This is a genomic window from Streptomyces sp. NPDC005070, from assembly GCF_053600395.1.
The window spans coordinates 1-51,899 of record NZ_JBSFZS010000059.1 but is presented as its reverse complement, the minus strand read 5'-3'; the positions used below and the strand labels follow the sequence as shown (position 1 = coordinate 51,899).

General features: G+C 71.5%; 46 protein-coding genes, 1 tRNA gene and 2 pseudogenes. 27 read left to right on the top strand and 22 right to left on the bottom strand.

Features of this window, described 5'->3' with window-relative positions; all coding sequences use genetic code 11:
• Nucleotides 1-83: 83 nt before the first annotated feature.
• Both ACWEBX_RS21165 and ACWEBX_RS21160 read right to left on the bottom strand, forming a co-directional pair.
• Nucleotides 84-284 (bottom strand): helix-turn-helix transcriptional regulator, encoded by a 201-nt coding sequence (locus ACWEBX_RS21165; protein ID WP_451886372.1) that lies wholly within the window; start codon nucleotides 282-284, stop codon nucleotides 84-86.
• Between the two features lie 384 nt (nucleotides 285-668).
• On the bottom strand, nucleotides 669-1,655 hold the full coding sequence (locus ACWEBX_RS21160) for a sugar phosphate isomerase/epimerase family protein (RefSeq protein WP_451886371.1): 987 nt from the start codon (nucleotides 1,653-1,655) through the stop codon (nucleotides 669-671).
• Nucleotides 1,656-1,785: 130 nt separating this feature from the next.
• Here ACWEBX_RS21160 and iolC point away from each other — a divergent pair, with 130 nt between their 5' ends.
• From iolC to mmsA, 5 genes are read left to right on the top strand one after another with little or no spacing between them, the layout of a single operon-like run.
• Nucleotides 1,786-2,736 (top strand): 5-dehydro-2-deoxygluconokinase, encoded by a 951-nt coding sequence (iolC, locus tag ACWEBX_RS21155; protein WP_451886370.1) that lies wholly within the window; start codon nucleotides 1,786-1,788, stop codon nucleotides 2,734-2,736.
• On the top strand, nucleotides 2,733-3,674 hold the full coding sequence (locus ACWEBX_RS21150) for a Cgl0159 family (beta/alpha)8-fold protein (RefSeq protein ID WP_451886369.1): 942 nt from the start codon (nucleotides 2,733-2,735) through the stop codon (nucleotides 3,672-3,674). Before iolC ends, ACWEBX_RS21150 begins: the two co-directional genes overlap by 4 nt.
• A 7-nt stretch (nucleotides 3,675-3,681) precedes the next feature.
• Nucleotides 3,682-4,524, top strand: coding sequence for a 5-deoxy-glucuronate isomerase (iolB, locus tag ACWEBX_RS21145; protein ID WP_451886368.1), 843 nt, complete (start codon nucleotides 3,682-3,684; stop codon nucleotides 4,522-4,524).
• Nucleotides 4,521-6,437: a 3D-(3,5/4)-trihydroxycyclohexane-1,2-dione acylhydrolase (decyclizing) gene (iolD, locus tag ACWEBX_RS21140; protein ID WP_451886367.1), complete on the top strand. Its 1,917-nt coding sequence runs from the start codon at nucleotides 4,521-4,523 to the stop codon at nucleotides 6,435-6,437. The genes iolB and iolD overlap by 4 nt, the downstream gene beginning before the upstream one ends.
• A gap of 14 nt (nucleotides 6,438-6,451) precedes the next feature.
• A complete protein-coding gene (gene mmsA, locus ACWEBX_RS21135; protein WP_451886366.1) occupies nucleotides 6,452-7,954 on the top strand; it encodes a CoA-acylating methylmalonate-semialdehyde dehydrogenase in 1,503 nt (500 codons plus the stop codon).
• Nucleotides 7,955-8,014: 60 nt separating this feature from the next.
• On the opposite strand, the gene ACWEBX_RS21130 is transcribed toward mmsA, so the two are convergent.
• Nucleotides 8,015-8,860, bottom strand: coding sequence for a hypothetical protein (locus tag ACWEBX_RS21130; protein WP_451886365.1), 846 nt, complete (start codon nucleotides 8,858-8,860; stop codon nucleotides 8,015-8,017).
• A gap of 427 nt (nucleotides 8,861-9,287) precedes the next feature.
• Here ACWEBX_RS21130 and ACWEBX_RS21125 point away from each other — a divergent pair, with 427 nt between their 5' ends.
• Nucleotides 9,288-10,697, top strand: a complete 1,410-nt coding sequence (locus ACWEBX_RS21125) for an APC family permease (RefSeq protein WP_451886364.1) — start codon at nucleotides 9,288-9,290, stop codon at nucleotides 10,695-10,697.
• A 57-nt stretch (nucleotides 10,698-10,754) separates the two neighbouring features.
• On the opposite strand, the gene ACWEBX_RS21120 is transcribed toward ACWEBX_RS21125, so the two are convergent.
• Nucleotides 10,755-11,165: a GNAT family N-acetyltransferase gene (locus ACWEBX_RS21120; RefSeq protein ID WP_451886363.1), complete on the bottom strand. Its 411-nt coding sequence runs from the start codon at nucleotides 11,163-11,165 to the stop codon at nucleotides 10,755-10,757.
• 116 nt (nucleotides 11,166-11,281) lie between these two features.
• Between ACWEBX_RS21120 and ACWEBX_RS21115 the strand changes: the two genes are divergently transcribed.
• The 3 genes from ACWEBX_RS21115 to ACWEBX_RS21105 all read left to right on the top strand — a co-directional run bounded on the left by ACWEBX_RS21115 (nucleotide 11,282) and on the right by ACWEBX_RS21105 (nucleotide 16,608).
• Nucleotides 11,282-13,966: an alpha/beta fold hydrolase gene (locus ACWEBX_RS21115; protein ID WP_451886362.1), complete on the top strand. Its 2,685-nt coding sequence runs from the start codon at nucleotides 11,282-11,284 to the stop codon at nucleotides 13,964-13,966.
• Nucleotides 13,963-14,826, top strand: a complete 864-nt coding sequence (locus tag ACWEBX_RS21110) for an ABC transporter permease (protein WP_451886361.1) — start codon at nucleotides 13,963-13,965, stop codon at nucleotides 14,824-14,826. Before ACWEBX_RS21115 ends, ACWEBX_RS21110 begins: the two co-directional genes overlap by 4 nt.
• Nucleotides 14,827-14,979: 153 nt before the next feature.
• On the top strand, nucleotides 14,980-16,608 hold the full coding sequence (locus tag ACWEBX_RS21105; RefSeq protein ID WP_451886360.1) for a YfbK domain-containing protein: 1,629 nt from the start codon (nucleotides 14,980-14,982) through the stop codon (nucleotides 16,606-16,608).
• Nucleotides 16,609-16,739: 131 nt separating this feature from the next.
• On the opposite strand, the pseudogene ACWEBX_RS21100 reads toward ACWEBX_RS21105, so the two are convergent.
• Nucleotides 16,740-17,007, bottom strand: a pseudogene (locus ACWEBX_RS21100) (rodlin).
• A gap of 266 nt (nucleotides 17,008-17,273) precedes the next feature.
• On the opposite strand from ACWEBX_RS21100, the gene ACWEBX_RS21095 reads away from it, so the two are divergent.
• The 4 genes and pseudogenes from ACWEBX_RS21095 to ACWEBX_RS21080 form a co-directional block, all read left to right on the top strand.
• A complete protein-coding gene (locus ACWEBX_RS21095) occupies nucleotides 17,274-17,684 on the top strand; it encodes a rodlin (RefSeq protein ID WP_451886359.1) in 411 nt (136 codons plus the stop codon).
• A gap of 315 nt (nucleotides 17,685-17,999) precedes the next feature.
• A complete protein-coding gene (locus ACWEBX_RS21090) occupies nucleotides 18,000-18,257 on the top strand; it encodes a chaplin (protein ID WP_451886358.1) in 258 nt (85 codons plus the stop codon).
• Nucleotides 18,258-18,363: 106 nt separating this feature from the next.
• Complete coding sequence (locus ACWEBX_RS21085; protein ID WP_451886357.1) at nucleotides 18,364-19,425, top strand: chaplin; 1,062 nt, start codon at nucleotides 18,364-18,366, stop codon at nucleotides 19,423-19,425.
• Nucleotides 19,426-20,132: 707 nt separating this feature from the next.
• Nucleotides 20,133-21,434 (top strand): annotated as a pseudogene (locus tag ACWEBX_RS21080) (glycosyl hydrolase); the annotation flags it as partial.
• A 512-nt stretch (nucleotides 21,435-21,946) separates the two neighbouring features.
• Here ACWEBX_RS21080 and ACWEBX_RS21075 read toward each other — a convergent pair.
• The 9 genes from ACWEBX_RS21075 to ACWEBX_RS21035 form a co-directional block, all read right to left on the bottom strand.
• Nucleotides 21,947-22,996 carry a GNAT family N-acetyltransferase gene (locus tag ACWEBX_RS21075; protein WP_451886377.1) on the bottom strand — a complete coding sequence of 350 codons (1,050 nt, stop codon included), beginning with the start codon at nucleotides 22,994-22,996 and terminating at the stop codon, nucleotides 21,947-21,949.
• A gap of 77 nt (nucleotides 22,997-23,073) precedes the next feature.
• Complete coding sequence (locus ACWEBX_RS21070; protein ID WP_451886356.1) at nucleotides 23,074-23,730, bottom strand: lipopolysaccharide biosynthesis protein; 657 nt, start codon at nucleotides 23,728-23,730, stop codon at nucleotides 23,074-23,076.
• A gap of 16 nt (nucleotides 23,731-23,746) precedes the next feature.
• The gene (locus ACWEBX_RS21065) at nucleotides 23,747-24,859 is read right to left on the bottom strand and encodes a glycosyltransferase (RefSeq protein WP_451886355.1); all 1,113 of its coding nucleotides are present in this window, start codon (nucleotides 24,857-24,859) and stop codon (nucleotides 23,747-23,749) included.
• Nucleotides 24,856-25,551 carry a polysaccharide deacetylase family protein gene (locus ACWEBX_RS21060; protein ID WP_451886376.1) on the bottom strand — a complete coding sequence of 232 codons (696 nt, stop codon included), beginning with the start codon at nucleotides 25,549-25,551 and terminating at the stop codon, nucleotides 24,856-24,858. Before ACWEBX_RS21060 ends, ACWEBX_RS21065 begins: the two co-directional genes overlap by 4 nt.
• 55 nt (nucleotides 25,552-25,606) lie before the next feature.
• Complete coding sequence (murJ, locus tag ACWEBX_RS21055) at nucleotides 25,607-27,388, bottom strand: murein biosynthesis integral membrane protein MurJ (protein ID WP_451886354.1); 1,782 nt, start codon at nucleotides 27,386-27,388, stop codon at nucleotides 25,607-25,609.
• Nucleotides 27,385-28,797 carry an O-antigen ligase family protein gene (locus tag ACWEBX_RS21050; RefSeq protein ID WP_451886353.1) on the bottom strand — a complete coding sequence of 471 codons (1,413 nt, stop codon included), beginning with the start codon at nucleotides 28,795-28,797 and terminating at the stop codon, nucleotides 27,385-27,387. Before ACWEBX_RS21050 ends, murJ begins: the two co-directional genes overlap by 4 nt.
• 4 nt (nucleotides 28,798-28,801) lie before the next feature.
• Nucleotides 28,802-30,238, bottom strand: coding sequence for an exopolysaccharide biosynthesis polyprenyl glycosylphosphotransferase (locus ACWEBX_RS21045; protein ID WP_451886352.1), 1,437 nt, complete (start codon nucleotides 30,236-30,238; stop codon nucleotides 28,802-28,804).
• Nucleotides 30,235-31,431 (bottom strand): glycosyltransferase family 4 protein, encoded by a 1,197-nt coding sequence (locus tag ACWEBX_RS21040; protein ID WP_451886351.1) that lies wholly within the window; start codon nucleotides 31,429-31,431, stop codon nucleotides 30,235-30,237. Before ACWEBX_RS21040 ends, ACWEBX_RS21045 begins: the two co-directional genes overlap by 4 nt.
• A 40-nt stretch (nucleotides 31,432-31,471) precedes the next feature.
• Nucleotides 31,472-31,816 (bottom strand): hypothetical protein, encoded by a 345-nt coding sequence (locus tag ACWEBX_RS21035; RefSeq protein ID WP_451886350.1) that lies wholly within the window; start codon nucleotides 31,814-31,816, stop codon nucleotides 31,472-31,474.
• A 316-nt stretch (nucleotides 31,817-32,132) separates the two neighbouring features.
• On the opposite strand from ACWEBX_RS21035, the gene chpG reads away from it, so the two are divergent.
• From chpG to ACWEBX_RS20995, 8 genes are all read left to right on the top strand, one after another.
• Nucleotides 32,133-32,372: a chaplin ChpG gene (chpG, locus tag ACWEBX_RS21030; protein WP_451886349.1), complete on the top strand. Its 240-nt coding sequence runs from the start codon at nucleotides 32,133-32,135 to the stop codon at nucleotides 32,370-32,372.
• A 183-nt stretch (nucleotides 32,373-32,555) separates the two neighbouring features.
• Complete coding sequence (locus tag ACWEBX_RS21025) at nucleotides 32,556-32,858, top strand: hypothetical protein (RefSeq protein WP_451886348.1); 303 nt, start codon at nucleotides 32,556-32,558, stop codon at nucleotides 32,856-32,858.
• Nucleotides 32,859-32,957: 99 nt separating this feature from the next.
• Nucleotides 32,958-33,197, top strand: a complete 240-nt coding sequence (locus tag ACWEBX_RS21020) for a chaplin (protein ID WP_451886375.1) — start codon at nucleotides 32,958-32,960, stop codon at nucleotides 33,195-33,197.
• Nucleotides 33,198-33,359: 162 nt separating this feature from the next.
• Nucleotides 33,360-33,857: a DUF5949 family protein gene (locus ACWEBX_RS21015; protein WP_451886347.1), complete on the top strand. Its 498-nt coding sequence runs from the start codon at nucleotides 33,360-33,362 to the stop codon at nucleotides 33,855-33,857.
• Nucleotides 33,857-34,489, top strand: a complete 633-nt coding sequence (locus tag ACWEBX_RS21010; RefSeq protein ID WP_451886346.1) for a vitamin K epoxide reductase family protein — start codon at nucleotides 33,857-33,859, stop codon at nucleotides 34,487-34,489. Before ACWEBX_RS21015 ends, ACWEBX_RS21010 begins: the two co-directional genes overlap by 1 nt.
• 117 nt (nucleotides 34,490-34,606) lie before the next feature.
• Complete coding sequence (locus tag ACWEBX_RS21005; protein ID WP_451886345.1) at nucleotides 34,607-35,125, top strand: hypothetical protein; 519 nt, start codon at nucleotides 34,607-34,609, stop codon at nucleotides 35,123-35,125.
• Between the two features lie 155 nt (nucleotides 35,126-35,280).
• On the top strand, nucleotides 35,281-35,820 hold the full coding sequence (locus ACWEBX_RS21000; protein WP_451886374.1) for a tyrosinase family oxidase copper chaperone: 540 nt from the start codon (nucleotides 35,281-35,283) through the stop codon (nucleotides 35,818-35,820).
• Entirely contained in the window at nucleotides 35,804-36,670 is an 867-nt protein-coding gene (locus ACWEBX_RS20995) for a tyrosinase family protein (RefSeq protein ID WP_451886344.1), read from the top strand. The genes ACWEBX_RS21000 and ACWEBX_RS20995 overlap by 17 nt, the downstream gene beginning before the upstream one ends.
• Before the next feature lie 142 nt (nucleotides 36,671-36,812).
• Here the strand turns inward: ACWEBX_RS20995 and ACWEBX_RS20990 are convergent, their stop codons facing one another.
• A complete protein-coding gene (locus ACWEBX_RS20990; RefSeq protein WP_451886343.1) occupies nucleotides 36,813-37,133 on the bottom strand; it encodes a chaplin in 321 nt (106 codons plus the stop codon).
• Between the two features lie 222 nt (nucleotides 37,134-37,355).
• Nucleotides 37,356-38,315, bottom strand: coding sequence for a D-2-hydroxyacid dehydrogenase family protein (locus ACWEBX_RS20985; protein WP_451886342.1), 960 nt, complete (start codon nucleotides 38,313-38,315; stop codon nucleotides 37,356-37,358).
• A gap of 129 nt (nucleotides 38,316-38,444) precedes the next feature.
• Here ACWEBX_RS20985 and ACWEBX_RS20980 point away from each other — a divergent pair, with 129 nt between their 5' ends.
• Together ACWEBX_RS20980 and ACWEBX_RS20975 are read left to right on the top strand one after the other, a co-directional pair.
• Nucleotides 38,445-39,032 (top strand): hypothetical protein, encoded by a 588-nt coding sequence (locus tag ACWEBX_RS20980; protein ID WP_451886341.1) that lies wholly within the window; start codon nucleotides 38,445-38,447, stop codon nucleotides 39,030-39,032.
• A gap of 32 nt (nucleotides 39,033-39,064) precedes the next feature.
• Nucleotides 39,065-39,838 carry a YcnI family copper-binding membrane protein gene (locus ACWEBX_RS20975; protein ID WP_451886340.1) on the top strand — a complete coding sequence of 258 codons (774 nt, stop codon included), beginning with the start codon at nucleotides 39,065-39,067 and terminating at the stop codon, nucleotides 39,836-39,838.
• Nucleotides 39,839-40,079: 241 nt separating this feature from the next.
• Here the strand turns inward: ACWEBX_RS20975 and ACWEBX_RS20970 are convergent, their stop codons facing one another.
• The 4 genes from ACWEBX_RS20970 to ACWEBX_RS20955 form a co-directional block, all read right to left on the bottom strand.
• Entirely contained in the window at nucleotides 40,080-41,570 is a 1,491-nt protein-coding gene (locus ACWEBX_RS20970) for a Cys-Gln thioester bond-forming surface protein (protein WP_451886339.1), read from the bottom strand.
• Between the two features lie 174 nt (nucleotides 41,571-41,744).
• Nucleotides 41,745-42,212: a single-stranded DNA-binding protein gene (locus ACWEBX_RS20965; RefSeq protein ID WP_451886338.1), complete on the bottom strand. Its 468-nt coding sequence runs from the start codon at nucleotides 42,210-42,212 to the stop codon at nucleotides 41,745-41,747.
• A 210-nt stretch (nucleotides 42,213-42,422) separates the two neighbouring features.
• Nucleotides 42,423-44,696 (bottom strand): GTPase, encoded by a 2,274-nt coding sequence (locus ACWEBX_RS20960; protein ID WP_451886337.1) that lies wholly within the window; start codon nucleotides 44,694-44,696, stop codon nucleotides 42,423-42,425.
• Nucleotides 44,693-46,300, bottom strand: coding sequence for a dynamin family protein (locus ACWEBX_RS20955; protein ID WP_451886336.1), 1,608 nt, complete (start codon nucleotides 46,298-46,300; stop codon nucleotides 44,693-44,695). Before ACWEBX_RS20955 ends, ACWEBX_RS20960 begins: the two co-directional genes overlap by 4 nt.
• Nucleotides 46,301-46,610: 310 nt before the next feature.
• Between ACWEBX_RS20955 and ACWEBX_RS20950 the strand changes: the two genes are divergently transcribed.
• A tRNA-Arg gene (locus ACWEBX_RS20950) sits at nucleotides 46,611-46,686 on the top strand.
• A 1,545-nt stretch (nucleotides 46,687-48,231) separates the two neighbouring features.
• Here ACWEBX_RS20950 and ACWEBX_RS20945 read toward each other — a convergent pair.
• Both ACWEBX_RS20945 and ACWEBX_RS20940 read right to left on the bottom strand, forming a co-directional pair.
• Nucleotides 48,232-48,780: a GNAT family N-acetyltransferase gene (locus ACWEBX_RS20945; protein WP_451886373.1), complete on the bottom strand. Its 549-nt coding sequence runs from the start codon at nucleotides 48,778-48,780 to the stop codon at nucleotides 48,232-48,234.
• 48 nt (nucleotides 48,781-48,828) lie between these two features.
• Entirely contained in the window at nucleotides 48,829-49,173 is a 345-nt protein-coding gene (locus ACWEBX_RS20940) for a DUF2750 domain-containing protein (protein ID WP_451886335.1), read from the bottom strand.
• A gap of 67 nt (nucleotides 49,174-49,240) precedes the next feature.
• On the opposite strand from ACWEBX_RS20940, the gene ACWEBX_RS20935 reads away from it, so the two are divergent.
• The 3 genes from ACWEBX_RS20935 to ACWEBX_RS20925 all read left to right on the top strand — a co-directional run bounded on the left by ACWEBX_RS20935 (nucleotide 49,241) and on the right by ACWEBX_RS20925 (nucleotide 50,941).
• Nucleotides 49,241-49,621 (top strand): NUDIX domain-containing protein, encoded by a 381-nt coding sequence (locus tag ACWEBX_RS20935; RefSeq protein ID WP_451886334.1) that lies wholly within the window; start codon nucleotides 49,241-49,243, stop codon nucleotides 49,619-49,621.
• Nucleotides 49,622-49,753: 132 nt separating this feature from the next.
• On the top strand, nucleotides 49,754-50,164 hold the full coding sequence (locus tag ACWEBX_RS20930) for an NUDIX hydrolase (RefSeq protein WP_451886333.1): 411 nt from the start codon (nucleotides 49,754-49,756) through the stop codon (nucleotides 50,162-50,164).
• A 357-nt stretch (nucleotides 50,165-50,521) separates the two neighbouring features.
• Complete coding sequence (locus tag ACWEBX_RS20925; RefSeq protein WP_451886332.1) at nucleotides 50,522-50,941, top strand: hypothetical protein; 420 nt, start codon at nucleotides 50,522-50,524, stop codon at nucleotides 50,939-50,941.
• The last annotated feature ends 958 nt before the right edge of the window (nucleotides 50,942-51,899 follow it).

Sequence of the window (51,899 nt, the reverse complement as noted above, 5' to 3'; positions counted from 1 at the left end):
GAAGGTGACTGTCATACGGCTGACCTCGGCAGTGCTCGGCACGGAAGACGGACCCGGGGTGACGCACCGCCCGGCCGGACGCGTCAAGTGTCCTTGCGGCCCCGGTTTCCCGGGCGGGAGGCGACCCAGGCGCGGACGGTGTCGGCGTACCAGTAGGGCTTACCGGCGTCGACGTGGTCGGGTTCCGGCAGCAGCCCGTGTTTGCGATAGGACCGGACGGTGTCCGGCTGCACCTTGATGTGTGCGGCGATCTCCTTGTACGACCAGAGCCGGCGGTCGGTCATGAGTGGCACCTCCCCGCGCGCGCCGCGGCGGCGGCCTGGGACGGCCGTCGGGGGAGCCGGGCGCTGCGCTGGTGATCACAAAGCGTGTGCCCGGTGAACGACGCGGCGTGAGGGCCGGGCCGTGGCTGTCGCCCGGGTGTGACGCAAGACCCGCGTATACGCGACATGTGTGACACGGAGGAGTTTTTTGTGACACGAGTGACGCATGGGCGGTAGCAGTACGGAGTCGCCGCCCGGTCGCGCAGACGGGCCTGCTGGACCCCGAGCGCCTGCCGCGCCCCAAGCACCGGGAGCCCGAGCACCGGGCGGGCCCCGAGCGCCTGCCGGGCCCCGAGCACCCGGCGGGCCGGGAGTCCGGGGGCCGGGTGCCCCGGGAGGCGGGCGTCACGCCCCGCAGGACCTCAGGAACTCCCGGGTGCGCCGGGCGATCGGCAGTGGCTTGTCCGGCGGGCACGGGTACATGTCCTGCTCGACGATCGCGAACAGCTCGACGCCGAGATCCTGCGCGGCGGCGAGGACGGGTTCCAGCGCCGGCACGCCGGAGGGCGGTTCGCACATCACGCCGCGCGCCACGGCGGGCCCGAACGGGAGCTCCTCGGCCCGCACCCCGGCCAGCACCCGCGGGTCCACCTGCTTGAGGTGGAGGTAGCCGATGCGTTCGCCGTACGTCTCGATGAGCTTGACGCTGTCGCCCCCGCAGTAGGCGTAGTGGCCCGTGTCCAGGCACAGCGACACCAGCGAGGAGTCGGTCGCGTCGAGGAAACGGGTGACGTTCTCCTCGCTGTCGATGTGCGTGTCCGCGTGCGGATGGACGACCACGCTCAGCCCGTAGCGCTCGCGCACCTCATGGGCGAGCCGCTCGGTCTGGGTGGCCAGATCCCGCCACTGGGCCGGCGTCAGCTCGCTGTCCTCCAGCACCGCGCCGGTCTTGTCGTCCCGCCAGAAGGCCGGGATGACCACGAGATGCCCGGCGCCCATCGCCTGGGCGAGCGCCGCGATGTCCGAGACGTGCGCCCAGGTGGACTCCCACACGTCGGGACCCCGGTGCAGTCCGGTGAAGACCGTGCCCGCCGACACGCTGAGCCCGCGCCGGGCGGTCTCCTCGCGCAGGACGTCCGGATCGGTGGGCAGATAGCCGTACGGGCCGAGCTCGATCCACTCGTAGCCCGATCCGGAGACCTCGTCGAGGAAGCGCTGCCAGGGGACCTGCAGGGGGTCGTCGGGGAACCAGACGCCCCAGGAGTCGGGAGCCGAACCGATCCGGATGCGCGAGAGTGAGGACGGAGGTGACGACCGCGGTGACGACTTCGGTGAGGGACCGGGGGATGACTGCGGCGATGACTGCGGCGATGACTGCGGCGACGACGTCATGGGCGCCAGCTTCCGGCGGCTCCCGAGAGGTGTCAAGCCAAGGTCCGAATGTCTGGACAAAACGTTGACAGGGTCCCCTTGCGGGGCTAGACCTGGGGACAGCCACAGGGACCGCCGAGAAGGGAACTCGATGGCGTACGAGCTGATCACCATGGGGCGGATCGGCGTGGACCTCTACCCGTTGCAGACGGGGGTCCCGCTGTCCCGGGTGACCTCCTTCGGCAAGTTCCTCGGCGGCTCGGCGACCAACGTCGCGGTGGCGGCCGCGCGGCTCGGACGGCGTACCGCCGTCGTCACCCGAACGGGTGCGGATCCCTTCGGAACCTATCTGCGCGAGGCGCTGCGCGACTTCGGTGTCGACGACCGCTGGGTCACCGCGGCCCCGGGACTGCCGACGCCGGTCACCTTCTGCGAGATCTTCCCGCCGGACGACTTCCCCCTGTACTTCTACCGGCAGCCCAAGGCCCCCGACCTGGAGATCGGCGCGCACGAACTCGACCTCGACGCCGTGCGCGAGGCAGGGGTCTTCTGGATGACGGGCACGGGACTGAGCGCCGAGCCCAGCCGCACGGCCACCCTCACCGCCCTGGCCCACCGGGCCCGCTCCGGTACGACGGTCTTCGATCTCGACTGGCGCCCGATGTTCTGGCACGATCCCGCGTCCGCGCGCCCCTTCTATAAGGAGGCCCTGCGCCACGCCACCGTCGCCGTCGGCAACGTCGACGAGGTCGAGGTCGCCACCGGAGAACGCGAGCCGCACGCGGCGGCCGCCGCGCTCCTGGCGGCCGGCGTCGAACTCGCCGTGGTGAAACAGGGACCCAAGGGCGTCCTCGCCGTCCATCGCGACGGCACCACGGCCGAGGTCCCGCCCCTCCCGGTCGAGGTCCTCAACGGCCTCGGCGCGGGCGACGCGTTCGGCGGCTCCCTCTGTCACGGACTGCTCGCCGGCTGGGACCTGGAGAAGACCGTGCGCCACGCGAACGCGGCGGGCGCCATCGTCGCCTCCCGGCTGGAGTGCTCCTCCGCGATGCCCACCGCGCACGAGATCGAACAGGCCCTCGCCGCGGGAGCGGTGCGGTGAGGGCGGGCCACGTCGGGGGAGCCCGCCCCGAACAGGGAGGCGACGGGCCCGCGCCCGTACGTGTCGACGTCTCCGCGCTCGTCCGGACCCGGGCCCGCCGGCCCGAGGCGGTCGCGGAGGCCGCCGCCCGGCGCGTGCGACGGCCGCTCGTCGAGGGTTCCGGCCGGCTGATGATCATCGCCGCGGACCATCCGGCCCGAGGCGTGCTGGCCGTGGGCGAGCGGAGACTGGCCATGGCGGGGCGGGCCGATCTGCTGGAGCGCCTGTGCGTCGCGCTCGCCCGTCCCGGGGTCGACGGGGTGCTCGCCACCGCCGACATACTGGACGACCTGCTGCTCCTCGGTGTGCTCGACGGCAAGGTGGCCATCGGCTCGATGAACCGGGGTGGACTGGCGGGTTCCGCCTTCGAGCTGGACGACCGGTTCACCGGCCACCGCCCGAGGGACATCGAGCGGTTCGGCCTCGACGCCGGCAAACTGCTGCTGCGCATCGACTACGACGACCCCGGCTCACTGCGCACGCTGGAGTCCGCCGCCCGCGTGATCGACGACATGGCCGAACGGCAACTTCCCGTCTTCGTCGAACCGTTCCTCTGCCGTCGCCGGGACGACGGCACCCTGCGCAATGATCTGAGCGCCGAGGCCGTCACCAAGTCCCTCGCCATCGCGGGCGGCCTGGGCGGCAGTTCGGCCTACACCTGGCTGAAGGTCCCCGTCACCGAGAACCCCGACGACATGGCCCGTGTCATGGAGACCTCCACGCTGCCCGCCGTCCTGCTCGGCGGCGATGTCGGCGAGGATCAGGAGGGTGCGTACGAGAAATGGCGCGGGGCGCTCCAACTCCCCACCGTGCAGGGCCTGGTGGTGGGCCGCTCGCTGCTGTATCCCGCGGACGGCGATGTCGCCGCGGCCGTGGACACCGCCGTAGGACTTCTGTGAGGGCCGCATGAGTCGTCCGAGCAACGAGCTGTACGTGCCCGCGGGCACCACCGCCGACGCCTACTACGCCCTCGACATCGCCCCCGAACGGGCCGGCTGGACCCACAGCAGTCTGCGGATCGTGGAGCTGGCCCCCGGCGGCACCCACACCTTCACCACCGGGGACAGTGAGTGGATCGTGCTCCCGCTCGGCGGCGGCTGCACGGTGCGCACCAAGGACGGCATGGACGAGGAGGAGTTCCAACTCCTGGGCAGGCGGAGCGTGTTCGACGGGGTCTCCGACTTCGCGTACGTTCCCCGTGAGGCCCGGGCCCAGATCGCCTCCGGCGCGGGAGGCCGCTTCGCCCTGGCAGGAGCGAAGTGCGAGCGCCGACTCCCCGCCCGCTACGGCCCCGCGCCGGAGGTTCCCGTCGAAGACCGCGGCAGCGGCGACTGCGCGCGCCAGGTGCGCAATTTCGCCGCCGCGGACGTCTTCGACTGCGACCGGCTCATCGCCGTCGAGGTGATCACCCCCGGCGGCAACTGGTCCTCGTATCCACCGCACAAGCACGACGAACACCTGCCCGGCGTCGAGTCCCGGCTGGAGGAGATCTACTACTTCGAGATCGACGGACCGAACGGTTTCGGCTATCAGCGCGTATTCCCCTCCCGTGAGGGCGGTTCGGACGTCCTCGCCGAGGTCCGCACCGGCGATGCCGTCCTCGTCCCCGACGGATGGCACGGCCCGTCCATCGCCCAGCCCGGTCACACCATGTACTACCTGAACGTCATGGCGGGGCCGGGCGGGGACAGGGAGTGGCGGATCCGCTTCCACCCGGGACACGCGGAGAGCACAGGGGGATACCGATGACCTCGACGACGAGGCTGACGGTCGCGCAGGCGCTGGTGCGGTTCCTGGCCGCCCAGCACACCGAACGGGACGGCGAGCGCCGTCGGCTGATCGGCGCCGTCTGGGGCATCTTCGGCCACGGGAACGTCGCCGGGATCGGCCAGGCGCTCGTCGAGTACGCGACAGCGCCCGGCGGGGGGACACCCTCCGCACCCCCCGTGATGCCGTTCCACCAGGGGCGCAACGAACAGGCCATGGTGCACGCGGCCGTCGGCTACGCCCGCCAGTGCGGCCGGCTGTCCACGCACGCCGTGACCACCTCCATCGGGCCCGGCGCCACCAACCTCGTCACCGGCGCCGCGCTCGCCACCGTCAACCATCTGCCGGTGCTGCTCCTGCCCGGCGACGTCTTCGCGGCCCGCCCCGCCGACCCGGTGCTCCAGCAACTGGAGGTCCCCTTCGCCGGGGACGTGTCGGTCAACGACTGTCTGCGCCCGGTGTCGAAGTACTTCGACCGGATCACCCGCCCCGAGGCCCTGATACCGGCGGCGCTCCAGGCGATGCGCGTGCTCACCGACCCCGTCGACACCGGCGCCGTCACGCTCGCGCTGCCCCAGGACGTGCAGGCGGAGGCGTACGACTGGCCCGAGGAGTTCTTCGCCGAGCGGACCTGGGCCGTACGGCGCCAGGCGCCCGACGCCGGCGAGCTGGTCCGCGCCGTCGAGGCGGTCCGCGGGGCCCGGCGTCCGCTGATCGTCGCGGGCGGCGGCGTCCACCACAGCCGTGCCGAGGAGGCGCTCGCCGAGCTCGCCTCGGCCACCCGTATCCCCGTCGCCTCCACCCAGGCGGGCAAGGGCTCGCTGCGCTGGGACCACCCGCAGGACGTCGGCGGCATCGGCCACACCGGCACGGCGACCGCCGACGAGCTGGCCCGCACCGCCGACCTGGTGATCGGGGTCGGCACCCGCTACACCGACTTCACCACCGCCTCGGGCACGCTGTTCGCGGCCTCGGGCGTCCGCTTCCTCAACCTCAACATCGCCGCCTACGACGGGCACAAGCTCGCCGGCTCTCCGCTGATCGCCGACGCCCGCGCCGGTCTCGAAGCGCTCACCGAGGCGCTGCTGCCGCACCGCCACCGCGCGGAGCCCGCGTACGTCACCGAGTACACGGACGACAAGGAGCGCTGGGAATACCGCGTCGACGCGGCCTACGAGGCGGAGGACATCGACATCCGGCCCACCCAGCCGCAGGTCCTCGGCGTCCTCGACGAACTGGTCACCGACGAGGACATCCTGATCAACGCGGCCGGCTCGCTCCCCGGCGACCTGCACAAACTGTGGCGGGCGCGGTCGCGGGACCAGTACCACGTCGAGTACGGCTATTCGTGCATGGGCTACGAGATCCCGGCCGCGATCGGTGTGCGGATGGCGGTCCCGGACCGGCCCGTGTGGGCGCTGGTGGGCGACGGCACGTATCTGATGATGCCCACCGAGATCGTCACCGCCGTCCAGGAGGGCGTCGCGATCAAGGTGGTCATCCTGCAGAACCACGGGTACGCGTCGATCGGGGGGCTCTCGGAGTCCGTGGGCGGAGAGCGCCTGGGCACGGCGTACCGCCGTCTGGCCGCCGACCGTACGTACACAGGAGTGCCGCTGCCGGTCGATCTCGCGGCCAACGCGGCCAGTCTGGGTATGCGGGTCCTGCGCGCGAGAACCGTGCGTGACCTGCGGGCGGCCCTGGCCGAGGCGCGTGAGGCGGACACTCCCACTTGTGTCTACGTGGAGACCGAAACGGCAGACACAGTGTCGGGCGCGCCCCCGGCCCAGGCCTGGTGGGATGTACCTGTGGCCGAGACCGCGACCCGAGCGTCGGCGGTCAAGGCACGTGAGGAGTACGACCGGCACGTCGCCGCCCGACGCCGCCATCTGTGAAGGAGTAATTGGCCATGACGAAGACCGTCGACCACTGGATCGGTGGCAAGACCGTCGAGGGTGCGTCGGGTACGTACGGGCCGGTCACCGACCCGGCGACCGGCGCCGTGACCACGAAGGTCGCGTTCGCGAGCGTCGAGGAGGTCGACGCCGCCGTCGCCGCCGCGAAGGACGCGTACGCGACCTGGGGTCTGTCCTCGCTGGCCAAGAGGACCACGATCCTGTTCAAGTTCCGTGCGCTGCTCGACGCCAACCGCGACGCCATCGCCGAACTGATCACCGCCGAGCACGGCAAGGTGCACTCGGACGCGCTCGGCGAGGTCGCCCGCGGTCTGGAGATCGTCGAGCTGGCCTGCGGGATCACGACGCAGCTCAAGGGCGAGCTGTCGACCGAGGTGGCCTCCCGGGTCGACGTGTCCTCGATCCGCCAGCCGCTGGGTGTCGTCGCCGGTATCACGCCGTTCAACTTCCCGGCCATGGTCCCGATGTGGATGTTCCCCATCGCCATCGCCTGCGGCAACACCTTCGTTCTCAAGCCCTCGGAGAAGGACCCCTCGGCGGCCATGAAGCTCGCCGAGCTGCTGGCCGAGGCGGGTCTGCCCGACGGTGTCTTCAACGTCGTGCACGGTGACAAGGTGGCCGTCGACCGGCTCCTGGAGCACCCGGACGTCGCCGCGGTGTCCTTCGTGGGCTCGACGCCGATCGCCCGCTACATCCACACCACCGCCGCCGCGAACCACAAGCGGGTCCAGGCCCTGGGTGGCGCCAAGAACCACATGCTGGTCCTGCCGGACGCCGACCTGGACGCCGCGGCCGACGCCGCCGTCTCGGCCGCGTACGGCTCCGCCGGCGAGCGCTGCATGGCGATCTCCGCCGTCGTGGCGGTCGGCTCCGTCGGCGACGAACTCGTGGCCAAGATCCGCGAGCGCGCCGAGAAGATCAAGATCGGTCCCGGCAGCGACCCGGCGTCGGAGATGGGCCCGCTCATCACGGCCGTCCACCGCGACAAGGTGGCTTCCTACGTGAAGGGCGCCGCCGACCAGGGCTGCGAGGTCGTCCTCGACGGTACGGGCTACACGGTCGAGGGCCACGAGGACGGCCACTGGATCGGTCTCTCGCTCCTGGACCGCGTGCCGGTGACGGCGGACGCGTACAAGGACGAGATCTTCGGCCCGGTGCTGTGCGTGCTGCGCGTGGAGACGTACGAGGAGGGCGTGGCGCTGATCAACGGCTCCCCCTTCGGCAACGGCACCGCGATCTTCACCCGGGACGGCGGCGCCGCCCGCCGCTTCCAGCTCGAGATCGAGGCCGGCATGGTCGGCGTGAACGTGCCGATCCCGGTGCCGGTGGGCTACCACTCCTTCGGCGGCTGGAAGGACTCCCTGTTCGGGGACCACCACATCTACGGCAACGACGGCACGCACTTCTACACCCGCGGCAAGGTCGTCACCACCCGCTGGCCGGACCCGTCGGAGGCCCCGGCAGGCGTCGACCTGGGCTTCCCGCGCAACCACTGAGGCACTGGCCGCCGGTGCCCCGCTCCTCGCACGAGGGGCGGGGCACCGGCGCGTCGGCGTCTACTGCTGTTGCGCGGCGGCCTTCTTCATGAGCTCGGTGACATCACCGGTCTGTGCGGCGGGCGGGGCCTTCACATCGGCGGTGGCGCCGAACTTCTCGAAGTCCATGGTCACCGTCATGGTGCCGATCACCTCCTTGAAGCGGACCGGCAGGTCCTTGGAGCCGACCCAGATGTCCATGGTGACCGCGTCGACGGTGCCGGTCGCCGAGCCGAAGAGCGTGTCGTCCCCGGCCGTGAGGGCGTCCTTGTACTTGCCCATGTGGCTCTTGTCGATCACGGCCCGGTAGTGGGTCGCGCTTTTCCCTCCGACGGTCTCTTTGCCGAGGTCCTCGACGTCGCTCGCGTACTTCAGGTACCTCATGCTGGCCGCCGGGCTGCCGGCGCCCGAGTTTCCGCGCATCGCCGCGGCGCCCGCCGTGCCGAAGACGGCCGACCCGTCGACCTTCATCCACTCCTTGCCCTTGAGCGGGCCGGAGGGCTGCGGGTCGACGTCGTAGTAGTAGGCGCCGTCCACGAAGAGCGTGCGGATCGAGGGGTCGTGCGTCAGTGTCTCCATCTTCGCGGCCTTGGTGTCCATGTGGACGTCGTACGCGTAGCCGTGGCCCCAGGAGTAGGTGCCCTCCATGGCGATGGGAGCGGCGCCGTTCGCCTCGGTGGTCATCTTGACCTCGGCGGAGCCCAGAGCCTCCGTCCGGTCCGTGGCCCGCCCCAGTGCCGCCATGATCGTGTCGGCGTGGCCGACCACCTCGGCGGCCTTCTTCGTCGTCTCCGCACCGCATCCGGTCGTCCCGGCCAGCGCCGCGACGGCCACTCCCGCCCAGACCACACCCCGCGTGTACCGCACGTTCCCCACCCCTGTCCGTATGTTCTCTGCGCGCAGGACTCTAGCCGCAGGGACTGACATGACCATCACAGATTTGCGTCCGGAATGCCGACCAATTCCAGCGAGTTTCGGGAGTCCGGCTGCGGTTCTCGTCATGCGGTGACGAAACGGGTAGTGCAGGTGAAGCACCGGCATGTCCTTAGAAAGCAAGGCCGCCGTGCGCTGAGTATTGATGATTGCCGTACGAGAGTGTTACGGCCTGGGAAAGTTATGTGACGTGCGTCGCTCTGCTACTGCGGATTCCGTAGGTAAACGGCCATTGACGCAACGGTTTCCGTCAAGGTTCCATCAACGCGGGAGCGGACGAGAACGAAGAACGACGCGAGCCGCCGGAGGCGATATCGCTCCCGCCCGAACATCTGATGCACGAGTCGATCGGAACCGCTTCATGACCGACACGCTCCGCCCCGTCGAGACCGCCGTCCCGGACGCCGCCCCGACGGCGACCGGGAACCCCAAGACGCTCAAGCGTTCCATCGGCGTCGTCGGCGGAACCCTGCTGACGCTGTCCTGCGTGACCCCGGCTTCGACGCTGTTCGTGGTCATCCCCGACCTCTTCGGCTCTCTCGGCACCGCGACCGCCCTCACGATCGCGATCGGCTCGCTGCTCTGTATCGCCGTGGCGTTCTGCTACTCGGAGCTGGGCACCCTCATCCCCAGCGCGGGCGGCGAGTACGCCATGGTCTCCACGATGGCCGGACGGCTCGCGGGCTGGCTGGTCTTCGTGATGTCCCTGCTGGTGGTGATGATCGTCCCGCCGGTGATCGCCATAGGCACCGCCGACTACCTCGCCCCCCTGGTGCACCTCGACCCGGCGATGACCGGCGCAGGCGTGATGCTGCTGGCCACCCTCGCCGGTCTGCTCGACCTGCGCGCCAACGCGTGGATCACCGGCATCTTCCTCGTCCTCGAAGTCGTCGCCGCCGGCGTGGTGGCCCTCCTCGGCTTCACGCACAGCCAGCGCGGCCTCGGCAGCCTGACCTCCATGCAGGTCGCCGGAACCGGCGGACACACCGACGCCGTGACGGGCATGCTCGTCATCTCCGGGCTCGCCATCGCCCTCTTCGCCACCCAGGGCTTTTCGACCGCCGTCTACCTCTCCGAGGAGCTGGAGAACCCGCGGCGCAACGTCGCCCGCACGGTGCTGGCCACCCTCGCCATCTCCACGGTCGTCATCCTGGTCCCCGTCGTCGCCATCACCATGGGCGCCTCCGACATCGGGCAGCTCACCGGCGGCGACATCAGCAGCATGGTCACGGCCTGGTCCAACTCGGCCGTCGGCACGTTCGTCAGCCTCTGCGTCGCCCTCGCGATCATCAACGCGGGCATCGTCATGGTCATCCAGAACTCGCGCGTCCTGTTCGCCTCGGCCCGTGACAAGGCCTGGCCCGAGCCGGTCAGCAACGGCCTGTCCAGGCTCGGCCGGTTCGGCTCCCCCTGGGTCGCCACCCTCCTGGTGGGCGTCCCCGGCGCCGCCCTCTGCTTCGTCAACCTCGACACCCTGTACGGCGTCACGGGCGTGTCGGTGACGGCCATGTACCTGCTCGTCGCGGTCGCCGCCCTGCTCGCCCGGCGCGGCCACCACCGCCACACCCCCGCCTGGCGGATGCCGCTGTGGCCCGCGATACCCGTCCTGCTGATCGTCGTGCTCGCCTACGTCCTCACCCAGCAGGAGACGCGGTACCTGCTCTGGACCGGCGGCATCACCGCCGTCGCCACCCTGTACTGGGCCTTCTACCTGCGACCGCGCCGCGACACCCGCTGGCTGGTGTCGATCCCGGAGGACGCGCAGGCGTAGCCGGAGCGGCACACCGCCCGGCACCCTTCCGCCGGGCCCCGCCCCCCGACGAGGGCCTCAGCCGAAGTCCCACGTCATCACCGTGCACGACCCGTCGTCCTTGCCACCCGCACTGCGGTACGTGGCGAGGGCGACGTCGTTTCCGCTGTCCACGCCCACCCACATGCCGTAACAGCCGCGTTCCCGGGCCAGGCCTGCGAGTTCACGGACCAGCGCCCGGCCGGTGCCCCGCCGCCGGAACGGCTCCGCCACGGCCAGTTCGTACAGGAACATCTCGGTGCCCTTGTCCGGGTGGACCGTCTCGACACCGCTGACGAAGCCGACCGGCACCTCGCCCTCGTAGGCCAGGAACAGATGATGTCCCTGCGCCTCCAGGAACCGCCGGGCCCACTCGGGACGCACGGGAGCGTCGAAGAGGTACTCGGCGGCGGTCAGTTCCCCGACAGTGGCGGCGCGGCGCAGCTCCATGGCCCGTTCGTACCACGGACGCGGTACACGCGGCCCCGTCCGTACCTCCCCGGGAGGGGTGCCGGTTCAACCCGGCGGCTGTCCCCGTTGTCGGCGGGCGCCCGTACCGTTGAGGCATGGATCTTCGACTGCCCCGGCCGCGCGGGCCGCGCCGGGGGCACCTCGCCGCTCGCACGACGGCGCGAGCCCGCGGGAGCTGGGCGGCCGCCGCTGCCCTCGTGCTGCTCGCCGGCGCGGGCACCTGGACGGCCGTCGCCTCCGACGGGCCGGCCGCCGTCCACCGCTCCGACCGCGTCATGACCATGGACGGCGGAGTGCGGCTCGACACCTCGTACTTCACCGCGGGACCGTCCTCGAACCGCCGCCCCGCCGTCCTCCTCGCGCACGGCTTCGGCGGCAGCAAGGCGGACGTCCGCGACCAGGCCGAGAAACTCGCCCGCGACGGATACGCCGTCCTGACCTGGTCGGCCCGCGGCTTCGGCAGGTCCACCGGCCGCATCGGACTGAACGACCCCAAGGCCGAGGTCGCCGACGTCTCCCGGCTCGTCGACTGGCTCGCCCGGCGCCCCGAGGTCCGGCTCGACGGCAGCGGCGACCCGCGCGTGGGTGTGGCGGGCGCCTCGTACGGCGGGGCGATCTCCCTGCTGGCCGCCGCCGACGACCGGCGCGTCGACGCCATCGCCCCGTCGATCACGTACTGGAACCTCGCCGACGCCCTGTTCCCGAACGGCGTGTTCAAGAAGCTCTGGGCGGGCATCTTCATCAATTCCGGGGGCGGCTGCGTCCGCTTCCAGCCCGAGCTGTGCGCGATGTACAACCGGGTCGCGGAGTCCGGGAAGCCGGACGCGGCGGCGGTGAAGCTGCTGGAGGAGCGCAGCCCCTCCGCCGTCGGCGACCGCATCAAGGTCCCCACCCTCATCACCCAGGGCCAGTCCGACTCCCTCTTCCCGCTCGGCCAGGCCGACGCGACGGCCGAGGCGATCAAGGCCAACGGCGCTCCCGTCGACGTCGACTGGATCGCGGGCGGACACGACGGCGGCGACATGGAGACGGACCGCGTCACCTCCCGCGTCGTCTCCTGGTTCGACCGGTACCTCAAGGACGACAAGAACGCCGCCACCGGCCCCGCCTTCCGCGTCACCCGCACCGGGGGCGTGGACTCCACCGACGGCGCCGCCCTGCTGCGCGGCGCGAGTTCGGACACCTACCCCGGACTCGACAGCGGCCCGCACACCGTCGCCCTGACCGGCCGCGAGCAGCGCTTCCAGAACCCGGCGGGTGCCACTCCGCCCGCCATCTCGGCCCTGCCGGGCCTCGGCGGCTCCGGCGGCCTCTCCCAGCTCTCCAGTCTCGGCGTCGGCGTCTCCCTGGACTTCCCCGGCCAGTACGCCCGCTTCGAGTCCGCGCCGCTCCGCGAGGACCTGCTGATCACCGGCTCGCCCACCGCCACCGTGCACGTCGAGTCGACCGGCGACGACGCGGTCCTCTTCGCGAAGGTGTACGACGTCGGCCCCGACGGCACCCGACAGGTGCTGCCCTCCCAGCTCGTCACCCCGGTCCGCGTCGAGGGCGCGAAGGACGGCAAGGACGTGGCCCTGACCCTGCCCGCCGTCGACCACGCGGTCCAGAAGGGCCACCGGCTGCGCCTGGTCCTCGCCTCGACCGACCTCGGCTACGCCTCCCCGGCCGCCCCGGCCACGTACACCGTGTCGCTCCGGAGCGGCGGCCTCCAGGTGCCGACGGCCCCCGGAGTGAAGACCGCCGCCGCGCCGCTGCCCTCCTGGGTGTGGTGGCTGCCGCTCGCCGGCGCGCTCGCCGCCCTGGCGCTGCTGGTGACCGGCCGCCGCCGTACGAGCGCCCCCGCGCCCGACCCCGAACTCGCCGAAGTCCCGCTCCAGATCACCGGTCTGAGCAAGCGCTACGCCAAGTCCGCCGACCGGTACGCGGTACGCGACCTGTCGTTCCGCGTGGAGAAGGGCCAGGTCCTCGGCCTGCTCGGGCCCAACGGCGCTGGCAAGACCACCACCCTGCGCATGCTCATGGGCCTCATCAAGCCCGACGACGGCGAGATCCACGTCTTCGGGCACGCGATCCGCCCCGGCGCGCCGGTCCTCTCCCGCGTCGGAGCGTTCGTCGAGGGCGCGGGCTTCCTCCCGCACCTGACCGGCCGCGAGAACCTGGAGCTGTACTGGCGGGCCACCGGCCGTCCCCCCGAGGACGCCCACATGGAGGAGGCCCTGGAGATCGCCGGACTCGGCGACGCCCTCGCCCGCGCGGTGCGCACCTACTCCCAGGGCATGCGCCAGCGCCTCGCCATCGCCCAGGCCATGCTCGGGCTCCCGGACCTGCTGATCCTCGACGAACCCACCAACGGCCTCGACCCGCCGCAGATCCGCGAGATGCGCCAAGTGATGATCCGCTACGCCGCCGCGGGCCGCACGGTCATCGTCTCCAGCCATCTCCTCGCCGAGGTCGAGCAGTCCTGCACCCACCTCGTGGTCATGGACCGCGGCCGGCTCGTCCAGGCGGGACCGGTGTCCGAGATCATCGGCTCCGGCGACACCCTCCTCGTCGGCACCGGCGCGCCCCTCGACGCGCCCGTCGTGGAGAAGGTGGGCGCACTGCCGGGCGTGCTCTCGGCCGCCGCGACCGAGGACGGACTGCTGGTCCGCCTCGACGCCGGCGGCAGCGCGCAGCGCCTGGTCGTGGAACTCGTACGCCTCGAAGTACCGGTGGCGTCGGTGGGACCCCACCGCCGTCTGGAAGACGCGTTCCTCACCCTGATCGGAGGCTCCGCATGAGCACGCTCGTCGAGCGGACCGAGACGGCGGACGGGTACCGGGCGCGCCGCACCCTGCCGCTGCGCGTCGAGCTCGTCCGCCAGCTCAAGCGCCGCCGCACCCTGGTCATGGGCATCGTCCTCGCGGCCCTGCCCTTCGTCCTGCTCGTCGCGTTCGCGATCGGCGGGGACCCCGGCGGCCGCAACAACCAGGTCACCCTGATGGACACGGCCACCGCGTCCGGCGCCAACTTCGCCGCGGTGAACCTGTTCGTGTCGGCGGGCTTCCTCCTGGTGATCCCGGTCGCGCTGTTCTGCGGTGACACCGTCGCCTCCGAGGCGAGCTGGTCCTCCCTGCGCTATCTGCTCGCGGCGCCCGTGCCCAGAGCCCGGCTGCTGTGGTCCAAGCTCACCGTCGCGCTCGGTCTCAGCCTGGCCGCGATGGTCCTGCTGCCGGTCGTCGCGCTGGCCGTGGGAACCACGGCGTACGGCTGGGGTCCGCTGGAGATCCCCACCGGCGGCGTGCTCCCCGCGGGCACCGCCGCCCAGCGGCTCCTCGCGGTGATCGCGTACATCTTCGTGTCCCAACTGGTCACCGCGGGGCTCGCGTTCTGGCTGTCGACGAAGACGGACGCCCCGCTCGGCGCGGTCGGCGGCGCGGTCGGTCTGACCATCGTGGGCAACGTCCTGGACGCGGTCACCGCACTCGGCCACTGGCGCGACTTCCTGCCCGCCCACTGGCAGTTCGCGTGGGCGGACGCCATCCAGCCGACGCCGGAATGGGGAGGCATGATCCAGGGGACGGCGATCTCCGTGACATACGCGTTCGTCCTGTTCGCCCTGGCCTTCCGCGGCTTCCGGCAGAAGGACATCGTGTCGTAGGCCTCCGGAAGATCACCTACCGGTCTCGGCGACCCCTTGCCGTGGCCGCTTCGCAACCCTTCCGCAACCCGTCCGAGCGCACGTCACGGCCCCCTCGGCCGTCACAGTCACACAGGTCGGCCCACCCAGGGGCCGTACGCCGAGGGGGCACAGATGGCGATGAAGGACACACGGACGGCGGCCGGCACCGGCCGCCCACGCGGCGGTGCGCGGCGGGGGAACCGCCGAAGGGCGGTCGGCGCGCTGCTCGCCCTGCCGATCGCGGGCGCGCTGCTGCTCACCGGATGCGGCGCGGGCGACGGCAGCAACTCGACGGACGGCCCGGACAAGTCCGGCGGCCGCAACAACCTCCCGCTGCCGGCCCCCGCGCAGCCGACCGGCGGCGCGGCCGGACGCGACGCCGAGGGCGAGCAGTCGGACGCGCCGGACGTCCAGCCGTCGCCCGACTACCTCTCCACCTTCGCCCTCGACGTCGACACCGCGTCGTACGGCTACGCCCGCCGCAGCCTCGCGGACGGCCGTGCCCCCGACCCCTCGACCATCCGCCCCGAGGAGTTCGTCAACAGCTTCCGCCAGGACTACGAACGCCCCGACGGCAACGGCTTCTCGTTGTCCGTCGACGGCGCCCGGACGAACGACGGACGCTGGTCCCTCGTCCGGGTCGGGCTCGCCACCCGGCCCGCCGAGAGCGAGCGCGAACGCCCGCCCGCCGCCCTCACCTTCGTCATCGACATCTCGGGTTCCATGGCGGAGCCGGGCCGGCTCGACCTGGCCAGGGAATCCCTCGACGTGATGACGGACCGGCTGCGCGACGACGACTCGGTCGCCCTGGTCACCTTCAGCGACGAGGCCGAGACCGTGCTGCCGATGACCCGGCTCGGCGCCCACCGGGCCCGTGTCCACCGGGCGATCGACAGCCTGGAGCCGACCGACTCGACCAACCTCGGCGCGGGGGTGCGGACCGGGTACGCGACCGCCGTCGACGGGCTGCGCGAGGGTGCCACCAACCGGGTCGTCCTGATCTCCGACGCCCTCGCCAACACCGGCGACACGGACGCGGACGACATCCTCGAACGGATCTCCTCGGCCCGCCGCGAACACGGCATCACCCTCTTCGGCGTGGGTGTCGGCAGCGACTACGGCGACGCCCTCATGGAACGCCTCGCCGACAAGGGCGACGGCCACACGACGTACGTCTCCGACCGCGACGACGCCCTCACCGTGTTCTGCGACCAGCTTCCGCAGAACATCGACCTCACGGCACGCGACGCCAAGGCGCAGGTCTCCTTCGACCCCGAGACGGTCGAACGGTTCCGGCTGATCGGCTACGACGACAGGAAGGTCGCCGACGAGGACTTCCGCGACGACCGGGTGGACGGCGGCGAGGTGGGCCCCGGCCACACGGTCACCGCCCTCTACGCCGTCCGCACCCGCCCCGGCGCCTCCGGACATCTGGCCACCGCGACCGTCCGCTGGCTCGACCCCGCATCCCGCGCCCCGCACGAGGAGTCCGGCAGCCTGGAGACCGGCGACCTGCGCGACGGCGTCTGGACCTCGCCGTACTCCTTCCAGGTCACCGCCGTGGCCGCCTACTTCGCCGACGACCTGCGCGCGGGCGATGCCCGCTGGAGCTCCCTGCCCGGTGTCCCCTCCCTCAAGGAACTCGCCTCGCGGGCCCGCACCCTGGCCGACGTGACCGAGGACAAGGACGTCGCGGCGCTCGCCACCGCGATCGGCCGGGCCGACGAGCTGGACATCTGCTCCGACGGCTGCGCCCGGTAGAGCGCCCCGACGAATCGTGAGGACAACGGGCTCCTCACCCCGAACACAGGCCGGACCCTGGAACAGCGGGCCGGACAGGGGAACAGCGGGCCGCTCCGAGGAGCGGCCCGCTGTCCGTGGTGCGGAGTCGGTCAGCTTCCGACCGCGCCGTTGCCCGACAGGACCGGGATGTTGTCCAGGATGTGCGAGAGCGGCTCGTCGCCCTTGGCCTGGGTGGAGTTCTCGGTGCACTGCTGGTTCTGAGGGGCCGACAGGATCGGGACGTCCTGGGCGCCGATCTGCGCCAGGCCGGCGAGGTTCTGGACGTTGAGCTTGGCCGGCAGGCCGACGCAGGGCTTGTTAGGGCGCGGCGGCGGCACTGGCTCCGACGACGGAAGCGGCGAGTGCCGCGGCAGCCATAACCTTCTTGATCGCGTGCTGATCCCTTCTGGATGGACCCCGTCCACCGGAGCGACCTGGACAACTGACCCCGGTCGGCATGGTTGCTCCGATTCACCCCAATGGATCAGGTGAACGGCGTGGCGAGTAAACCCTCAGGCCATGGGTCGGGTGAATTTTGGAGGGTTCCGCGAACCGTTCGGGTGGCGACGTGCAACCCATCCCGCCGGGTTCGGTTGAGGTGGCGGCAGGAATACGCTTCAGCAGCAGAAAAGGAACCCGGAGAAATGTTCAGGAAGGCAATGGCCGTGGCAGCGGTCGCGGCTTCCGTCGTCGGTGTCTCGGCGGCGTCCGCCCCGCAGGCGCCGGCCATCGGCAACGACGGCGGCGTCACCACGGTGAACGGGAACGGTGCCGAGCAGACGTACGGTAACGCCCTGACCAAGGGCGACCAGAGCCCCCAGCTCTCGCTCGTCCAGGGGTCCCTGAACAAGCCCTGTGTCGGCCTGCCGGCCAAGCTCAACGCCCAGAACGTGCTCGGCGCCGCGCACGTCGGTCTCCAGGACGTCCCGGTCCTGTCGGCCCCGCAGAACCAGCAGTGCACCGAGAACTCCACCCAGGCCAAGGGCGACGAGCCGCTCTCGCACATCCTGGACAACATCCCGGTCCTGTCGGGCAACGGCGCGCTCGGGAGCTGACACCCGTCCGGGGCCCGGGCCGCGCGCCGTGTCCGGGCGAGCGGTTCCGGGCCCCGACGCAGGGCCGCGTCGTATATATGAATTCCATTTCTGGCGTGTTGACATTCCCGCTCCGGGTGAAACGCTTCTTCTTCGGAAGGAGCGTTTCTCCTGTTGTGAAGCTTCCGTGCCCCATTCCGGGTGGGGCGATTCGAGTGAATTCCCCCTGGGCGTACGTTTCGCAGTTTCTTCGGCGGCCCGTCCCTCGTTCACAGCCTGCAGGTCATGATGCGAGCCGCCCAAGTGCGCTCGCTCGGTTTCGGCCGACAAAGGGGCATGACCGCAGAGAAGGGAAGCCACGTGAAGGTCAGGAAGAGCACTTCCGTCGTCGTCGGCGCGATCATGGCCCTGGGCATGGCTGCCCCGGCCTTCGCGGACTCGGGCGCCGAGGGCGTCGCCGCCCATTCTCCCGGTGTCCTCTCGGGCAACGTGATCCAGGTCCCGATCCACATCCCCGTCAACGTGTGCGGCAACTCGGTCAACCTGATCGCGCTGCTGAACCCGGCGATCGACAACGTCTGCGCCAACCACTGACGTTTCGGCACTTCAGCCGCCTCCGGCTGTGCCACGGCCGGCCTTGGACCGCCTCGCGGACCCAGGGCCGGCTTCCTCACTTCTCCCAGCAGGAAGACAAACAAGAGTGCGACAGAACCTGAGTAGGGGAGTGGTCCTGGCCGCGGCTGCGACAGGCATCATGTCCCTGTACGCCAGTCCGGCCTTCGCGGACTCCAGCACGACCGCGACCGCTTCGGACTCACCCGGCGTGGTGTCGGGAAACAACGTCCAGGTTCCGGTGAACGTGCCGCTGAACATCTGCGGCAACACGGTCGACGTCGTCGCCGCCCTCAACCCGGCGTTCGGCAACTCCTGTGCCAATGGCCCGGTTGCGCAGGGCCGGCACGCGGCGCCGCACCACCCCGCCCAGCACGACGCCGGCTCCGCGCACGGCACGGGACGCGGTGCCGTTCACGGTGGCACCGACCACGCGCGCGGCCACGGTGGCCACCCCGCCGGTCGCGGTGCCGAGCACATCGGCAACGGCGGTCACGCCGGTCAGCCGGCCGGCGGGTTCGGCGGTGAGCGCGGTGGACAGAGCGGCCTTGGCGGTGAGCTCGGTCAGCTCGGTGATCTGGGCGGCTTCGGCGGTGTGCTCGGTGGCTCCGGCGATTCGGGGCACGGCGACTTCCGGCAGGGGCACTCCGGCTTCGGCGATTCGGGGTACGGAGACGTCCGGCAGGGGCACTTCGGTCACATGAGCCCCGGCCACCGTGACTCGGGCGCCCACCACGGCGGTTGGAGCGGTGCCTCGTCGTACGGCGAGACGCACGGCTCGCCCGGTGTCCTGTCGGGCGACCAGGCCGCGGTTCCGTTGGATGTCCCGATCGAGTTCTGCGGCAACACCCTGGACGTGATCGGCCTGCTGAACCCCGTGTTCGGCAACACGTGCGCCTACGAGCACGCGCCGCACAGCCACCCGACGACGCCCCCGCGGACGGTTCCGCAGCCGCCGAAGCACCACACCCCGCCCGTGAAGGTCCACGAGCAGCCCCCCGTCCCGCCCACGGTGCACCGTCAGTACACCCCGCCCGCGCTGGCGGAGACCGGCAGTGAGGGAATGCTCGCCAACGGCGCGATCAGCGCCGCGCTGCTGGTCGGCGGCGCCCTGCTGTACCGGCGCAGCCGGGCGATGTCCCGCCCGTGACGCCCCGCTCCGGGTGCCGTACGCGCTCCGGCGCCCGGCACCCGGAGCCGCACCCGGAGCCGATCCGCGCTCCAGCGTGCCCGCCGTGAACCCGGCTCCGTGCACGAAGCGCGTGGCCGGGCCGAAGACGGTGGCCGTGGCGGTGATGAGGCCCGCCACGAAGTGACCCGGCACGAAGAGCCCCGGCACGGACGGATCGACGTCCCGGCCGGCCACGGGGGAACCGTCCCGGCAGGGCCGCCGGACCCGCGCGCAGCTCGTCGTCCAGGAGACCGAGCAGCCCGCGCCGGGCCCTGAATCCCGTGGCGTGATGACCGGGATCAGCCAGGGCCGGCTCCCCTTGGCCACCAGTGGTGGCCCCCGTTGCCGCGCGGCCCGCTCGCCGCGAGGGCGCGCACGTCATCCGACGGGACCAGTCCGGCGGGCCGGAAACCCGGGCGGCCACTTGGCGCAACACCGCGGCTGAGTCCGCGAGGGACCAGCCGGGCGGATACGGCGGATGCGTCCTGCTGAGAAAGCGGTGCCCGCCGACGGGACTTCCCTCGGGACCGACCGGAATCAAGGGGCGCGGTGACCGGGCCGGTCACCCCTGAGAGTGATCGTCAGAACGCGAGACCGGAACACCGGTTGGCTGAATGAACATGCGTATGACTGAGTGTCAGTCATCGGAAAGGAAAATCCGAGGAACAAGAGGGAGAGGAGCAGGCATGGCCCCAGAGCAGCGGCCCCGGAGCGGAAAGCTGGCGTTCATCGCGGCCGGCATCGTCACGTCGGTCGCCCTCGCGTCCGGTCCGGTGTACGCCGTGGGTGCCGGGGCGGTGCGGGTGGGCGACCCGCCGGCTCCGACACCCACGACGGCGAATCCGCCGGTGAACTCCTCGGCCGGCGGCGTCGTTCCGGCCGCCGGCGCGAACCCGGCCGTGAGGCCCGCGTCGACGCCCACCGGGCCGCCGGCCTCGACCCCCGCCGTACCCGAGAAGCCCCGCGCGGACGGGGCGAACCCGGCCCGGCCGGGCGTCGCCGGGCTGCCGGCGTTCGGCGCCTACCTCGACTACGGGCCCGAAGGCGTCGCCCGTATCGCGCAGCTCAGCCGGTGGCTGGGCGGTACCGAACTGCGGGTCGGACACACGTATCTGCCCGGCGACCGCTGGAGCAACATCGAGGGCGCGCCCGGATTCCTGGACGCCTGGGCGGACTGGCGGCGCCGCCAGGACGACCGGATGCTCGTCCTGAACGTCCCGATGATGGAGCACAACGAGGAGGGCCTTTCCGACGACCAGGTCCGCCTGCTGCTGGGCGAGGCCACGACGGGGGCCTTCGACCACCATTTCCGCGCGCTTGCCGAGCGGCTCGTCGAGCTGAAGGTGCCCGACACCGTCATCGTGCTCGGCTGGGAGATGAACGGCATCACGTACACCCATCGCTGCGGGCCCGACCCGGAGGCATGGAAGACGTACTGGAACAGGATCGTCACCGCCATGCGGTCGGTGCCGGGGCAGAGATTCCGGTTCGATTTCGCGCCGAACCGCGGGCGGGACGCCGTTCCCTGGACCGAGTGCTATCCCGGTGACGACACGGTCGACATCCTCGGCATGGACGCCTACGACCAGCCGTCGGGACTTTCGTTCGAGGAACAGGTGAAGGAGCCGTACGGGCTTCAGGAGCAGGTGGATTTCGCCAAGGCGCACGGCAAGTCCATTTCGTATCCGGAGTGGGGCCTTTACCGGAACGGCGACAACGCGACGTACATGAACGACATGCTCGCCTGGATCGACGAGCACAAGCCGGTGTACAACACGCTCACCGACTACTGCCCGCACGGCGTGTGGCAGTGCCAGGACAACCCGCAGGCGGCCCAGGCCTACCGGGCCGCGCTGTCCCACGTCACCGACTCGCCGCCGACCGCTCCGGCACCGACGCCGACCTCCCAACCGGCGTCGACGCCGACACCCGCGGCCTCCGAACCGACTCAGCCCCCGGCGCCGACGTCCGAACCGGTTTCGACCCCGACGCCCGAGGCCACCTCCCGGCCCGAGCCGGCCTCGACACCGACGCCCGAGCCGGCCCCGGCGTCGGAACCGGTCGCGACCCCGGAGCCGGCCTCGACACCCGAGCCGGTCTCCAGTCCGACTCCGACTCCGACCCCGACTCCGACGTCCAAGCCGAAGCCGAAGCCGACCCCGGTCAAGACGCCGAAGCCGGTCCCGACTCCGGTCGAGACGTCGAAGCCGAAGCCGACCCCGGTCGAGACGCCGACGCCCGAGCCGGTCCCGACCCCCGCCAAGACCCCGGTGTCCGAGCCGGTGTCCACCCCGACCCCGACGCCCACGCCGCCCCCGGCACGCGAGCCCGTCCCGGACGTGACACCGGACCGGACCACCTGCGCGTCGCTGGATCTCGGTGACTGGGTGGAGTACTGGATCGGCGGCAAGCCGTGCGTGCACCTCGACTTGCCGTCGGACGAGTGGTGGTCGGGCGACTGGTGGTCGAGCGGCTGGTGACCCCGGTGGCGGCGGGCCGGTCAGGACCCGCCGCCACCGCGTTCCCGCCAGCTCCGCAGCAACTCCTTGCCCCGCCGGCGCGCGGCGACGTCACCGACGACCGCCGAGATCAGCGGCGCCGTACGTCGGCGGGCCAGGAGCAGTCGCTGGTTGAGGACCGGGTCCGGGCGCCAGTGGTGCTTGTACGGTTCGTCGCCGCGCAGCAGGCTCAGCGTCCCGCGGTCACCGCCCTCGGTGTGCCGGGAGCAGGCGTCGAGCAGTATCACCGCCACGTCCGCCTTGCGTTCGCGCAACCCCGGATGGGCGCCGTACAGATAGCCGCCCGCGAGGCGCCGGGACAGCAGGGTGAGGTCCACGGCCATCACGGCGCCGTCGAGCCGGAACTCGGTGACCACCGCGTCCCCGGACCGCACCATCGGGCCCACCGAGCGGACCAGATGCTCGGAGAACCGTTCCTGGAGGTGCTCGGACGTCACCTTCCGGTCCGCCCACTGCAGCCGGTGCAGTTCGAGCAGCCGGCCGAGGGCCGCGGCCACCTCGTCGTGGCCCACCACCCGCCGTTCGACCCCGAGCGCGGTGAGTTTGCGCAGCTTGGCCCGGACGCGCTGGGCCTTGGAGGAGGGGAGACGGCCGATCAGCTCGTCCATCGAGACGGCCGGAAGCTCCAGACACAGGGAGTCCCCGACCTGGCGGCGCGGCCCGCTCCAGTGCTCGTAGACCCGCTCCACGGCGCCGCCGGGGCGGACCTCGCGGAAGTCGATCAGCGCGGTGCGGGCCGCGGCCGACAGTCCCTCGGCGAGCAGGGCCGCCGCACGGTCGGCGTGTTCGTCGTCGAGGAGGACGTCCGCGTAGTCGGAGATCGGGCCGCCGAGCGGCACGAGCGCCGGCAGCCGGCGGCGGGCCCGCATCAGTGGCGCGACCGCGAGCAGTTCACCGCCCTCGCGCACGACCACCAGCCGCAGTCGCCCCGGTGTCCCGTAGGACAGCCACCAGGAGTGCAGCCAGGCGTGGCTCTGGAAGGCGGTGGCGGCGCCGCACCGGTGGTACAGGCGTCCCCAGGCCGCCGCCATGTCGGCGAACTCCCGGTCTTCGGTGATGAGTTCGGCCCGCGCGGTGTCGAGGACACCGGCCTGGAACGTCGTCGCGCTCACCGCTGGCCGTGCACATCGGCGGCGGTGGCAGGGCTCGGTACCGAGGCCGGGCGGGCCGGGTCGGCGGACCGCCGGGGCCGGACCAGCAGCAGGAGACCGCCGAGCAGTCCGCCCGCGCTCGCACCGACCAGGCCCGTCACCGTCGGGGACGGCGACGACGCCGAGGCCGGCTTCACCGCGCGGGAGAACGACAGAAGCTGGACGTGGGTGCTCTTCTGGCTCGCGTTGGCGTGCCGGGTCAGCGAGCGGGTGACCGCGTTGGCCATGTCGGCGGCCTGGTCGGCGTGTGTGGAGGTGGCGGAGACGGCGATCATCGGGGCGTCCGGTGAGGTCGCCGTCCGCACACTCGCCTCCAGCGTCCGCACCGGCACACCGGCCCACACCTGCGCGTCCCCGAGCACCGCGAGCTGCGTGGCGACACGGCCGTAGGCCTGGGCGAAGCCGAGCGCGGCCGAGGGATCGCCCTTGTCCGTCGGGACGGCGATGACATAGCTCGTGGCCGTGTAGGACGGGGGCTTAACCACGCCGTACGCGCCGCCGAGCGCGCCGCCGAGCACGGCCGTGGCCGCGAGCAGCGACCACGCCGGAATGGTCCTCGCCCTGGAAGGGGCCGAACCCCAGGGGCTATGGCCCCTGGTGAGGTTTTCGGACATGTGGAACTCACTCCAGTCAGGTGCGCGCGACAGCGGCCGCGTACACGTCCATGAGCTGTGCGGCGCTGCGGGTGATGCAGTAGTGGTGGGCCGCCTCCGGGGCCGAGCGGGGGGCGGGGCCCCGGGCCCGGACGCCGGTCAGCGCCCGGGCGAAGGACTCCGCGCCGCCGCCGACCCGGGTGGCGCCGCGGGCCGTTCCGGGTGGCAGGTCCTCGACGGCCGGGCAGGAGACGTACAGCACCGGAAGTCCGGCCGCCAGCGCCTCCACGACGGCCAGCCCGAACGCCTCCTCGGGGCAGGGCGAGGCGAGGACGTCCATGGCCGCTATCAGGGACGGCAGATCGGCGCCGGGAGAACCGCCGGCGGGGCGCTCCCCGGCGAGCAGGACCCGGTCCGCGACCCCGGCGTCGTGCGCCGCGCGTCGCAGCGCGACCTCCTCCGTGCCGCCGCCGACCAGCAGCAGCCGGCAGTCGCCGGGCAGTTCGGCCAGCGCGCGGATCAGGACGTCGAACCGTTTGCCGGGCGCGAGCCGGCCGACCCCGCCGACGACGAACGCGTCCTCCGGGAGCCCGAGCCGGCGGCGGGTGCGTTCGCGCAGGTCCGGGTCGAAGCGGAAGCGGGCGATGTCGACGCCGTTCGGCACGATCTCGATGCGCGGTGCGGGCACACCCCAGCGGCGCAGGCGTTCGGCGACCGTGGGCGAGACGGCGACGGTCGACCGGCCGAGCCGCTCGCCGGCCAGATACAGGGCGCGTACGCCGGGTCCGAGCGGGCGGCCCTCCATCTGCGAGTCGCCGAGCGAGTGCTCGGTGGCCACCACCGCTCGCACCCCGGCCAGCCGGGCGGCGAGCCTGCCGTACACGCAGGCCCGGTAGAGGTGGGTGTGGACGAGGTCGTAGCGGCCCGCGCGGATCACCTTGACCAGGCGGGGGAGGGCGGCGAGGTCGCGATTGCCGGACATGCCGAGATGGATCACGCGCACACCGTCGGCGGCGAGCCCGGCGGCGACGGGGCCCGGGTTGGTGAGCGTCACGACGTCGCAGGCGACGGGCAGGTGCCGCAGCAGCAGTCGCAGTTGCTGCTCGGCGCCACCGATCCCGAGACCGGTGATGATGTGCAGCGCCCTCACCGGCCCGCCTCCACCGGGCGGCGGCGCAGCCGGTGCAGCCGGTGCTTGAGGAACAGGCGTACGGAGGTGTCGTTCTCGCCGATGTGCACACGCGGGAGGGCGTACGGGCCGGTCAGCGGGCCGGGGTCGATCGCGCAGCCGTAGCCGTAGCCGGCGTCGCGGACGGCGTCGACGACCCGGCGGTCGACGGTCCCGTACGGATAGCAGAAGCCGTCGACGTGAGCACCGATCAACTCCGAGAGCACCGCTCTGCTCTCGGCGACCTCGGCGCGCAGCACGGCGTCGTCCGCCTTCGTCAGGTCGACATGGGTGAGTCCGTGCGAGCCGACCTCCATGCCCTCGGAGGCGGCGGCGAGCCGGATGCCCTGCTTGCCCAGCAGCGGCTTGCGGGGGCCCAGCGGATCCCAGGCGTTGTCGCCGTCGAGCCGGCCGGGCAGCACGAAGAGGGTGGCGCCGAATCCGTGGCGCCGCAGGAGGGGCAGAGCGGTCCCGACGAAGTCGGCGTACCCGTCGTCGAAGGTCAGGGCCACCAGATCCCGGCCCTGGCCGCGGGCACGGGCCGCGAGCAGGTCCGCGACGCACACCCCGCGCAGCCCGTGCCGGCTCAGCCAGCGGAACTGCTGGTCGAGGCGGCCGGGGGAGACCGTGACGTGGTACGGGTCGTCGGAGCAGTCCCCGACGGAGTGGTACATCGCCACCCAGGGCGGCGCGTCGAGGGCGTTCTTCGTACCGGTACGTCTGCTGCTGTCAGCGGAAACGGGCACAGGAAACCCTTCGTGTGACGGAACGGAGTGCGGAGGCGAACCCCTCGACCCGGAAGGCCCAGGCCAGCAGGGCGAAGACGACGGTCACGACCGTGCCGCCGACGACGAGTCCGAGCAGCGGGGAATCCACGCCGCTCGCGCACAGACCACCGGTCACCGCAGCGGTCAGGGCGGCCCGCAACGGTTTGCCGATCTCGGACAACACCGCCCGGGTACGGATCGGCACACTGCGCGGACCCATGCCGTACAGCAGGAGCCCGGCGGTGAGGGTGATGCCGGCCGCGTTGGCCGCGGCGATTCCGCAGACCCCCCAGGGGCCGACGGCCAGGACCCCGGTCCAGCAGGTCGCGACGATCCCCGCGGTCATCGCGAACAGCGGGTACCAGGTCGGCCGCCCCGAGCAGAAGTACGAGCGCACGAGCGCGCCGACCAGGGTGTGACCGAGCAGTCCGAGGGCGTACACCCGTATGACCGCCGCGGTGGCCGCCGTGTCCTGGGCGGTGAACGCGCCGCGCTGGAAGAGCAATTGGATGATCTGCGGGGCGCACGCCACGACCGCCGCCGTGCCGAGGAGCACCGTGCAGGCGACGAGTGTCAGATCGCGCTCCACCCGGTCGCGGGCCCGCTCGGTGTCGCCCTCGGCGATGGCCTGCGCGACCACCGGGAAGGTGACCGTGCAGAGCATCAGCGAGAGCACCATCGGCATCTGGGCCACTTTCTGGGCGTAGTTCAGATGCGAGATGGCCCCGGCGGGCAGCGAGGAGGCCAGGAAGCGTTCGATGAGGACCTGGGACTGCCGGCACAGCGCGAAGAGCAGCACCGTGCCGACGAGGGTCAGGTCCATCGGGCGGGCCGGCTCACCGTCCAGGGTCCCGGGCGCCGACTCCCCGCGCCGGAGCTGCCGCCACAGCGACGGTGCCTGCGCCACCACCATCAGTCCGCCGCCGACCGCGACACCGAGCGCCGCCGACCGTACGCCGTAGCGCGCGCCGAGGACGAACATCGCCGCGATGATCCCGGTGTTGTACGCCATGTAGATCGCCGCCGGTGCGACGAAGCGGCGGTGCGCCCGCAGGGCCGCGCTGCAGTACCCGGCGAGCCCGAACGAGAACACACAGGTCGCGGTCAGCCGGGTGCAGTCCACCGCGAGCCGGGGATCGGGCAGGCCGGGCGCGAGCGCCTCGACCAGGTACGGCGCCCCCGCGATCAGCAGGGCCCCGACGGCCGCGAAGGCGAACGCCAGCCGGGGCAGGGTGGCGGCGACCAGCGCGCGTACGGGATCACCGGCGGCTCCCTGGGCACGCCGGGTCACGGCGACGCTGAACGCCGGGATCAGTACGAAGGCCAGCCCGTCCTCGATCAGTAGGGTCGCCGCGAACTCCGGCACCGTCCAGGCGACGAGGAACGCGTCCGTGTCCGACCCGGCCCCGAACAGATGCGCGAGCGCCTGGTCCCGGCCGAGGCCCAGCAGGGCTCCGGCGATCGAGAGCGCGATGGTGACGAGAGCCGCCCTGGCGAGAAACCGGTTGGACGCTGCCTCGGGCCGGCCTCCACCCTCCCGGGCCCCGGGCACCCGCCCACCACGCGGCCCGGCACGGGCACGCTCCCGCGCACCCGCACTCGTGCCTGTGCCCGTGCCCGTGCCTGCACCTGTACCCGTGCCCGTGCCCGTGCCTGCACTCGCACCCGTGCCACCACCCGCACCCGTCCCGAAGTCCGGGTTCGTGTGCGGGTCTTCGCCCGCCCTGGGCGGTGTCACCGTCATCGCGCCGCGGCCTCTTCCCGTACGGCGGCGGTCCGCGCGGACGCCTCGGTGCCCGGCGTCGCCGACGGATCCATCAGCGCCCACCAGCCGATGACGCCGAAGACGACGGCCGTCAGGACCGTGGAGGGGCCGCCGATGTCCGCGTACACGAAGTCGACCAACTGCCAGACGAGCAGCCCGCACGCGACGAGCGCGCAGTCCGTGCCGGGCGGGGTCCGGCCCGCGGCGAGGCCGGATTCCGTGCCGTCCCGTGCCGCGCGGCGCACGCGCACGAGCCCGCGCAGCGCACTCACCAGCAGCACGAGCCAGCCGCCCGCCAGGGCGAGCAGTCCGACGAGACCCTGCTCGCTGAGCACGAGGAGATACATGTTGTGCGGCGAGAGCAGCGCCTGCTTGTGGAAGGCGGCCCCCGCGCCCGCGATGTCGCTGCCCGAGGACAGCGCGAGCGAGGCATGACCGTCCCGGTACTCGGGGAAGCCCTTCAGCCCGACGCCCGTCAGCGGGTGCTCGCGCCACATGTCGGTGGCCGCCGCCCACATCGTGTACCGGTCGGTCACCGACTGGTCCGGCGCGTCGGTGACCCGCGTGATGCTGGTGACCCGCTCCTGGAGCATCGCGCTGCCGAAGCCCAGCCCGCCCACCAGGATCACTCCGGCCGCGGCCAGCACCGCGACCGTCCGCACCGCGCGCCGCAGCCCCGCCAGCACGAGCTGCGCGCCGCAGGCCACGGCCGTGGCGATCCACGCGCCCCGGCTGAACGAGAGGGCCAGCGGCGGCAGCAGGGCCAGCGCGCACACCGCGGCGACCGCGCGACGCCGTGCCTCGTCCGATCCCAGGGCCAGTGCCACCGCGCACACCAGCCCGAACGCGACCACCGTCGCCATGCCCATCACGTCGGTCGGCCCGAACGTGCCGACCGCCCGGACGTCCTCGCCCTGGTACGAGGCGCCGGTCCCGGTGACGTACTGCCGTACCCCGACCGCCCCCTGCCACAGCGCCAGCGCGACGAACGACCAGGCCAGCAGCCTGAGGTCGCGCCGGTCGCGTACGAGCAGCAGGACCGCGGCCGGCACCAGCACGAAGATCTGCAGATACCGGGTGAGGCCGGTGATCCCCGCCCCCGGGTCCACCGCCCCGGCCGCCGCGACCGAGATGCCGACCACGGGGAGCCCGAGGACCAGGGCCGCGGTCGCGGACAGGGGGCGCCGCCGGGTCCGTACGAGACGCCCCGCGCAGCAGAGCACCACGAGACCGGACATGGCGTCCGCGATGTTCGCGCCGCCCTCGCCGCTCGGCGCGATCGGCAGCCCGAGCAACGCGATCACCGCGACGACGGGCAGCACCGGCAGCGCCCGCCGCAGGGCCGCGGTCACGGTGCCCAGGGGAGTGAAGGGCAGGGCCTGGCTCACCGGCTCAGCTCCCCGTCGGGCGCACCAGCGCCGCGGCCGTGCGCAGCAGGATGCAGATGTCCTGCCACATCGACCAGTTGTCGATGTACGCGTTGTCGAAGCGGCACCGGTCCTCGATCGAGGTGTCGCCGCGCAGCCCGTGCACCTGGGCGAGTCCGGTGATGCCGGTCTGCATTCGGTGACGGGCCGCGTAACCGGGGTAGGTCTGGCTGAACTTGGTCACGAAGTAGGGCCGTTCGGGGCGCGGGCCGACCAGGCTCATGTCGCCCCGGAGGACGTTCAGGAGCTGGAGCAGCTCATCCAGCGAGGTGCGCCGCAGGAACTGGCAGAAGCGGCTCATCTCCTGCTCGCCCGCCACGCTCCAGCGGGTCGCGGCCTCGTGCGCGTCGACCGGGCGGTGGGTGCGGAACTTCAGCAGCGTGAACGGCCGTCCGTCCTTGCCGATGCGCTCCTGCCGGAACACCACACCGGGCCCGTCGATCAGCCGCAGGACGGCCGCGAACATCAGCAGCAGCGGACTGACCAGCAGCAGCAGCGCGCCGGAGACGGCGACATCGAGGAACCGCTTCCCGAAACCGGCGCGCCGTCCGCCGACCGACAGGGGGCGGCAGGCGAAGCCGGCGAGCGTGTGCCCACCCGCGCGGTCGTACGACGGTGAGTCCGGGTCGACCTCCCACAGCGCGCAGCCCGCGAGGGCCAGCGCCCGCAGCATCGGCCCGCGCCGGCTCGGCGGCTCCACCACCAGCACCGCGCGCACGCTGTTCTGGATGAGCGCCCGCTGCACCTCCTCGCCGGCGGTGAGCACCGGCAGGACGTCGAGGCCCGTCGGCCGGTCGGCGACGACACCGACCGGCCGCACCCCGCAGTTCGGGTGGCGCAGGAAGGCCGCGGCCACCCGCTGGGCGGTCCCGGCGGGACCGATCACCAGGGCGGCGGCGGGGTGCCGCGCGAGCGCGCGGCGGCGCCGCCAGTGCACCGTGCCACGGCCGGCCAGGCTGATCACCGCCTGCGCGGCGCACCCCAGCACCAGCGTCCGGACCGACAGCGCCTCGTCCGGGACGAACGCGGCGAGGACGGCGGCCAGGGCGCACCAGGTGACCACGATCCGCGCGCAGACGGAGGGCAGTTCGTCGAGCAGGGCGGGCAGCGGCGCCGGCCGGTACAGGGAGCCCCGCGCGTTCAGTAACACCGCGCCGAGCAGCAGAGCGACGACGGCCGGCGGGTGCTGCTGGATCTCCGCGAGGGTCTGTCCGGCCGTCAGCGCCGCGACGGCGTCCACGGCGGCCAGCGGCCCCCAGGAGGCGCGACGGACGGTGCGCCGCTGTCCGGCCGGGAACCGGAGACCGCCGCCGGTCTTGCGCGACGGCAGGACCGAGAGGGATGAGAATCCGTACTCCCGGGGCTGTCCGCCGGGGGAGGGAACGGTGCTTTCCGCAGTCACGAGTGGATGGACTCCCTGCACTCGGTGTGGTCCGCGCACATGACGCCCCCGGCGTGCTGCGGCTGTCGCCCGGTCAGTAGTTCGCGGTAGACCCCCGCGACCGCGTCGGCCGTGAGGCGCACGTCGTGCGTGGTCAGTACGTGGTGGCGCCCCTGCTTTCCGAGCGACGCGCGCAGCGGGGCATCGGCCAGCAGCGCGGCGATCGCCTCGGCCAGCGGCGCCGGTTCCGGCGAGGCCACCAGACAGCGGGTGTCGTGTCCCGGCGGCAGGCTCTCGCGGGCGCCGTCCACGTCCGTCACGACGACCGGGCGCCCGCAGGCCATGGCCTCCAGCGGGGCCAGCGCCATGCCTTCCCAGCGGGACGGCAGCACGACCAGGTCGGCGGCCTGGTACCAGGGCACCGCGTCGGCGGCGGCGCCGGCGAACAGCACGTCACGCGGTGCCCCGGCGCGCAGCCGTGCCGCGTCCGGCCCGTCCCCGACGAGCACGAGACGCGCCGTGGGCACCCGCCGCAGCACCGCGGGCCAGGCGTCGAGCAGGATGTCCTGCCCCTTCTGCCGGCACAGCCTTCCCACGCACACCACCAGCGGAGCCGCCGGATCGACCCCGGCGAGCAGCGGCATTCCGGCCCGTACGGTGCCGGCGGCGGGGTGGAAACGCTCGGGGTCGACGCCGTTGGGGATCACCCTCCAGGGGGCGCGCACTCCCGCTCGTACGCCGGTCGCGCGCTCCGCCTCGCTGACGCACACCACCCGGGACGCCCAGCGGGCACCCCACCGCTCCCAGCGCAGCGCGAGGGCCGCGGCGGCACCGTCGACGGCCTCGAACGACCAGGCGTGCGGCTGGAACACCGTCGGCAACCGGCCGCGCAGCGCGAGCCGGGCCGCCAGTCCCGCCTTCGCGCTGTGCGCGTGCACCACGTCGGGCCGCACCCGCGCCAGCACCCGGCCGAGCCGGCGTACCTCCTGGGCGAGCTGCGGCCCCGGCGCCCGCGTCGCGTGCCAGGGGCGCACGTCCGCGCCGAGCGCCCGCACCTCACGGGCGAAGGCGTTGCCGTCGGGGCAGGCGACGGTCACTCGCGTCCCGGCGGCGAGCTGGGCGCCGACGAGGTCGGCGACCACGCGGGCGACTCCGCCGTCGACCGGCTGCGTGACATGAAGGACCCGCGGCGGAGGGTCTGTTGGCAGATGCATGCGCGGTTCCTTGCTCACGGGCGGCGCGCCGGGGCGCGCGTCACTGCTTCGCGTCGACGGCGGCGAGCAGTGCTCCGACCCAGGCCGCGTCCCGCTGCGAAACGATCCGGAAGGCCAACTGGTCACCCCTGCCGAAGATCTCCTTGCCGAGTCCGAGTGCGTCCGAGTCGTAGGACGGGACGGGCTTCGCGGAACTGCGGCACCTCGTGGCGGAGTTGGCGGGCCGCGCTCGGCCGGTGAGCGCACCGCCGGTGAGCTGCCTGCCGGAGAGCGGTCTGTCGGCAGGGGGCGCCGCGGACGCGGGGCCACAGGGTGCCCGGAAGGCGGCGGGGGTGGAGCGGCCCGCGATCGCACGGCGCAGCGGCAGGCCCGGGGAAGTTCGCATGACCGGCGGTGCCCTTTCGGGGAAAAGGTTCTGGACCAGCGGACGGACGGAAATCCGAGAATCAGACACGTGCGCTTCGGCTCCCCGCGAGCTGCCGGCGCCCCTCGACGCCCGCTTCCGGACGTCCTCGGAGAGCCCGACTTTAGCCGGTATCCCCATTTGTCGGTGAAAGCGACGATGTGTGTCGTATTTGGTGAAGCCCGGCCGCCCGGGACATCACCCCTTTGGAGGCACAACCCCTGTGAGCGCCGCGCGTTGAATCCAGAGCCGGGCATCCCGCCCGGATGTCGTTTCGATTTCCAAGGAGCACTTCTCCATGTCGCGTATCGCGAAGGGCCTGGCCCTTACCTCCGTCGCCGCCGCCGCCGTGGCCGGCACCGCCGGCATCGCCGCCGCCGACAGCGGCGCGCACGGCGCGGCCGCCCACTCCCCGGGCGTCCTGTCGGGCAACGTCCTGCAGGTTCCCGTTCACGTTCCGGTCAACGTCTGCGGCAACACCGTCAACGTCATCGCTCTCCTGAACCCCACGTTCGGGAACGCCTGCGTCAACGGCTGACGTCATCGCGGACCTTCCTGGCCGGCCGCCCTCCGGAAACGGAGGGCGGCCGGTCCGCGTCGCGGCCCACAGCGGCGGTACGGGATTTTTCCGCGCGCGGAGTTTCCGTCGCGTTCGGGGCTCGTTAGGCAGCGCAAAGGGGAATTCCCGCCGGCGGCATCCGTCGCCGAAGAAAGGAACACGATGAAGTCTCTCAAGGCCGCCGCCGTAGTCGCCGGGTCCCTCGTCGTCGCCGGTGCCGCCGCGCCCGCGTTCGCCGCCGGAGCCTCCGGCGTCACGCCCTCCAGCCTCAACGGCGCCCTGGAGACCGTCACCAGCCAGCGTTCGCTCAGCGCGCAGGACGTCCTCCCCCTGCAGCACCAGTCGAACGCGCTCGACACCGAGAGCAAGGACTCCGTGCTGAGCGGCGTGAACGGCGCGACGAAGAAGCTCAACACGGCCGCCGCCCCCGCGCAGCTCCTCGGCGGGCGTCCCCTTCAGGGTTAGTCGTATTCCGTTGTCCGCGTCCCGTGCGCGCGTGTCCTCCGCAATGCCCGCGGGCATTTCCCTAGGCTCTGGAGAAAATCTCCGATGAAAGGGCTCACAATGAACACCGCCAAGAAGGCCGCTCTTATTTTCGCCACCGCCGGAATGGCCGCGGGTGCCGCCGCGGGCAGCGCCGTCGCGGACTCCGGCGCCGAGGGTGCCGCGGTCAATTCCCCGGGCGTCCTGTCGGGCAACGTCGTGCAGGTTCCCGTACATATTCCGGTCAATGTCTGCGGCAACACCGTCAACGCTGTCGCTCTGTTGAACCCGACTTTCGGCAACGTCTGCCTCAACCACTGACACCGCACGGTCGATGTGCGAGAAGGGCCGATCTCCCGCGCGGAATCGGTCCTTCGAGCTGTTCGAGCCGCGTACCTCGTTCGTGTGGTCACGCCTCCGGACGTCCCCCGGGCGGGTGATTTCCGGGCAGAACCCGAACGGGCGCATCGATAAGGTTCCGCGGTGACCTCAACCTCAAGCGAAATGAGCCCACTTCGGGCTGCCGCTCTCGGCACGCTCGCCGTCATGGCATTCAGCGGAGAAGCCCCCGACGGCGACATGCCTTATCTCCTCGCCTACTCGCTGGGAGACGGCGACGGGGGCCCCGAGGGATCCGCGGCGGCCATCCGGCAGCTTCTGATCGACAACGGACTGCCCGTGGGCGACACGCTCATCGACGGATCCCGGCAGCCGAGCCTGCCCCTCACCCTGCTCGTCGAGGCCGGCCAGGCCGTCGTCAGCATGCCGCACCTCAACGCCCAGTGCGTCGCGCCGCCGGAGTGGCTCGCGGCGGTCGGCGAACGCGGCTACGCCTACTTCCTGTTCGCCACCCGCGCCTGGCCCGTGGCCCGGCCCGGCCACCCCGTGGCGCCCGAGGATCTGACGGCCTTCGCGGGCGACGAGGGGACCCTGCTCAGCGCGTCCCACGTGCTGCTGCCCGCGCGCAGGCTGCGCGGCTGATGACGGCCGCCGCGGGGCGGGGGACGGGCGGCGGAGGCGACGGCACGGGCGGGCGCACCGCCGGCAGCGGCCTTGCTTTCGCGGTGCTGCTGATGATCACGGGGGCGGCCGGTCTCCTCGCAGCGTGGGTCATCACGATCGACAAGTTCAAGCTGCTGGAGAACCCGGACTTCGTCCCGGGGTGCAGCCTGAACCCGGTGGTGTCCTGCGGCAGCGTCATGAAGAGCGAGCAGGCGTCGGCCTTCGGGTTCCCCAACCCGATGCTGGGCCTGGTCACGTACAGCGTGGTGATCTGTGTCGGGGTCGGTCTGCTGACCGGTGCGCGATTCCCGCGGTGGTACTGGCTGACTTTCAACGCGGGCACGTTGTTCGGCGTCGGATTCGTGAGCTGGCTCCAGTTCCAGTCCTTCTACCGGATCAACGCGCTGTGCCTGTGGTGCTGTCTGGCCTGGGTCGCCACGATCATCATGTTCTGGTACGTCACGTCCTTCAATGTGCGGAACGAATTCCTGCCCGCCCCGGAATGGCTGAAAGTATTCCTCGCGGAGTTCACCTGGGTTCTCCCGGCGCTGCACATCGGCGTCATCGGAATGCTGATCCTCACCCGCTGGTGGGATTTCTGGACGAGCTGAATCTCCCTATCGGACGACTAATGAATCCGTCGGGGGAATCTTGAGCTGATGACGGCCCGGAATCGTTACGTGGTACGGACGCCGATCCGCCGAACCTTGAAAGGGACCGCACCTGAGATGAAGCCGACCACACGAGGCACGCTCGCAGCCGTCATGACCGGTGTGGCCGCGGCGGTGGGTGCCGCCTCCGCCGCGCCCGCCGTCGCGGCCGGCACGGTCCCGATCCCGGTGCCGTTGAACGGAGTCGAGCAGTCCCTCGGTCTGAAGGCGCCCAGCGTCTCGGGTGAACTGCCGTTGCCGCTGCCGGGCCGGCTGGAGGGACCGCGGTACGTCGAGGGACGGATGATCCCCGATCGGGCCGTGCCGCAGGTGCCGCTCAGCGGCGGGATGCCCGGAGCGCAGGTCCGTACGCCGCTGCCGCACATCCTCGGCGACGGATCCGACCACCTCGGACTCTCCGCTCCCGCGGCCGGCCTGCGGGCGCTGACCCCCGGAGCGAATCTGGACACCCCCATCGGCATGCCGAACCCCGACCACCTCGGCCTTCCCGGACTGAGGCCGCCTCAGGCCGCCGTGCTCGCCCCGCTGCTGAGGACGGTGCCGGAGGCGAACCTGGAGATGGGCTCCGGTTCCTAGCCCGTTCCGTCCGGCGGCGCGGTCCCGTGAGTCCCGGCTCGGGCCCGCTTCCGGCCTCCGGGGCGTCTGCCAGGCCCTCGGCCCGCCGCCGGGCTTCCCGAAACCGACCGCTACAGCATGAGTTCGTCGAGGAGAGAAGCATGTTCGCCAGGTGGATGCCCGACAGAGTACGGAGGCGCGGGCGGGGCGGCCGGGTGCCGGACGCCCCGGCGCGAGGCCGCGGGACGGAGCGTGTGGTGGGCGGACTGGCGCTCACCCGGCGTGGCGCGATGCGGGGACTGCTCGTGTCGGCCGTCGGGGTGGCGCTGGCTCCCGTCGTCGCGGCTTCACGGCCGCCGCGCCGCCGCACCCGGGACCGCTCCTTCGACGAGATGTACCGCGGCCGGCACATCCTCGGTACACGCGGCGGCTCCGACGGCCGGGCCGCGTTCGCCGGCGACGAGTGGCAGGTCACGGTGGACGGCCGTCCGCTGCATCTGATGCGCCGCGCGGACGGCAGCTATCTGAGCATGGTGGACCACTACGAGTCGTACCCGACACCGCTGGCGGCGGTACGCGCGGCCGTGGAGCAACTGGGCCCGGCCGAGCAGCTCAGGAGCATGAAGGGCGGGGCGGGCGGCGCCGGCGGGCGGGCGATCGGCACACGCAACGGCGGTACGGAGGGGAGCGGCCACCACCATGGTGTACACGCGTAAGAACGTCAGCACCCTCACGAGCTCGGAGCGCCGCCGTTTCGTCGCGGCGATGCTGGAGGTCAAACGCCGGGGAGAGTACGACGAGTTCGTCCGCCGGCACATCGACTACTACGTCGCCGACGGCGACGGCGGACTGCGCGCGGCCCACATGGCGCCCTCGTTCCTGCCCTGGCACCGATGCTTCCTTCTGGACCTGGAGCAGGCGCTGCAGCGCGTGGACTCCGGCGTGAGCGTGCCGTACTGGGACTGGACGCGGGACCGCACGCCGGCCTCCGCGCCGTGGACCGGGGACCTGCTCGGCGGCGACGGCCGTCGTTCGGACCGGCAGGTCATGACCGGACCCTTCGCCTACGCGCAGGGCAAGTGGACGGTCAAGGAGGGCGTGACCGACGGCGCGTTCCTCATGCGTGAGTTCGCCCGCCCGCGCAAGCCGATCCAACTTCCCACACGGGCCGCGCTGGACGCGGCCCTCGCCGACCCCGTCTACGACACGGCGCCCTACGACTCGACGACCAGGCGCGGCTTCCGGAACCGGCTTGAGGGGTGGGGGCACGGGACGGGGAACGCCACGTGGGAGAACCACAACCGTGTCCACCGCTGGGTCGGCGGCCACATGCTGGGCGCCGCCTCCGTCAACGACCCGGTCTTCTGGCTGCACCACGCCTTCGTCGACCTCCAGTGGTCCCGCTGGCAGAAGAAGCACGGAGGCGCCCGCTATCTGCCCGAGCGTCCCCCGGGGGCCCGCGACTCCCAGTACCGGCGCATCGTCGCCCGCCACGAGAAGATGCCCCCGTGGGGCGTGACCCCGGCCTCGATGGAGGATCACACTCACATCTACCGGTACGCGTAGCGGCGGTTTCCGGAGTGCGTACCGGCATCTACTGGTACACATAGAGACATCTGCCGGGACGCGTGGCCACGCGTCCCGGGAAGGGCAAGGCCCCCGGCGGTGACGTCCCGCCGGGGGCCTCGCGCACGTGCTGACTACTGGCTCAGTTGCCGTAGCCGCGGACCTGGTGGTGCTTCTTCACCTCGTGGTGCTTCTTCTTGCCGTGGTGCTCCTTGAGGTGACCACCGTCGTTCACGCAGGTGTTGCCGAACGCGGGGTTCAGCAGGCCGACGATGTTGATCGTGTTGCCGCACACGTTGACCGGCACGTTGATCGGGGCCTGGATGACGTTGCCCGACAGGACACCGGGCGAGCCGACGGCCCCGCCCTGGGCGCCGGCGTCAGCCATGGCCATGCCGGCGCCGCTGAGGGCCACGGCACCCGTGCCCACGACGACTGCGGCGGCCTTCGCGATGCGAGACATCACGTTCTCCTTAGATCTCGACGAGTGCGATGGCTCGGACGCGACCGCACTTCCCCTTCAACGCGTCTGTCCACACCTGGTCACGGGCGTTCCGCCAAGGGATCACTGTTCGAACAGGGGAGTGAGGGAAGGCTGTTCGTCCAGCTCGGGCGGCCGGGCGACGGAGCGGGGACCGGACGGGGGATCAGGCGAGGGACCGGACGGGGGAGCGGGCGGGCGCGGTCAGCCGAGCCGGCGCAGCGGTGTGCCCGCCAGGAACGCCTGGATGTTCTCGACGGCCGCCCCGTAGTACGTCTCGTAGTTGGAACGCGACACATAGCCGAGGTGCGGGGTGGCCAGCAGGCGGGGCGCCGAGCGCATCGGATGGCCGGCGGGCAGCGGCTCGGTGTCGAACACGTCGACGCCCGCTCCGGCGATACGCCCCGCGCGCAGCGCGGCCAGCAGGGCGTCCTGGTCGACGATCGCCGAGCGCGAGGTGTTGACGAGGTAGGCGGTGGGCTTGAGGAGGGCCAGCTCGGCGGCGCCGACGAGCCCCCGGGTGCGGTCGCCGAGCGCGAGGTGCACGGAGACGAAGTCGCTGTCCGCCAGCAGTTCCTCCTTGGAGGGCGCGAGCTCCACTCCCACCTCCTCGGCCCGCTCCGCGGTGAGGTTCTGGCTCCACGCGCCGACCCGCATGCCGAAGGCCAGCCCCACCTGGGCCACCCGGCCGCCGATCTTGCCCAGCCCGAGCAGACCGAGCCGCCGTCCGTACAGATCGGCGCCGACGGTGCTCTGCCAGGGACCACCCTCCCGCAGGGAGTTGCTCTCCGTGACGATTCCCCGCGCGAGGCCGAGCAGTAGGGCCCAGGTCAGCTCGACCGGGGGCGTCGAGGAACTCGGCGTGCCGCACACGGTCACCCCGTGCGTCTCGGCGGCGGCGTAGTCGATCACCGTGTTGCGCATCCCCGAGGCGATCAGCAGCTTCAGCCGCGGCAGCCGCGCCAGCAAGGACGCCGGGAAGGGCACGCGTTCGCGCAGCGTGACGACGATGTCGAAGTCGGCCAGTGCGGCGGCCAGCGCGTCCTCGTCATCGAAGTGCCGGTCGAAGCCGGTGACTTCCACGGTGTCCGCGACGGGCGCCCAGTCGGCGATCCGGGTCGCGACACTCTGATAGTCGTCCAGCACGGCACAGCGAAGACGCATTTCGGGTCCCTTCAGGCTCAGCCGGACCCTACCCGAGCGGTGTGCTGGAGAGCCCGGCGGACCACGACCCGAGGACCGCGTGGGGAAGCCGCGACGGTCACTCCCTCCCCATGGCAGTATCTGGGCACTATGAATGCGTCGCCGGCGGTACGGAGTCTGCGCGCCGCGGTGTTCGCCGTGCTCTGCGTGCTGCTGGCCGCCGGGGGGCACGCGCTCGCCACCGGCCAGGCGCCGCCGCTCTACGCGGAAGGCGCGGGACTCCTCGCCGTCTTCGCCGTCGGCTGCGCGCTCGGCGGCCGCGAACGGTCCCTGTCCGGGATAGGCGGCGCCATGCTCGTCGCGCAGGCCGGACTCCACCTCGGCTTCGAGACCGCCCGTCCGCGCATGACGATGAACATGCACGGGATGCACATGGCGCACCCGGCCGCCCACGCCCTGACCCCCCACGCCACGACCGCGCACGTCGCCGCCGCTCTGCTGGCGACCTGGTGGCTGCGGCGCGGCGAGGCCGCCCTGTGGTCCCTGCTCCGCCGCGCCGTGACGTTCGTGCCGGGGCTCGCCGCGTGGTGGAGGTCGAGGACGGGTCCGCCCCCGGTACGGCCGTACGAGAGTGCCGCGGGCCGGACACCCGCCGAACCTTGGCCGCTCGGGCGGACGCTGCTGCGTCACGCCGTCTCGCGCCGGGGACCGCCGCCAGGGCTCGCCCTCACGCCCTGACCACGTATCCCCATCAGTACGGAGTTCCCCGGATGTCCCCGATCAGCACCACCCTGCGCCGCACCGGCACCCTCGTCGCCCTCACCACCGCTGGCGTCCTGACCGCCGCGGGCGCGGCCTTCGCGCATGTCACGGTCCACCCCGAGAGCTATGCCAAGGGAGCCACGGACGGCCTCCTGAGCTTCCGCGTCCCCAACGAGGAGGACACCGCCAGCACCACCAAGGTGCAGATCTTCCTGCCCACCGATCACCCGGTCGTGGGTGTCCTGGTCACCCCGCAGGCGGGCTGGACCGCGAAGGCGACGACCGTGAAGCTGAAGAAGCCCGTCAAGACGGACGACGGCACGATCACGGACGCTGTCTCCGAGATCACCTGGACCGGCGGCCGGATCCGCCACGGCGAGTTCCAGGACTTCCAGGTCGCCTTCGGCCAGCTCCCGGACGACGTCGACCAGTTGACCTTCAAGACCCTCCAGACCTACTCGGACGGCAAGGTGGTCCGCTGGATCGAGCAGTCGAAGAAGGGCGAGGAGGAGGCGGAGAGCCCGGCTCCGGTGCTCGCCCTCACCGCCGAGGGCGCGGGAGAGGAGCCCGCCTCGGCCGGGACCGGGGCCTCCGGCTCCGACTCGTCGTCGTCCTCCTCGTCCTCCTCGTCCTCATCCTCGGGCGCCGAGGAATCGACCGCGAGCGCCAAGAGCAGTGACTCCACCGCACGCGCCCTGGGCACCGCGGGCCTGATCGTCGGAGTTCTCGGTCTGCTCGCGGCCGCGTTCGCCGTCGTACGGGTCCGGAACACCCGCTCCTAGCCCGCCGCTGTCGCCGCCCCGTCAACTCCCGTCGGCGAGGCGGCCGACCGCGCGGGTCGCCCCCGGCGCTATGCGGCTCGTCCCTGTGGTCGGCCTCGGCATCCCGCGGCTCGACCCCGCGAGACGCCGAGGCCGGATCAGGCTGCCGGCCCGTCAGACCCGCGACGGTGCCTGCTCAGGCCTGCGGTGGTGTCGGCTCAGCTCTGCACTGGTGTCTGTTCAGACCTGCAGTGGTGTCTGCTCAGACCTTGGGCGGTGTCTGCTTCCTGCCGAGGAGCACCATCACGGCGCCCCCGATCACGACGAGGCCGATGGCCGCGCCCGCGATGATCGGAGTCAGTCCGGAGCCGCCGGTCTCGGCGAGGTCGGTGCCCCCGCTGGAGCCTCCCACCGACGCCGGGCTCGGCTCGCTGAGCGTCTGGGTCGAGATGTCACTCGTAGCGCCCTGGGTCTTGCAGTCCAGCACGCCCTTGAACCGCTTCCCGCCGCTGTCCGTGCCGCCGATCGTGAAGTCGTAGGCCTGGTCCTCCTGCAGCGGGATGGTGAGGGTCTCGGATATCCCGGCCGCGACCGTGTGCTCGTCGCCCATCAGCTCGAACGTGAAGGGCGCGTCGCCCTTGTTCGCCACCGTGATGTCCACACCGCCCTTGGCGCAGTTCGTCTTGGCGGACAGGGCGGGTATCGCACCCCTGGCCGCCCAGTTCGCGCTCGCCGTCGCGGAGACGGTGGACTCGCTGGAGCCGGCGAGGATCTGCGTCTGGCTGCGGGTCTCCGAGGTGAAGGCACGGCCGACCGGCACGGTCGTCGAGGCCTGCACGGTGAGCGAGGTGGAACCGTCCGCGCCGTCCTCGGGCACGTCGAAGAAGAGCCGGCTGCCGTCCGCCGCGGAGGTGACCGCCCTGCCGTCCTTGTCGACGACCTTCACTCCGGCGGCGGCGATGCCCGTGGGCGGGGTCACCGTCACGCTGCCCGCGTTGGTGTGCACCGTGACCGGGCCGAGCCGCTCACCGGGGTGGCCGGACACCGCGGCCGGGGTGAGCGTCAGCGAGGCCTCGGGCTCCGGCAGGTCCCGCGCGCTCTTCTCCAGGTAGTCCGCGAGCTTCTCCGCTTTCGGGTCCGCGGCGTCCACATCGGCGCCGTCCGAGTACCGCCAGATCGCCACCTGGGTGCCGGCCGCCGCGTCCTGCTCCGTGAGACCGGTGACACCGGCCTTCCCGGCCAGCGCCGCCAGGTCGTTCACCTGCGGGTAGGAGTTCTCGAGGATCCAGCGGATCTTGCCCGCGTCCTTGTTGCCGCTCAGCGATGTGCCGTTCCAGGAGGTCTCCTGATACCGGGCGTCCCGCTGGGTCGGGTTGTGGAGGTCGATGCAATAGGTCTGCAGCATGCCGCCGTTCTCGACGGTCATCTCGAACAGTCCGGCCGAGACCCAGGAGTCCTCGCCGTTCTCGTGAATGACCGCGGAACCGTACGTCTTCAGGTCCCCTAGCGTGGCGCTCGCTCCGGCCTGGCTCTGCGGTATCTCCTCGGCCTGGGCCGTGCCGGTCGCGGCGACCGTCCCCGCGGCGGTGAGCCCCCACAGCAAGGCCGCCGCGGCGAGACGAGCTGCCCCTCGCCTGCGTGCTGACAACACAGAGAACGCAGAAGACACAGAATTCCCCTTCGCGCAGGACCCTTTGACATGGGGGACGGTCCCGCCAGCAGAATCAGAAGCCCCGAGAGCTATGTTCGGCATCCTAAAGAAGCGCCGCATCGCTCCTGTTGGTCATGTCGTCCGGCAACCGATCCGACTCGGAATCGTTATCGCGATCACTTCCGTGAACTGCACTTATCGACAAATCCATAACGGCTGTTCGCCATGTATTTGTCGATAAGCCGCAGTTCGGTCAGATCGATCTCTCCGCTGACATCACGTCACCCCGGCTGGTTCCGGACGCGGTTGGGAAGCTCCCTCCTGCGGGGTGTCGGGGACCGATTCCCAACTGGGCTCGGGGCGCTGTGCCGCAGCCGGCTCACCCTCCTTGGACGGACGCCGGAAGGCCGACGTACCGCGCGAGAGGTCGTGGCCGATCGCCACCGCGTCGATGTCCGCCGACGTCCAGCTCTGCCCGTCGCGCGTCTCGGTGCGCACCTTCAGCCTGCCCTGCACGATGACCGGATCGCCCACCGAGACCGAGGCCCCCACGTTCGTCGCGAGCGCGCGATTGGCCCACACCGTGAAGAAGTTGGTGTGCCCGTCCGTCCACCCGTTCTTCTCGCGGTCCCAGTACCGCGAGGTCACCGCCAGCCGGAACCGCGCCGACGCGCCGTTCGCCAGGTCCCGGTACACGGGCCGTGTCGCCACGTTGCCCACCGCGCACACCATCGTCTCGTTCATCGTCAATCCCTCCCGTACGGATGCGTCTGCCGCGGCGACCGCATGCGCTGCGATCGCCGCGAAATCAGACTGCCTCCGCCGGGCCGGGCCCGCTGGGCGCTGTGGGCCGACGGACGGTTGTGGAAAACCGCGTCACCCGACCGGGTCACCGGACCAAGTCACCGGACGGGGTCACCCGACCAAGTCACCGGACTTGGGCACGCGACGAGGTCACCGGACTTGGGCACCCACCGTCGCCGTCCCCGCCGCCACGGTTCCGAGGACCCGCCCGTACTGCTCCCGCACCTCGCGGTACCGCAGCAGCTCCGCCGCCACCGGATCCAGTACCCGGGCTCTGCCGCACGCGGCGGACGCCTCGCGCAATCGTCTCTCCGCTTCCAGGCCGTAGCGCCGGGCCGGCCCGCGGGCCGCCATTCTGCTGGCCCACTCCACGGCCGGGCCGCCGACGATGCCCGACACCATCAGCAGCACCGGGACCCCGAGGTTCGGGGACATGACCCCGATGATCTGGCCCACCAGCCAGAGCCCCCCGATGACCTGGACGATCGTCATGGCGGCCTGTGCCAGTACCGCGACGGGCCACCAGCCCGGCCGCGGCGGCCGTCCGGCCGGTGCCGTCGCACGCGCCGCCATGTCGTCCAGCGACTCGGGCAGCCCCTGCGCGCCCCGTACGGCGGCCTCGCGCACCGCCTGCGCCCAGGGCGAGGGCAGCCCGTACGCGGCCCGTTCGGCGACCGTCCGTACCGCCTGTTCGACCCGCTGGCGGGCGGTGGCCTCCTCGTCCGCGGGAGCGCGCACGGGCAGCCGCCCGGTCGGGGGTTCGCGCCGCTCCAGATACCAGCGCCACAACCGCAGCCAGGGCGTGCCGCAGGCGCGGTTCGCGTTGCGGCGCCAGGACCGCTCGGCGGCCTCGCCGGTCGCCACGGCGCCGACCGCGTCCGCGAGCCGGTCCGCGAACTCGTCCCGCGCCTCCTCGCTGAGCCCGACCCGCCGTCCCGTCGCGTAGATGGGGCGCAGCCGCGCCGCGGCCGCGTCGAGATCGGCCGTGATCCGCCGTGCGGCGGCCCCCCGCTCCGCCACGAACTGGCCCAGACACTCGCGCAGTTCGGGGACCCCGGTGCCGGTGAGCGCGGACAGCGACAGGACGGTCGCGCCCGGTTCCCCGTACTCGCCGAGCGCGACGCCGTCCTCGTCCAGCAGCCGCCGCAGATCGTCGAGCACCTGGTCGGCGGCCTCGCCGGGGAGACGGTCCACCTGGTTGAGGACCACGAAGGTGACCTCCGCGTGCCCGGCGAGCGGCCGCAGATAGCGCTCATGGAGGACGGCGTCCGCGTACTTCTCCGGATCCACCACCCAGATGACGGCGTCCACCAGCCGGAGGACCCGGTCCACCTGCGCGCGGTGCTGGACGGCCGCCGAGTCGTGGTCGGGCAGGTCGACCAGGACCAGGCCGCGGAGCTGTGCCTCCGCCTCCGCGCTCTGCAACGGACGTCTGCGCAGCCGCCCCGGGATGCCGAGCCGGTCGATGAGGGTGGCCGCGCCGTCGCTCCAGGTGCAGGCGATGGGTGCCGAGGTGGTCGGCCTGCGGACGCCGGTCTCCGAGATCGCCACGCCCGCGAGCGCGTTGAAGAGCTGGGACTTGCCGCTGCCTGTGGCGCCGGCGATGGCGACGACGGTGTGCTCCCCGGAGAGCCTGCGGCGGGCCGCGGCCTCGTCCAGGACCCGGCCCGCCTCGGCGAGAGTTCCGCTGTCGAGACGGGCGCGGGACAGGCCCACCAGTTCGCGGAGCGCGTCCAGACGGGAGTGCAACGGCCCGTCGTACGCGAGGGGGGCGGGCACCGCCGGGACGGCGGCCTTGGCATCCAGCGACGGCGCCTGGTAACGGGCCGCGGCCGCCTCCGTCACGCGCCGCGCGATGAGGCCGTCGTCCCAGACGGGGCCGTCCTCCGCGCGTGTCGGGTCGTCGCCCTCACCACGCGCGTGGGACGCCGCTCCGGAGGCGTCCTGAGAGGCGCCCCGCCCGGTCGTACCGTCGCCCCGCGCCGCCCGTCCGCCGCCGCCCGCCCGGTCGCCCCCTCCGGCTTCCCCTACGGCCTCTCCGGCGCCTTCCAGGGGCCGGGCCCCGGAAGGGGCCGCACCGGCCGCACTGTCGTCCTGGCGCCTGTCCTGAGAGCTCCTGGTGGCCCCGGTCGACCTGTCGCGTTCGCCGCGGCCGTCGCGTTCGCCGCGGTCCGTGCGGTCGGTGTCCTCGTCGCGCGAGGCGCCCGAGGCGCCCGCCTGGGAAGGGGCGTTTTCGCGAGAGGTGGCGTTTTCGCCCACGCCGTCCCCGGGCTGGTCCTCTGCGGGAAGGCCGTCCTCTGGACGACCACCTCCGGGGCGCCCGCCTCCTGGCCCTCCGTCTCCGGACCCTCCGCCCCCGGGGCGTCCGTCTCCGGGACGGTCGGCTTGATCCGTGTGGTCAGTGACGGCAGTCACCGCGGTCACCTCTCCTTCTGCAGTACGGACAGCGCGGCGATGAGTTCGGCCTGGGGTTCCGGATGGACGTCGAGCGCTTCGAGGGGAGCGAGCCGGCGCTCGCGTTCGGTCTGCAGGGCCCTGTCGACGAGGCCGGTGAGCAGCCGGCCGCCCTTGTCGCGCAGCCGCAGCGCGCCGTGGGCCCCGATCCGCTCGGCCAGTCCCTCGCCCGCGCTGCGCGCCCTGCGGCCGCCCAGGAGCGCGGTGGCGACCAGCGCGGCCACCACCGCGGAGTCGGGCGCGACACTCTTGTCGAGGTCGCGCACCTCGTCCTCGGCGTACTCCTCCAGGACGCGCCGCCAGCGCCGTACGGCCAGACCGATCCGGTGCTCCGCGCTCTCCAGCGCCGGATCACGGTCCGTCAGCCCCTGAGCGCCCGAGGCCGGTTCACGGCGCCAGGCGTCGTCCACGCGTTCGTCGGCGGCCGTGACGGAACACAGCAGCAAGGCGGACAGGCTCTCCACGAGCGCGTCCAGCAGTTCCTCGGCGGTGCAGTCGAGGGGGTAGGCGCGCCAGCGCTTGAGGGCGTCCCCGGAGAGCACGGCCCCGGCCTGCAGGCGCCCCTTCGCGCGGGCGTGCTCGCTGTCGTACGCCCCGTCGACCGCCGCGGTGAGCCGTGTCGCGGCGGCGTACTGCGCGGCGGTGGCACTGGCCAGTTCCGGCATCCGCGCCTTCAGCGAGTCGAGGACACCGTGGGCCGTTCGGGCCATGGCCCCGTGACGGGCTCCCGGGTCCTGGACCTGGTGGGTGAGCCACGTACGCAGCGGGGCGACGGCCGTGGCGGGCAGCAGACCGCCGCCCCAGGCCGACTCGGGCAGCTCGGGCACGGTGAAGCGGGGCACCTCACCGAGTCCGGCCTTGGAGAGCAGCGCGCCGTACTGCCGGGAGACCTCGGACACCACCTGGTGCGGCACCCGGTCCAGGACCGTCACCAGGGTCGCCTTCTGCTCCTTGGCGGTACGCAGCAGATGCCAGGGCACGGCGTCCGCGTACCGCGCGGCCGTCGTGACCATCACCCAGATGTCGGCAGCGCAGATCAGTTCGGCGGCCAGCACCCGGTTGTCGGCCACCAGGGAGTCGACGTCGGGCGCGTCGAGGAGGGCGAGGCCGCGGGGGAGCGTGTCGGCGGTCTCGATCCGCAGTACCCGCTCGCCGCGTTCGGTGGCGGAGGGAAGATCGTCGCCGGATTCCCGATGGGGCATCCACACGCGCGTGAGCTGGGGCAGCACACGCATGCCGCTGAACCAGTGATGGTCCTCCGGATGGCATACCAGTACCGGGGTACGGGTCGTCGGGCGCAGTACGCCCGCTTCGCTGACCCGGCGTCCCACAAGGGAGTTGACGAGGGTGGACTTGCCGGCACCGGTGGACCCTCCGATGACGGCGAGAAGGGGTGCTTCGGGTTCTCTCAACCGGGGCACCAAGTAGTCGTCGAGCTGTGCGAGCAGTTCGTCGCGGTTGGCACGCGCGCGTGGAGCCCCTGCCAGGGGCAGCGGAAAGCGTGCGGCGGCGACACGGTCGCGCAGGGCGGAAAGTGCGTCGAGCAGCTGAGGCCGTACGTCCAAGGTCACCACATGCGAAGAATGCCCAATTTTGGAGTCTTTCTGAAGCATATGAGTATGTCTGCGCGCCGACAGGACACACGGGGCGGAAGGGATGACTGGGGCGCAGGCATAACGAGTGCACAACACCCGATGCGCGAGACGCCAAAAGCGGTGCACGATTCGTACCCGCCTGCGATTATCAGGACCGCTTCACGCAACCTCCACATCGAGCCACGGAGGCGAAGCGCGAGGGACAGGGAGGCGGGAGCCCTATCCTTGTCCCCGGCAAGGTCACGGATCCGCCCACACCCGGGCACCAGGACACAGGCCGACACACCCGGCCCCCGTAGCTCAGTGGATAGAGCAGGCGCCTTCTAAGCGCTTGGCCGCAGGTTCGAGTCCTGCCGGGGGCGCCAGTCTCCGCCCTCCCGTTCGGGAGGGCTTTTTGCTGGTCGGAGCAGGTTTCACTCGATACAGCTAAGCCCCGAACACTTCCCCGATGATCAAGGGAAGGGTCCGGGGCTGTCCGGTCGGCACCGGGTTTTCGCGGGTGGCCTGTCGAATACGTGTCGAAGTTTTCGCCGAGGAGCCTCAGCCCGCGTCGGGCGGCTCGGGAAGATCTCCCGCGGCTTCGAGGCGCCGTTTCAAGTCAGGGAGCTGTCCCTCGACGCATCGGGCGTAGGTCGCCAAGAGCACCGGCACACTGTTGCCGGCCCAGTCCGTCACCTGGGCGGGCGGGATCCCGTCGTTGAGCCACTTGTTCAGACGCGTGTGCCGGTTGTCGTAGACCAGCCTTCCCGTGGGCGAGTCGAAGACGTGCGGGGCAGGACGGCCTTCCGCGCGCCGCGCCAGGCCCGCCGGATGACGGAACCGGCGAGAATGCCACCCGTCTCCCCCTGGAACAGAAGATCCCCGGGCTTCGGCCGCTTCTCCTCGATGTGCTGCCGAAGAACGCGTCAAGGCGGGATGCCTGAGGTCGCCGTTCGGGAGCTTGATGCAGCGCGGCGCACGCCTCTTGGCCCGCCAGTCGTAGAAGGTGGACCGGGAGATCTTCAGCTCTACGCAGACTTCGGCGAGTGTGAGCTTTTCTTCTCGCGGTCCTCAGCCGCAGGAAGCGGTGCCGTTCAGGCTGCGGATCAGGGGTGGAGTCCCGCTCGATCTCTGGCGCCGGAACGGGAACCGCGGCGGCCGGCCGAACCGGCTCCAGGTCCTCGTCCTCGGAAGAGTGCGAGTGGGCGAGGAGAGTCCCGGCAAGGTGGGCGAGGTGGATCTCGCGTGGATCGCAGCGGACCGCGGATTGGCCGCAGCCCAGCAGTCTGGCAACCCGGCTGTGACCGGCTCCCTCTTCCGGTCCGTAGCTCACTGCCTCCTGACAACGGGCCCGACTCCGCCGTGCAGCTCGTAGGCGATGCAGCCGACTACCTTCGGCCCGGACTTGCCGACGCCACCCCTGACTTCCTGTCGATCTACGGAACGCTCGTCCTCGCCGGATCGATGGCGGGGGCCCGAGCCGATGACCGCTCGACCGTTCGCGAATTCCTGGCAGAAGCGGATCAGGCAACTCGCAGACTTGGGCGGGACGCCAGTCGCATGTGGACCGCTTTCGGTCCGACGAACGTCGACATCCATCGCGTTGCGACCGCGGCGGAGCTGGGGGACATGCAGGTCGCTGTCGACCTGGGCCCGCGGATCGACACCAGTGGTTTGCCGGCGGAGCGGCGGACACGCCACAACATCGAGGTGGCTCGCGCGCTCAACGCACACAAGCGCATCGACGACGCGGTGACGATGATTCTTGAGGCTGAGTCCTGGGCCCCTGAGCAGGTACGAAGCCACTACCTGGCACGAGAACCGGTCCTCATATGGATCCGGAATCACCGAAGGCGACCGAGCCCGACCATGGCTGGGCTGGCCGATCGGCCACACGTGGTCCGAGAATTTCTGACGGGGTGTTGGTTGGCTCAAGCGAACGGCGTGGCCGAGGACCACACGCCGAACCACTGCTCAGCGCCGTACTCCTCGAACCGCTCCACCTCTGTGAACCCCAGCTTGGCCGCGAGGCGCATCGAGCGGTCGTTGGCGGTCTGGGTGCAGAGCACCACCGGCTCGCTGGGGAGGGCGTCGGTGAACCAGTCGAGTGCTGCTGCACACGCCTCGGCGGCGTACCCGCGTCCCCACGCTTCCGGCAGGAACATGTAGCCCAGTTCGGCCTCTCCGGCATCCGGACGGACGTGACCGGGACGCGCTGCGTCGCGCCGATCGAGCGTGATCATGCCAATCATCACTCCGTCGAGATCGATCACGAAAAAGCCAGGGCGCCGCCCGGGCACCTCAGGTGCCGTGCGCTCGAGCTCATCACGCGGTCGAGAGCCACCGATGTAGGTGCCCACCTCTGGCGAGGCGAACAGCTCGATGAACGCCACACGGTCGTGGGCCTCGGACTTGCGGAGCATGAGGCGTTCGGTCCGTATCGGGGCAGGTGGCCAGGCGGCGGGTCCTAAATCAGTCATGGCGGGCAACGTATCGCACGCCCATGAGAGTCATCCGAACGAGAAGGCCTAGTCGGCCGCCGCCAGACGGTTGAGAACTTCCGTGGGGGTGAAGTCCCAGCCGACCAGGCGCGGCCCGCTCCAGTTGATGCCGATCTTGAGTCCATCGTAGGCGTAGTCGGGCAGTTCGCGATCGCGCCAGGTGTCCAAGGGCATGAATTCAACTCGTAGTCCATGCCCCCAGATCTTCGCTGCCCTCTGGGCGCGGGCCGAGGTCGACCAGAAGGGAAGACTTCGCGTGCCGCCTGCGGAGAGATGGGTCGGCATTCCGTCGTCATCCCGGACAAACCAGACCACTCTGCTCTGGCTGACGTCTCGGAAGAATGCCGCCGCTTGCGAACCGCTCTGACTCATGGCCGCTGAGCCTAACGGTCCCCGCCACTCATTTCGTTAGGGGTTCTAACTGGGTAGGCTCGGCTGCATGGCGGCAAACGAGAACGAGTCGAAGATGGTGCATCCGCGTATGGCTGCGGGTGCGCTTTCCTTTGATGTCGAAGGCCGCGTTCTCATGGTGGAGCCCACGTACAAGAATTACGGGGACATCCTGGGTGGGTACGTCGAGACCGGTGAATCGCCGCTTCAGGCTGCCGGCCGCGAAGTACACGAAGGGCTGGGCAGTTCGCGGGTGCCCGGTCGCCTCCTGGCCGTTGACTGGGCACCGAACGGCGCCGAAGGCGGCAAGGTGTTTGTACCTGCTCGACGGCGGCAAGCTCCCGCAGGAAACCGTGCAGGGGATCCGCCTTCAGGCAGAGGAGCTGAAGGCCATCAGGTTCGTCCCCGCGTGAGATCGCAGATCGCATGATCCCGCGACTGGCCCGGCGGATCCTGGCAGCGATTGAAGCCCGCGTCGAGAGCGCTCCGGTCTACCTCGAGCACGGCCAGGCGCCGGGCAAGCAGGTGGCATAGCGGTGGCGGGGAGAACCCCAAGCACTCGGTGTCTGTCGCGGGGGTCGCCGTTCGCGGGGACGGCAGGGTCCTCGCCATCCGTCGCGCGGACAAGGGCGCCTGGGAGCCACCCGGCGGATTCCTGGAACTGGATGAGGAACCGCAGACAGGCGTAGCGCGCGAGGTCTTGGAGGAGACCGGAATCAGGGTCGCCGTCGGTGAACTCACCGGTGTCTACAAGAACATGACGCTGGGAGCGGTGGCCCTGGTCTTCCGCTGCGAGCCATCGGCCGGCACTGAGCGCACGTCCAGCGAGTCCACCGCCGTTGCATGGCTCACGCCCGACGAGGCTCAGGAGCGCATGGCCGAGGTCTTCGCGATCCGAGTCTTGGATGCCTTGAACGGCAACGGGCCGCGGGTGCGGAGCCACGACGGGAAGTGCCTCATCTCAGCGGGATAGAACCTTCTCTACCTTCATCAAGCCCCGGCTGCGCTCCGCTCCGCCGGGCGCGCTCTCGGCTCCGCTCGGGGCGCCGCTCCTGCCTTCGGCCCGCTCCGGCGGGCTACGCCGACGCGCGCCCTGATACGAGTTCGCCGGCGGCAAGAGGTCAGAACGCATCGTGGCTGGGGCGGTCGGCTCCGCGGCTTTAGGCAGCCACTTTGGCGCGAGCCTCGAAGATCATGGCCCCAACGTCGTGCTTTACCGGGCAGGTCCACAGACTGCCCGACGCGCCGGAGGCTTCGGGGCCATGATCACTCGCGCCAAAGCAGCTCCAACCCAAAGCCGCTACGCCGACCTCCGCTGTACGGTGCCCCCGTGAACGAAGAGAACGAATGGGGGCTGCGACCTCTCACCCCAAGCGAGGCCAACCGTCTTGGGGACCTCGCCGAGGCTGTGAGGGAGGATCTGGGCCGATTCGGGCTAGCCATGTACAACCGTGAGGCGCCGGATTGGGAGACGGCGGATGGCGGGCTGGAAATCGAAGTAGACGCGTTCGACGATGCCGCGGGCGGGATCTGGCTCCACTGGACGGTACATCCTGCTCTCCGTCTTGCAAGCCGTGAGGCTCATCAGAGTGGGGAGCCGAACGATTCAGTGATCCGGGTTGTGGGGCACGTTCACGAACGGATGGCGTCAGCGATCCTGTCTATGTTGAAAGCGCTCGGATACGTCGCCGAGGACAGTGACGATGACTATCGCCCCTTTGCGATCAAGGTTCTCTCTGGACCCCGCTGATCCCACGGCCGTGCCCCTCGCGTGCCCCACCGAGCGGGGGACCACGGGGAGCCCGTGCCACTCTCGTGTCAGAGCGGGCGGGGCGTCAGGGGGAATCGCGGTGTGCAGGGGACGCGCCGCCAATCCATCCGAGGCTGGGAATCCGCAGGTCACGCCGCAGACCGCCTCACCTCGCTCCTAAAGCGGTGATTGTTCACCCGGCCGACGCACTCCAGTGCAAGCCACCAGCGTGCCAGCGTCTTCGGTGAGGAAGAGCATGAAGATCCATGCTCGATCGACCGCCGTGATCTGTCCGAGGTGGACCGGTTGGCCATATCGGTCAAGGAGCTGTACCGCTCGTTCCAGCCCCAGAGTCTCGATACCCCTTCGCCGCGTGTGATGAAGCCTTCGGGCATAGATCCGGGCGAGCCGCTCTGAGGGAACCGCACCATCCCATACAACGTGCGTAGCGTCGGCGCGGAGGGCCGCCAGAGCCGCCATGGATGCCTCGTCATCACCGACCAGCAGTCGCATCAACAGATGCCGTTCCATGGTCACCTCCGCCGGGATCCTGCAGTACAGCAGTCAAGTACAGCAACCACAGCAACCGGCCCCGCCCGCCAGTGGCCCTTTCAGGACTTGGGGTGACCTGAATGCCCGCCACTGACCGATCCGGCTAGAGCTACGGATCAGAAGACCTCGCGCCCCATCCGTGCCCGGTCAGGCGGGGAGTCCCGGGGAGCGATGGACACGTACGGACACCGCACTGCATGACGGCCCCTGACCGTTTGCCCGGCCAGGGGCCTTTCACCTGCGGTGGGTGTGGGATTTGAACCCACGGTGACTCGCGCCTCGACGGGTTTTCAAGCCTGTTGCGGCGGTGGGACGTTACTGATTCGATCCTCGAATGACAGAGATCAAAGAGCCCTGGGGGCTCAGCGTGCTCGGTGCAGGGCACGTGTCGGCGGAGCCCCGGCTC

Excerpts from the sequence above, each read along its gene's own strand:
- ACWEBX_RS21165 (WP_451886372.1), bottom strand. The coding sequence starts at position 284 with ATGACCGACCGCCGGCTCTGGTCGTACAAGGAGATCGCCGCACACATC.
- ACWEBX_RS21160 (WP_451886371.1), bottom strand. The coding sequence starts at position 1,655 with ATGACGTCGTCGCCGCAGTCATCGCCGCAGTCATCGCCGCAGTCATCC.
- iolC (WP_451886370.1), top strand. The coding sequence starts at position 1,786 with ATGGCGTACGAGCTGATCACCATGGGGCGGATCGGCGTGGACCTCTAC.
- iolB (WP_451886368.1), top strand. The coding sequence starts at position 3,682 with ATGAGTCGTCCGAGCAACGAGCTGTACGTGCCCGCGGGCACCACCGCC.
- iolD (WP_451886367.1), top strand. The coding sequence starts at position 4,521 with ATGACCTCGACGACGAGGCTGACGGTCGCGCAGGCGCTGGTGCGGTTC.
- mmsA (WP_451886366.1), top strand. The coding sequence starts at position 6,452 with ATGACGAAGACCGTCGACCACTGGATCGGTGGCAAGACCGTCGAGGGT.
- ACWEBX_RS21125 (WP_451886364.1), top strand. The coding sequence starts at position 9,288 with ATGACCGACACGCTCCGCCCCGTCGAGACCGCCGTCCCGGACGCCGCC.
- ACWEBX_RS21120 (WP_451886363.1), bottom strand. The coding sequence starts at position 11,165 with ATGGAGCTGCGCCGCGCCGCCACTGTCGGGGAACTGACCGCCGCCGAG.
- ACWEBX_RS21115 (WP_451886362.1), top strand. The coding sequence starts at position 11,282 with ATGGATCTTCGACTGCCCCGGCCGCGCGGGCCGCGCCGGGGGCACCTC.
- ACWEBX_RS21110 (WP_451886361.1), top strand. The coding sequence starts at position 13,963 with ATGAGCACGCTCGTCGAGCGGACCGAGACGGCGGACGGGTACCGGGCG.
- ACWEBX_RS21105 (WP_451886360.1), top strand. The coding sequence starts at position 14,980 with ATGGCGATGAAGGACACACGGACGGCGGCCGGCACCGGCCGCCCACGC.
- ACWEBX_RS21095 (WP_451886359.1), top strand. The coding sequence starts at position 17,274 with ATGTTCAGGAAGGCAATGGCCGTGGCAGCGGTCGCGGCTTCCGTCGTC.
- ACWEBX_RS21090 (WP_451886358.1), top strand. The coding sequence starts at position 18,000 with ATGACCGCAGAGAAGGGAAGCCACGTGAAGGTCAGGAAGAGCACTTCC.
- ACWEBX_RS21075 (WP_451886377.1), bottom strand. The coding sequence starts at position 22,996 with ATGGCGGCGGCCTGGGGACGCCTGTACCACCGGTGCGGCGCCGCCACC.
- ACWEBX_RS21070 (WP_451886356.1), bottom strand. The coding sequence starts at position 23,730 with ATGTCCGAAAACCTCACCAGGGGCCATAGCCCCTGGGGTTCGGCCCCT.
- ACWEBX_RS21060 (WP_451886376.1), bottom strand. The coding sequence starts at position 25,551 with ATGTACCACTCCGTCGGGGACTGCTCCGACGACCCGTACCACGTCACG.
- murJ (WP_451886354.1), bottom strand. The coding sequence starts at position 27,388 with ATGACGGTGACACCGCCCAGGGCGGGCGAAGACCCGCACACGAACCCG.
- ACWEBX_RS21040 (WP_451886351.1), bottom strand. The coding sequence starts at position 31,431 with ATGCATCTGCCAACAGACCCTCCGCCGCGGGTCCTTCATGTCACGCAG.
- ACWEBX_RS21035 (WP_451886350.1), bottom strand. The coding sequence starts at position 31,816 with ATGCGAACTTCCCCGGGCCTGCCGCTGCGCCGTGCGATCGCGGGCCGC.
- chpG (WP_451886349.1), top strand. The coding sequence starts at position 32,133 with ATGTCGCGTATCGCGAAGGGCCTGGCCCTTACCTCCGTCGCCGCCGCC.
- ACWEBX_RS21025 (WP_451886348.1), top strand. The coding sequence starts at position 32,556 with ATGAAGTCTCTCAAGGCCGCCGCCGTAGTCGCCGGGTCCCTCGTCGTC.
- ACWEBX_RS21020 (WP_451886375.1), top strand. The coding sequence starts at position 32,958 with ATGAACACCGCCAAGAAGGCCGCTCTTATTTTCGCCACCGCCGGAATG.
- ACWEBX_RS21010 (WP_451886346.1), top strand. The coding sequence starts at position 33,857 with ATGACGGCCGCCGCGGGGCGGGGGACGGGCGGCGGAGGCGACGGCACG.
- ACWEBX_RS21005 (WP_451886345.1), top strand. The coding sequence starts at position 34,607 with ATGAAGCCGACCACACGAGGCACGCTCGCAGCCGTCATGACCGGTGTG.
- ACWEBX_RS21000 (WP_451886374.1), top strand. The coding sequence starts at position 35,281 with ATGCCCGACAGAGTACGGAGGCGCGGGCGGGGCGGCCGGGTGCCGGAC.
- ACWEBX_RS20995 (WP_451886344.1), top strand. The coding sequence starts at position 35,804 with ATGGTGTACACGCGTAAGAACGTCAGCACCCTCACGAGCTCGGAGCGC.
- ACWEBX_RS20990 (WP_451886343.1), bottom strand. The coding sequence starts at position 37,133 with ATGTCTCGCATCGCGAAGGCCGCCGCAGTCGTCGTGGGCACGGGTGCC.
- ACWEBX_RS20985 (WP_451886342.1), bottom strand. The coding sequence starts at position 38,315 with ATGCGTCTTCGCTGTGCCGTGCTGGACGACTATCAGAGTGTCGCGACC.
- ACWEBX_RS20980 (WP_451886341.1), top strand. The coding sequence starts at position 38,445 with ATGAATGCGTCGCCGGCGGTACGGAGTCTGCGCGCCGCGGTGTTCGCC.
- ACWEBX_RS20975 (WP_451886340.1), top strand. The coding sequence starts at position 39,065 with ATGTCCCCGATCAGCACCACCCTGCGCCGCACCGGCACCCTCGTCGCC.
- ACWEBX_RS20970 (WP_451886339.1), bottom strand. The coding sequence starts at position 41,570 with ATGCCGAACATAGCTCTCGGGGCTTCTGATTCTGCTGGCGGGACCGTC.
- ACWEBX_RS20965 (WP_451886338.1), bottom strand. The coding sequence starts at position 42,212 with ATGAACGAGACGATGGTGTGCGCGGTGGGCAACGTGGCGACACGGCCC.
- ACWEBX_RS20945 (WP_451886373.1), bottom strand. The coding sequence starts at position 48,780 with ATGACTGATTTAGGACCCGCCGCCTGGCCACCTGCCCCGATACGGACC.
- ACWEBX_RS20940 (WP_451886335.1), bottom strand. The coding sequence starts at position 49,173 with ATGAGTCAGAGCGGTTCGCAAGCGGCGGCATTCTTCCGAGACGTCAGC.
- ACWEBX_RS20935 (WP_451886334.1), top strand. The coding sequence starts at position 49,241 with ATGGCGGCAAACGAGAACGAGTCGAAGATGGTGCATCCGCGTATGGCT.